General features: G+C 73.4%; 43 protein-coding genes and 1 tRNA gene (1 of these 44 cut by a window edge). 16 read left to right on the forward strand and 28 right to left on the reverse strand.

All coding sequences use genetic code 11. The features are described 5' to 3' along the window. The first annotated feature begins 115 nt into the window (after positions 1–115). Entirely contained in the window at positions 116–388 is a 273-nt protein-coding gene (locus QSJ97_RS07715) for a hypothetical protein (protein WP_285671132.1), read from the forward strand. A 104-nt stretch (positions 389–492) separates the two neighbouring features. On the opposite strand, the gene QSJ97_RS07720 is transcribed toward QSJ97_RS07715, so the two are convergent. From QSJ97_RS07720 to QSJ97_RS07770, 11 genes are all read right to left on the reverse strand, one after another. Then, positions 493–1,119 carry a gamma-glutamylcyclotransferase gene (locus QSJ97_RS07720; RefSeq protein WP_285671133.1) on the reverse strand — a complete coding sequence of 209 codons (627 nt, stop codon included), beginning with the start codon at positions 1,117–1,119 and terminating at the stop codon, positions 493–495. Further along, entirely contained in the window at positions 1,101–1,517 is a 417-nt protein-coding gene (locus tag QSJ97_RS07725; protein WP_285671134.1) for a hypothetical protein, read from the reverse strand. Before QSJ97_RS07725 ends, QSJ97_RS07720 begins: the two co-directional genes overlap by 19 nt. An 85-nt stretch (positions 1,518–1,602) precedes the next feature. Then, the gene (locus tag QSJ97_RS07730) at positions 1,603–3,597 is read right to left on the reverse strand and encodes a protein meaA (protein WP_285671135.1); all 1,995 of its coding nucleotides are present in this window, start codon (positions 3,595–3,597) and stop codon (positions 1,603–1,605) included. Further along, complete coding sequence (locus tag QSJ97_RS07735) at positions 3,594–4,169, reverse strand: hypothetical protein (RefSeq protein WP_285671136.1); 576 nt, start codon at positions 4,167–4,169, stop codon at positions 3,594–3,596. Before QSJ97_RS07735 ends, QSJ97_RS07730 begins: the two co-directional genes overlap by 4 nt. 632 nt (positions 4,170–4,801) lie before the next feature. After that, complete coding sequence (locus QSJ97_RS07740) at positions 4,802–5,191, reverse strand: hypothetical protein (protein WP_285671137.1); 390 nt, start codon at positions 5,189–5,191, stop codon at positions 4,802–4,804. A gap of 369 nt (positions 5,192–5,560) precedes the next feature. Next, the gene (locus QSJ97_RS07745) at positions 5,561–6,592 is read right to left on the reverse strand and encodes a DNA recombination protein RmuC (protein WP_434220901.1); all 1,032 of its coding nucleotides are present in this window, start codon (positions 6,590–6,592) and stop codon (positions 5,561–5,563) included. Between the two features lie 77 nt (positions 6,593–6,669). Further along, positions 6,670–8,523 carry a DNA mismatch repair endonuclease MutL gene (mutL, locus tag QSJ97_RS07750; RefSeq protein WP_285671139.1) on the reverse strand — a complete coding sequence of 618 codons (1,854 nt, stop codon included), beginning with the start codon at positions 8,521–8,523 and terminating at the stop codon, positions 6,670–6,672. 603 nt (positions 8,524–9,126) lie between these two features. Further along, entirely contained in the window at positions 9,127–10,242 is a 1,116-nt protein-coding gene (gene hemH / locus QSJ97_RS07755; protein ID WP_285671140.1) for a ferrochelatase, read from the reverse strand. A 128-nt stretch (positions 10,243–10,370) separates the two neighbouring features. Further along, positions 10,371–10,838 (reverse strand): SRPBCC family protein, encoded by a 468-nt coding sequence (locus QSJ97_RS07760; protein WP_285671141.1) that lies wholly within the window; start codon positions 10,836–10,838, stop codon positions 10,371–10,373. Then, positions 10,762–11,181, reverse strand: a complete 420-nt coding sequence (locus tag QSJ97_RS07765) for an ArsR/SmtB family transcription factor (protein WP_285671142.1) — start codon at positions 11,179–11,181, stop codon at positions 10,762–10,764. Before QSJ97_RS07765 ends, QSJ97_RS07760 begins: the two co-directional genes overlap by 77 nt. Positions 11,182–11,296: 115 nt before the next feature. Beyond that, the gene (locus QSJ97_RS07770) at positions 11,297–12,226 is read right to left on the reverse strand and encodes a methyltransferase domain-containing protein (RefSeq protein WP_285671143.1); all 930 of its coding nucleotides are present in this window, start codon (positions 12,224–12,226) and stop codon (positions 11,297–11,299) included. Positions 12,227–12,337: 111 nt separating this feature from the next. On the opposite strand from QSJ97_RS07770, the gene QSJ97_RS07775 reads away from it, so the two are divergent. The 6 genes from QSJ97_RS07775 to QSJ97_RS07800 all read left to right on the forward strand — a co-directional run bounded on the left by QSJ97_RS07775 (position 12,338) and on the right by QSJ97_RS07800 (position 18,256). After that, positions 12,338–13,123 carry a ComFC family protein gene (locus QSJ97_RS07775; RefSeq protein WP_285671144.1) on the forward strand — a complete coding sequence of 262 codons (786 nt, stop codon included), beginning with the start codon at positions 12,338–12,340 and terminating at the stop codon, positions 13,121–13,123. Next, entirely contained in the window at positions 13,116–13,373 is a 258-nt protein-coding gene (grxC, locus tag QSJ97_RS07780; RefSeq protein WP_285671145.1) for a glutaredoxin 3, read from the forward strand. Before QSJ97_RS07775 ends, grxC begins: the two co-directional genes overlap by 8 nt. 9 nt (positions 13,374–13,382) lie before the next feature. After that, complete coding sequence (locus QSJ97_RS07785; RefSeq protein WP_285671249.1) at positions 13,383–14,216, forward strand: carbon-nitrogen hydrolase family protein; 834 nt, start codon at positions 13,383–13,385, stop codon at positions 14,214–14,216. 68 nt (positions 14,217–14,284) lie between these two features. Then, entirely contained in the window at positions 14,285–15,190 is a 906-nt protein-coding gene (argB, locus tag QSJ97_RS07790; protein ID WP_285671146.1) for an acetylglutamate kinase, read from the forward strand. Positions 15,191–15,363: 173 nt separating this feature from the next. Then, entirely contained in the window at positions 15,364–16,149 is a 786-nt protein-coding gene (locus tag QSJ97_RS07795; protein ID WP_285671147.1) for a sterol desaturase family protein, read from the forward strand. A gap of 4 nt (positions 16,150–16,153) precedes the next feature. Further along, positions 16,154–18,256 carry an RHS repeat domain-containing protein gene (locus QSJ97_RS07800; protein ID WP_285671148.1) on the forward strand — a complete coding sequence of 701 codons (2,103 nt, stop codon included), beginning with the start codon at positions 16,154–16,156 and terminating at the stop codon, positions 18,254–18,256. 24 nt (positions 18,257–18,280) lie between these two features. Here QSJ97_RS07800 and QSJ97_RS07805 read toward each other — a convergent pair. The 5 genes from QSJ97_RS07805 to QSJ97_RS07825 all read right to left on the reverse strand — a co-directional run bounded on the left by QSJ97_RS07805 (position 18,281) and on the right by QSJ97_RS07825 (position 23,598). Continuing rightward, positions 18,281–18,357 (reverse strand) — tRNA-Pro (locus tag QSJ97_RS07805). A 183-nt stretch (positions 18,358–18,540) separates the two neighbouring features. After that, positions 18,541–19,620 carry a DUF1513 domain-containing protein gene (locus QSJ97_RS07810; protein ID WP_285671149.1) on the reverse strand — a complete coding sequence of 360 codons (1,080 nt, stop codon included), beginning with the start codon at positions 19,618–19,620 and terminating at the stop codon, positions 18,541–18,543. Positions 19,621–19,623: 3 nt separating this feature from the next. Then, entirely contained in the window at positions 19,624–20,619 is a 996-nt protein-coding gene (locus QSJ97_RS07815) for an imelysin family protein (protein WP_285671150.1), read from the reverse strand. Next, positions 20,619–22,199 (reverse strand): di-heme oxidoreductase family protein, encoded by a 1,581-nt coding sequence (locus QSJ97_RS07820; protein ID WP_285671151.1) that lies wholly within the window; start codon positions 22,197–22,199, stop codon positions 20,619–20,621. Before QSJ97_RS07820 ends, QSJ97_RS07815 begins: the two co-directional genes overlap by 1 nt. 133 nt (positions 22,200–22,332) lie before the next feature. Next, the gene (locus QSJ97_RS07825) at positions 22,333–23,598 is read right to left on the reverse strand and encodes an imelysin family protein (RefSeq protein WP_285671152.1); all 1,266 of its coding nucleotides are present in this window, start codon (positions 23,596–23,598) and stop codon (positions 22,333–22,335) included. A 200-nt stretch (positions 23,599–23,798) separates the two neighbouring features. Between QSJ97_RS07825 and ilvA the strand changes: the two genes are divergently transcribed. Continuing rightward, on the forward strand, positions 23,799–25,346 hold the full coding sequence (gene ilvA, locus QSJ97_RS07830) for a threonine ammonia-lyase, biosynthetic (protein ID WP_285671153.1): 1,548 nt from the start codon (positions 23,799–23,801) through the stop codon (positions 25,344–25,346). Between the two features lie 6 nt (positions 25,347–25,352). Here ilvA and QSJ97_RS07835 read toward each other — a convergent pair whose 3' ends face one another. Next, positions 25,353–26,015 carry an FMN-dependent NADH-azoreductase gene (locus QSJ97_RS07835; protein ID WP_285671154.1) on the reverse strand — a complete coding sequence of 221 codons (663 nt, stop codon included), beginning with the start codon at positions 26,013–26,015 and terminating at the stop codon, positions 25,353–25,355. Between the two features lie 83 nt (positions 26,016–26,098). On the opposite strand from QSJ97_RS07835, the gene QSJ97_RS07840 reads away from it, so the two are divergent. Continuing rightward, on the forward strand, positions 26,099–27,031 hold the full coding sequence (locus QSJ97_RS07840; protein WP_285671155.1) for a LysR substrate-binding domain-containing protein: 933 nt from the start codon (positions 26,099–26,101) through the stop codon (positions 27,029–27,031). On the opposite strand, the gene QSJ97_RS07845 is transcribed toward QSJ97_RS07840, so the two are convergent. Then, a complete protein-coding gene (locus QSJ97_RS07845) occupies positions 27,019–27,975 on the reverse strand; it encodes an aldo/keto reductase (protein WP_285671156.1) in 957 nt (318 codons plus the stop codon). The two genes, QSJ97_RS07840 and QSJ97_RS07845, sit on opposite strands and share 13 nt — an antisense overlap. A gap of 506 nt (positions 27,976–28,481) precedes the next feature. On the opposite strand from QSJ97_RS07845, the gene QSJ97_RS07850 reads away from it, so the two are divergent. Together QSJ97_RS07850 and QSJ97_RS07855 are read left to right on the forward strand one after the other, a co-directional pair. Further along, a complete protein-coding gene (locus tag QSJ97_RS07850; protein WP_285671157.1) occupies positions 28,482–29,396 on the forward strand; it encodes a LysR family transcriptional regulator in 915 nt (304 codons plus the stop codon). Between the two features lie 188 nt (positions 29,397–29,584). Continuing rightward, complete coding sequence (locus tag QSJ97_RS07855) at positions 29,585–31,318, forward strand: caspase family protein (protein WP_285671158.1); 1,734 nt, start codon at positions 29,585–29,587, stop codon at positions 31,316–31,318. A 1,067-nt stretch (positions 31,319–32,385) separates the two neighbouring features. Here the strand turns inward: QSJ97_RS07855 and lpdA are convergent. Genes lpdA through mdeB form a run of 3 tightly spaced genes read right to left on the reverse strand, consistent with a single transcriptional unit; the run spans position 32,386 to position 38,152 of the window. After that, the gene (gene lpdA, locus QSJ97_RS07860; RefSeq protein WP_285671159.1) at positions 32,386–34,116 is read right to left on the reverse strand and encodes a dihydrolipoyl dehydrogenase; all 1,731 of its coding nucleotides are present in this window, start codon (positions 34,114–34,116) and stop codon (positions 32,386–32,388) included. An 11-nt stretch (positions 34,117–34,127) separates the two neighbouring features. Beyond that, entirely contained in the window at positions 34,128–35,459 is a 1,332-nt protein-coding gene (locus tag QSJ97_RS07865) for a 2-oxo acid dehydrogenase subunit E2 (protein ID WP_285671160.1), read from the reverse strand. A gap of 11 nt (positions 35,460–35,470) precedes the next feature. Then, on the reverse strand, positions 35,471–38,152 hold the full coding sequence (mdeB, locus tag QSJ97_RS07870) for an alpha-ketoglutarate dehydrogenase (protein WP_352231060.1): 2,682 nt from the start codon (positions 38,150–38,152) through the stop codon (positions 35,471–35,473). Between the two features lie 130 nt (positions 38,153–38,282). On the opposite strand from mdeB, the gene QSJ97_RS07875 reads away from it, so the two are divergent. Continuing rightward, positions 38,283–38,747, forward strand: a complete 465-nt coding sequence (locus QSJ97_RS07875) for an Lrp/AsnC family transcriptional regulator (protein WP_285671161.1) — start codon at positions 38,283–38,285, stop codon at positions 38,745–38,747. 8 nt (positions 38,748–38,755) lie between these two features. Here QSJ97_RS07875 and QSJ97_RS07880 read toward each other — a convergent pair whose 3' ends face one another. Both QSJ97_RS07880 and QSJ97_RS07885 read right to left on the reverse strand, forming a co-directional pair. Then, complete coding sequence (locus QSJ97_RS07880; protein WP_285671162.1) at positions 38,756–39,892, reverse strand: CaiB/BaiF CoA transferase family protein; 1,137 nt, start codon at positions 39,890–39,892, stop codon at positions 38,756–38,758. Further along, positions 39,889–40,572: a GntR family transcriptional regulator gene (locus QSJ97_RS07885; RefSeq protein WP_285671163.1), complete on the reverse strand. Its 684-nt coding sequence runs from the start codon at positions 40,570–40,572 to the stop codon at positions 39,889–39,891. The genes QSJ97_RS07880 and QSJ97_RS07885 overlap by 4 nt, the downstream gene beginning before the upstream one ends. Positions 40,573–40,805: 233 nt before the next feature. On the opposite strand from QSJ97_RS07885, the gene QSJ97_RS07890 reads away from it, so the two are divergent. Genes QSJ97_RS07890 through QSJ97_RS07900 form a run of 3 tightly spaced genes read left to right on the forward strand, consistent with a single transcriptional unit; the run spans position 40,806 to position 44,817 of the window. Continuing rightward, positions 40,806–41,504, forward strand: a complete 699-nt coding sequence (locus QSJ97_RS07890) for a GntR family transcriptional regulator (RefSeq protein WP_285671164.1) — start codon at positions 40,806–40,808, stop codon at positions 41,502–41,504. Continuing rightward, positions 41,501–43,060: a class I adenylate-forming enzyme family protein gene (locus tag QSJ97_RS07895; protein ID WP_285671166.1), complete on the forward strand. Its 1,560-nt coding sequence runs from the start codon at positions 41,501–41,503 to the stop codon at positions 43,058–43,060. Before QSJ97_RS07890 ends, QSJ97_RS07895 begins: the two co-directional genes overlap by 4 nt. 23 nt (positions 43,061–43,083) lie before the next feature. Beyond that, the gene (locus tag QSJ97_RS07900) at positions 43,084–44,817 is read left to right on the forward strand and encodes a 2-hydroxyacyl-CoA lyase (RefSeq protein ID WP_285671167.1); all 1,734 of its coding nucleotides are present in this window, start codon (positions 43,084–43,086) and stop codon (positions 44,815–44,817) included. Between the two features lie 555 nt (positions 44,818–45,372). On the opposite strand, the gene QSJ97_RS07905 is transcribed toward QSJ97_RS07900, so the two are convergent. The 5 genes from QSJ97_RS07905 to QSJ97_RS07925 form a co-directional block, all read right to left on the reverse strand. Continuing rightward, entirely contained in the window at positions 45,373–45,798 is a 426-nt protein-coding gene (locus QSJ97_RS07905; protein ID WP_285671168.1) for a hypothetical protein, read from the reverse strand. A 1,776-nt stretch (positions 45,799–47,574) separates the two neighbouring features. Continuing rightward, positions 47,575–48,702 (reverse strand): hypothetical protein, encoded by a 1,128-nt coding sequence (locus tag QSJ97_RS07910; RefSeq protein ID WP_285671169.1) that lies wholly within the window; start codon positions 48,700–48,702, stop codon positions 47,575–47,577. Between the two features lie 1,283 nt (positions 48,703–49,985). Next, positions 49,986–52,754: a phosphoenolpyruvate carboxylase gene (locus tag QSJ97_RS07915; RefSeq protein WP_285671170.1), complete on the reverse strand. Its 2,769-nt coding sequence runs from the start codon at positions 52,752–52,754 to the stop codon at positions 49,986–49,988. Positions 52,755–52,865: 111 nt separating this feature from the next. Next, positions 52,866–53,705, reverse strand: coding sequence for an NAD(P)H-binding protein (locus QSJ97_RS07920; RefSeq protein WP_285671171.1), 840 nt, complete (start codon positions 53,703–53,705; stop codon positions 52,866–52,868). Between the two features lie 402 nt (positions 53,706–54,107). Further along, positions 54,108–56,531, reverse strand: coding sequence for a GcvT family protein (locus tag QSJ97_RS07925; RefSeq protein WP_285671172.1), 2,424 nt, complete (start codon positions 56,529–56,531; stop codon positions 54,108–54,110). Positions 56,532–56,728: 197 nt separating this feature from the next. Between QSJ97_RS07925 and QSJ97_RS07930 the strand changes: the two genes are divergently transcribed. After that, positions 56,729–57,508, forward strand: the 5' portion of a protein-coding gene (locus tag QSJ97_RS07930) for a trimethylamine methyltransferase family protein (protein ID WP_285671173.1). Its footprint extends 753 nt past the window's final position; 780 of the gene's 1,533 nt are visible here — the first part of the coding sequence; the start codon lies at positions 56,729–56,731; the stop codon falls past the right edge of the window.

The following is a 57,508-nucleotide window of genomic DNA, read 5'->3' on the forward strand; positions in this document are numbered from 1 at the left end:
GACCGGAAGGAGCGGTCGCAGACCGCCACCAGCCGGTTGACGGAGATCAACGGCGCCGCGCCACCCGGCTGCTAGGCTGCGCGTTCACAGCTCCGCAACGGAGGAGGAAACGCCCATGCTCACGCTCACCGAATGCATCGAGATGTGCGATCTGACCCGCGAAGAGGTCGACGCCATCGCCGAGCACGAGCACCTGCCCGAGGTCGCCGCCGCGGCGCTGGCCGACTATCTCATGCACCTGCCCGATGGCCCGCATCAGGTGCGCGACATGATCCGCGACGATGTCCGCGCCGCCCTCGCCCGCGGCGATCATGGCCATGCCGCGGAGCTGGTCGCGGCGCTGCGCCATTTCGTCGGCGAGCACCCGGAGCTGCGCGGCATGGCGTGAGGGCGCGCCCGCCCGGTCGCGCCTGTCCGGTCTCGCCTGCCCGGCCTCGCCTGTCCGCCCGCGCCCGCCCGGTCGCGCCTGCCCGCCCGGCCCGCGCCCGCGGCTCAGCCGGTGCTGCGCGCCCGCACCATGGCGTCGAGGGCGAAGAGCTCCGGGTCCTCGATGCCGATCTCGCGCAGATGGTCGACCGTGTTGTGCAGATAGGCGTCGTTGGGCCCGGCCGGCCCGACCGCCCGCGCGATGATCTCGGCCTGGCGCTCGAGGCTGAGCGCACCGGCATATTGCCGGTGCGTGCGGTCGAGCACATAGGCCTGCGCCGGCACCCGGCGGCCGTCGTCGAGCGTCACCTCGCGCACCAGCTCGATATAGCTGCGGGTCACCATCTCGCGGTGGTGGAGATAGTCGCGCACCGCCGCCTCCTCGCTGCGGCAGACCCGGAACGCCACCCCGGCGCAGACCGCCCCCGGCCGCCAATCGAGCCCGAGCACCAGCCCCGGCGCCTCCGGCGTGCCGCGATAGCGGATCGAGCTGAGCGCGAAGGCCCGGGCGTAGCCGTGCAGCCAGGCGCGGTGATGCTCGAGGCACTGGAAGCCCGGGTTCCACATCAGCGAGCCATAGGCGAAGACCCAGAAGCCCGGCTCCGGGGCCGTCTCCGGGGTCGCCTCCGGGCTGGCATCCGCATCCGCGGCTCCGGGCGCCCGCCCTGCCGGGGTCATTGCTGTCTGAGGCATTCGAAGGCGCGCGTCCTCGTGTAATGCTTGGTGATGCGGCCGAACTCGTCGGCACCGACGAGGTCGCCGGCCAGCTCGAAGGGCACCGCGATGCCCTCCTCGAGCCGGTTGCCCTTCAGCGTCACGGTGGTGCCGTTGGCGGCGTTGCGGCCGAAATGCCAGGTGCCGTTGCCCTGGTAGACCCGGCCCTCGGGGTCGCGCCCGGTGAGCGCGAAGGCGCCGGTGCGGTAGAGCGCGAGGTTGAAGAGATCGGGCACCTGTCCGGCATCGCCGCTCTCGTATTCCTCGACCGAGCAGGCCCAGTTGCCGGTCACGTCGGGCACCTGGGCCGTGGCGGCGGTGGCGGTGGCGGCGAGCGCCAGCGCGCAGGCGGCAGGGGCGGGCAGCCATCGGGTCATGCAGTCCTCCGGTCGCGGGTGTCGGGCGGTGTCCCCACCATTACCGGCGACCGCCGCCCCGCCTCAAGCCCCCTTGGCGCCCGCCTCACTCCGCCGCGACGGCGGTCTGCGCATCGACCAGCGCGACGATGTCGGCCATGATCCGGGTCAGCTCGAAATCCTTCGGCGTGTAGACCCGTGCCACCCCGAGCGCGCGCAGCCGTTCGGCGTCCTCCTCGGGGATGATGCCGCCGGCCACCACCGGCACGTCGTCGAGCCCGGCCCTGCGCATCCGCGTCACCACCTCGCCGATCAGCTCCATGTGGCTGCCGGAGAGGATCGAGAGCCCGACGACATGCACCCCCTCCTCCAGCGCCGCGTTGACGATCTGCGCCGGGGTCAGGCGGATGCCCTCATAGACCACCTCCATGCCGCAGTCCCGCGCCCGCACGGCGATCTGCTCGGCGCCGTTGGAGTGCCCGTCGAGCCCCGGCTTGCCGACGAGGAACTTGATCCGCCGCCCGAGCCGGGCCGAGACCGCCTCGACCGCGGCGCGCACCTCGGCCTCGGCATCGGCGCCGCCGGCCGGCTCCGGCGCGGCGGCGGCCTGGGCGACGCCGGTCGGCGCGCGGTATTCGCCGAACACCTCGCGCATCACCGCGCCCCATTCGCCGGTGGTGAGCCCCGCCTTCGCCGCCGCGATCGAGGGCGGCATGATGTTGGTGCCCTCTCGCGCGGCACGCGCGAGCGCGGCGCGCGCGGCCTCGACGGCCGCCGCGTCGCGCGCCCCCCGCCAGGCCTCGAGGCGCGCGACCTGCTCGGCCTCGACGCTCGGATCGACCACCAGGATGTCGCCCTCGCCGGCGGTCAGCGGGCTCGGCTCGGTGGTGGTGTAGCGGTTGACCCCGACCACCACGGTCTCGCCGCGCTCGATGCGGCCGAGCCGGGCGGCATTGCTCTCCACCAGCGCGCCCTTCATGTAGTCGATCGCCGCGACGCAGCCGCCCATGGCGTCGATCCGCGCCAGCTCCGCGCGCGCGCCGGCCTTCAGCGCCTCGACCTTGCCCTCGACCGCCGGGTTGCCGTCGAAGAGATCGCCGTATTCCAGCAGGTCGGTCTCCAGCGCCAGCACCTGCTGCATGCGCAGCGACCATTGCTGGTCCCAGGGCCGCGGCAGCCCCAGCGCCTCGTTCCAGGCCGGCAGCTGCACCGCCCGCGCCCGCGCGTTCCGCGAGAGCGTCACCGCGAGCATCTCGATCAGGATGCGGTAGACGTTGTTCTCCGGCTGCTGCTCGGTCAGCCCCAGCGAGTTCACCTGCACGCCATAGCGGAAGCGCCGCGCCTTGGGGTCCTCCACCCCGTAGCGCGTCGCGCAGATCTCGTCCCAGAGATCGACGAAGGCGCGCATCTTGCACATCTCGGTCACGAAGCGGATGCCGGCATTCACGAAGAACGAGATCCGCGCCACCAGGGTCGGGAAATCCGCCTCCGGCACCCGGCCGCGCACCTCGTCGAGCACCGCGGTCGCGGTCGCCAGCGCATAGGCCAGCTCCTGCTCCGGCGTCGCGCCGGCCTCCTGCAGGTGATAGGAGCAGACATTCATCGGGTTCCATTTCGGAACCGACCTGTAGGTATAGGTCGCGACATCCCCGATCAGCCTGAGCGACGGCGCCGGCGGGAAGATGTAGGTCCCGCGCGAGAGATATTCCTTGATGATGTCGTTCTGCACCGTGCCCTGGAGCCGCGCGACATCCGCCCCCTGCTCCTCGGCCACCGCGATGTAGAGCGCCAGCAGCCAGGCGGCGGTGGCGTTGATCGTCATCGAGGTGTTCATCTGCTCGAGCGGGATCTGCTCGAACAGCGTGCGCATGTCGCCGAGATGGCTGATCGGCACGCCGACCTTGCCGACCTCGCCGCGGGCCAGCGGATGATCGCTGTCATAGCCGGTCTGCGTCGGCAGGTCGAAGGCCACCGAGAGCCCGGTCTGGCCCTTGGCGAGGTTGGCCCGGTAGAGCGCGTTCGAGGCCGCGGCGGTGGAGTGCCCGGCATAGGTGCGGAACAGCCAGGGGCGGTCGCGCGGCGGCGTGGCGGTGTCGGTCAAGGCGGCCTCCTCGGGCGGGGATTGCGGGTTCTGTTGCACCGCACCCTAATCATATCCGGGGCCCGCGCAAGATGGTTTCGCGAGATTGCGGACCGGCGCAACATCCCGAAGTGCCGGCCCCCCGCAGGCCCCCGCCGCCGCCCCTGCAGCGCGGCGCAGGCCGGTTCGGCCGCGGCCGGCCGCACGGCGCCGGTCGTGTGGATCGCGCCGACGGCCAGCACCGCGTCCGGAGCGATCGCCGCGGCACCGCGGCTGCTCCCGCCGAGCAGCCGGACGCCGCCGCCCCGCGCCCCGGCGCGCCGCCCCCGGCCGGCCAGCACCGGCACCGGACGGCACCCGCCGTCGTCGACCAGCACCGGAACCGGGCGGCGCCCGCCGTCATCGACCAGCACCGGCACCGGACGGCACCCGCCGTCATCGACCAGCACCGGCACCGGGAGGCACCCGCCGTCATCGGCCAGCACCGGCACCGGGAGGCACCCGCCGTCATCGGCCAGCACCGGCACCGGGAGGCACCCGCCGTCATCGGCCAGCACCGGCACCGGACGGTGCCCGCCGTCATCGGCCGCCATCGCCGATTGCCGCCCGCTGCGCCGCGGCCGCGACCCGTGATGGGCGATGCGCGAGGATCCCGCAAAGCCCTGCACGGCTTTTCGGGCGCGGCAGCACCTCGGCCCAGCCCGCCGGCGGCCGGGCGAAGGCCGCATCGGACGGCGCGAACGCGGTGCAGGCCCCTCGCCGAGAACCGATCCACCGGCCCGCCGCCGTCGCCGCGGCAACCGGCGTCCCGTGTCCCTTCGCGGTCACCGCGGTTCCGGGAATGCTGCGCCGCCCCGCCGAGGGCCGCCGGACCCGGATCGGCCGCCTCGGCTCCGAGGACGAAGGCCATGCGGGCGGCGCCGGGCAGACGGCCCAGACAAGGCGCGGCTGGCGCCGGCGCATGGCGCTCGGATTGCCACCGGATCGCCTCCTTCCGCGCGCCCCCCCGCGGCGCCATCTGCGGAAAGCCTCCCGGCGCCCCGAAGGATGCAGGCCCACCCGATCTCTTGATTCCGTCTGCGCCCTGCGCGGCCCCAACCCGCGCGCCGCCGCGCCGCGCCCGCGAGCATCGCCATGCCGAGCAGCAGCCGCCCCGCCGGCAGCGCCACCACCCCGTTCACCGAGTCCCCAACCACGATCCTGCCCACGACCAGGTTGTCCGGAGTCACCGAAGCGCCTTGCAGCACCTGAACATTCGGCACCTTCGGAGAGCCCAGCATGCCGCCGAGCGCCAGGGGCAGTCGCCCGGCATCGCGCCGAGCGGGATCGGGACGGTGAAGGTCGCGACCCGCCGATCGGTGGTGCCCACGATCCCGCCAAGCAGGCTGACCGGCAGGGCGAAGGCGACGGCATCGGGAGCCGCGGCCGCCGCGCTGCCGAAATCCGCCGGGTCGACAGCGCCGCCGAAGCTCATCGTCGTCGGGCCGATCGCCGCGCCGGGCCCGGCAACGACCGGCATCCCGCCGGACAGGCCCTGCACCGCGCGCGCATGCGGGCCATCCACCCCGACGTCGAGATCGACCCTGCCGCCGGGCAGCGCGCCGCCATCCGACACCCGGAAAACCCCCGCCCAGGCGGGAAGTCCGGCGAGCGCAGGCATTCCCGGAAGAGCGGCAGGTCGCCCCACGACACACTCCGATACCGCTCGCGATCACTGGCCTCGGGGAATCTCACCCCGGCTCACCGCAAACGCGAAAATGTCTCAGGCCGTGATCCACCTTCGGGCCCGCCCCCGCCCGCCGCCGCGCCGTCTCCCGGCGCGACCTGCCGCTACCGCTGCCGGCAGGGGCGCCGCAGCCGCCGCCTGGCGCAGCGCCCCGCCGCCTCCCATGGGTGGGCTCTTGAAACCGCGCTCCGGGGGCGGAGGGTCGACAGGGTGGGGGAGGCGGCGGCCCCGGCCGAAGCCGGCGCGGGCGCCGCCGTCCTACTCCGCCGCCTGCGGCGCGTCGTCCGAGAAATCCACCGCCTCGAGCCGCGCCGCCCGCCGCCCGGCCCGCTCCGCCGAGAGCCGGACCCCGTCGAGCTCCGCCCCGGCCAGCCGCAGATGCCGCTCCAGCGCCTGCGCCCGCTCGCCGAGCCGGCCGACATCCCGCGCCAGCAGGCCGAGCTCGCGCCGGATCCGCGCCCCCTCGGCGCGCAGCCGGGCATCCTTCATCACCCCCCGCATGGTGTTGAGCACCGCCATCAGCGTCGTCGGCGAGACGATCCAGACCCGCGCCTCCAGCCCGGCCCGCACCACGTCGGCGAAATGCGCATGCGCCTCGGCATAGACCGCCTCCGAGGGCAGGAACATCAGCGCGCTGTCCGCGGTCTCGCCCTCGATGATGTAGCGCTCGGCGATGTCGCGGATATGTTTCATCAGCGCCGTGCGGAAGGCGCTGCGCGCCGCCTTCTCGGCCCGCTTGTCCGGCGCCGCCGCCAGCGCCTGCCAAGCCTCGAGCGGGAATTTCGCATCCACCGCGATCGGCCCCGGCGGATGGCCGAGCCGCACCAGGCAGTCCGCCCGCCGCCCGTTCGACAGCGTCGCCTGCGCCTCCCAGGCATCCGGCGGCAGCGCCCGCCCGACGATCTCCATCAGCTGGATCTCGCCGAAGGCGCCGCGCGCCTGCTTGTTGTCGAGGATCTGCCGCAGCCCGAGGATGTCGCCGGAGAGCGCCTCCATCCGGGCCTGCGCCCGGTCGACCGCCTCGAGCCGCACGCCGAGCCGGCCGAGCGAATGCGCGGTGCGCGCGGCGCTCTCGGCCAGGGTCTCGCCCATCCGCCCCTCGACATGCGAGAGCCGCGCATCGAGCGCGGTGGCGAGCCGGACCTGCGCCGCCGCCTGCGCCTCGGCGACCTGCCCGAGCGCCCCGGCCAGCCGCTCCTGCCCGCGGGCCAGCGCCTCCAGCTCGTCTGCCGGGTCGCGGCGCCGGCGCAGCGCGGCCACCAGAAGGGCCAGGAGCAGCCCGCCCAGCATGCCGAGACCGCCGAGCACCGCCGGCCCCCAGGGCCCGGCCAGCGCCGCCACCGCCCCGGCGAGCCCGGCGCCCTCGGTCACCGCCCGAACAGCCGCTCGATCCGGTCGAGGCTCAGATGTACCGAGGTCGGCCGGCCATGGTTGCACTGCCCCGAATGCGGCACCCGCTCCATCTCGCGCAGCAGCGCATCCATCTCCGGCACCGTGAGCCGCCGCCCGGCCCGCACCGAACCGTGGCAGGCGATGGTGGCGAGCAGGTGGTCGAGCCGCGCGCGCAGCCCCTCGGCGGTGCCGAGATCGGCGAGCTCGTCGGCGAGATCGGCAACCAGCGGCGCCGGGTCGATCGGCCCGAGCGGCGCCGGCGTCGCCCGCACGCAGACCGCCCCGGGGCCGAAGGGTTCGAGCTCCAGCCCCCATTCCGCCAGCGTCTCCGCGGCGTCGGTCAGGCGCTCCGCGGCCTCGCGGCCGACCTCGAGCACCGCCGGCGCCAGCAGCGGCTGGCGCGGCACGCCGCTCTCGGCGCGGGCCGCCTTGAGCCGCTCGTAGACCAGCCGCTCATGCGCGGCATGGCCGTCGATGATGGCGAGCCCGTCGGCGGTCTCGGACAGGATGTAGAGCCCGTGAAGCTGCGCTTTGGCATGGCCGAGCGGCGGGATCTCCACCGGCGCGGCGGTTTCCGGCCCGGGTTCGGGCGCCGGCTCCGCCCTTGCCGCCGCCGGGCGGAGCTGGGTCTCGAGCGCCGCCTCGGCAAAGCCCGAAAGCGGCGCCTGGGCGGCCAGCGCCGCCTCCCGCGCCGCCGCGCCGGGCCGGGCCGGCGCCCAGCCGCCGCCGCCGCCACCGCCGCGCCCGGGCACGAAGGCGCCGAGCGCCGCGCCGCTCATCACCGTGCTGCTGCGATGCCCCGCCGCCGCCAGCGCGTGGATGATCGCCGAGATCACCAGGCCGCGCACCACGCCGGGGGCGCGGAAGCGCACCTCCGCCTTGGCCGGGTGCACGTTCACGTCCACCATCTCGGGCGGGCAGTCGAGATGCAGCGCCAGCGCGGCATGGCGCTCGCGCGGCAGGAAATCGGCATAGGCCGCCCGCAGCGCGCCGGAGAGCAGCCGGTCGCGCACCGGGCGGCCGTTGACGAAGACATGCTGCGCCACCGCCGAGCCGCGCGCCGCGGTCGGCAGCCCGGCATGGCCGGTGAGGCGCAGCCCCTCGCGCTCGGCCGCCACCGGCACCGCGTTCTCGGCGAAGCCGCGGCCGATCACCCGTTCGGCGCGGGCGAGCCGGGCGGCATCCTCGGGCCCCGGCTCCGGCTCGGCGCGGAACAGCAGCCGCGGCTCGGCGGAGACCTCGCTCAGCCGGATGCCGACCCGCGGCACCGCCAGCGCGAGGCGCCTGACGATCTCGGAGATCGCCTGGGTCTCGGCCCGGTCGGATTTCAGGAATTTCAGCCGCGCCGGGGTGGCGTAGAAGAGATCGCGCACCTCCACCGTGGTGCCGCGGGGATGGGCCGCCGGGCGCGGCGCCTCGAGCCGCCCCGCGGCAGCGCGGATCTCGCGCGCCTCGGTGCCGTCCGAGGAGGTCAGCCTGAGCCGCGCCACCGAGCCGATCGAGGGCAGCGCCTCGCCCCGGAAGCCGAAGGAGGTGATGCTGAAGAGGCTCTCGCCGTCGATCTTCGAGGTGGCGTGCCGGGCCAGCGCCAGGGCGATCTGCCCGCCGGGGATGCCGCTGCCGTCGTCGCGGACCCGGATCAGCTCGCGCCCGCCGCCGGCGATCTCGATCTCGATGCGCGTGGCGCCGGCGTCGAGCGCGTTCTCGACGAGTTCCTTGACCACCGAGGCCGGCCGCTCCACCACCTCGCCGGCGGCGATGCGGTTGGCGACGGCCTCCGGCAGCTGGCGTATGGCACGCGGCGATATGTTGGGGCTGGCTCCATCCATCCCACCATTGCTAGCATGGGATGCGGCGCTTTCCAAGCCTTGGCAGAGGTCGGAAAGGCCCGCCGCCTCCCCCACCCTGTCACCGTCACGCCCCCGGAGCGCGGTTTCAAGAGCCCACCCATGGTCGGCGGCGGGGGAGCCTCCGGCGCCGCGGCTACGCCGGCCCGGCCGAGGGGCGAAACGCGGGCGCGGGGAAGTGCTGCGGGTGCCGGGCCAGGCCCCTCTCGGGCCGCTGTTCAGGCGGCGGTTCCGGCGCGCCGCCGCCCGCTTGCCGCCGGCCGGCTTCGCTCTCTGCGGCTAGGTGACGGCGGCGTTCCGCGGCCCCGGCATCCGCTCCACCGCCTGCGGCGGCGCAATGCCCGGTCAGCGCGCCATCGGGACCCGGCCGCCGGGCCTCGCTCCAGCGCGGAGCGCGGCCGGCCGATCGGGCGAGGCCCGTGCCGCCGCCCGGCGAATTGCCAATGCCCGGCAGACCGCCAATGCCCGGCGGATCGTCGCCGCCCGGCAGACCACCGCTGCCCCGCAGACCGCCGCTGCCGCGCATGGGGCGGCCGTCGCCCGGCCTTGCCGGCGCCGCCGGGGCGGCCCGGTCCGGGCGCCGGCTCAGGCGGGTGCGGTCTCCGGCGCCGCGGCCTCGGCCGGCGCCTCGTCGAGCCAGCCCTGCGCCTCGCTCCGCACGATCGCCTCAATCATGTCGAGATGCGCCGCGTCGTCGTTGAGGCAGGGGATGTAGTGGAAGTCCCTGCCGCCGGCATGTTCGAAGGCCTCCCTGATCTCGCCGTTGATCTCCTCGAGGGTCTCGACGCAGTCCGACGCGAAGCCCGGCGCCATCACCGCGATGCGTTCGTGCCCCTCGCGGGCGAGCTTCGCGACGTAGTCCACGGTGTAGGGCTGCAGCCATTCCTCCGGCCCGAAGCGGGACTGGAAGGTGGTGTGGATCGCCGCCCGGTCCCAGCCCAGGCGCCCGGCCAGCAGGCGCGAGGTCTTCTGGCAGTGGCAGTGATAGGGATCGCCCTTGGCGAAATAGCTCTGCGGCAGCCCGTGATAGGAGGCGACGAGCGCCGTCGGGCGGGTCTCCAGCCCGGCATAGGCGCGCTCCACCGAGGCGGCGAGCGCAGCGACATAGGCCGGATGGTCGTGATAGGCCGGCACGGTGCGCAGCGCCGGCTGCCAGCGCAGCGTCATCAGCGCGCGGAAGGCCTGGTCGTTGGCGGTCGCGGTGGTGGCGGCGGCGTATTGCGGATAGAGCGGGAAGAACAGGATGCGGTCGCAGCCCGCGGCCTGCATCCGCCGGATCACGCTCCCGGTCGAGGGATTGCCGTAGCGCATGCAGAACTCCACCATCACCCGGTCGCCGTGGCGCGCCGCCATGCGGGCCGCCAGCGCCGCGGTCTGGCGGCGGGTGATGGTGAGCAGCGGGCTCTCGTCGCGCTCGGTGTTCCAGATCCCGCGATAGGCGGCGCCGCTGGAGAACGGGCGCCTGGTGAGCACGATGCCCTGCAGGATCGGCTGCCAGATCCAGGCCGGCCACTCGATCACCCGCCGGTCCGAGAGGAACTCGGCGAGATAGCGCCGCATCGACCAGTAGTCGGTGCCGTCGGGCGTGCCGAGATTGGCGAGCAGGATGCCGGTGCGCCGCGCCGGAACCGGGGGATGCTGCTTCGGCGCATGGGCGAGGCGGCCGCGGCCCGGGCGCTCCGGGGGGATGTGGTCGAGCATGGATGTCCTCCGCTTGAGGTGGGGCGCATGGCGTCTCGGTCCGGAGATAACCCCGCGGGCCCGGGTTTCAAACGCCCGGGCCCGCGGTCTTGTCGCACCGTGCCGGGGCAGCGGCGCGGTTCAGCGGTTCAGGCGAGTTCGGCGATCCGCGCGAGGCTCTGGCCCCAGCCCTCGCGGAAGGCGTCCGGCGTGAAGCGGATGCGGCGATGATGCACGGTCACCCGGGTGCCGGTGCCGGCGGGCTCGAACAGCACCTCGGCCTCGGTCTCGTTGCCGCGGGTGCCGTCGCCGTCGACATGCACCCAGCTCTGCACCACGCGGCGGCCGGGCTCGAGCGCCAGGAACACCCCCTCGACATGGAACGGCCCCTTCGGCCCGGTGGCGGCGAGCTTCCAGGCGCCGCCCACCTGCGGATCGACCTCGCAGCCGGTGTTGGTGATGCCGTCGATGCCGAACCAGCGGATCATCGCCTGCGGGTCCAGCCAGAGCGCATAGACCCGCTCGGGGGCTGCGGCGATCTCACGGCTCACCGTGACCTCGGTCGGCGTCTCCGGGGGCGTCCCGGTCGGCGCGGCGGTCTGCGTCTCGGTCGTCATGGCGGGTTTCCTCCTCGGCCATTGCTGCCAGACGGTCGAGCGACGCCTCCCAGACCCCGCGATAGCTGCCGAGCCAGTCGTCGAGCGTGGCAAAGCCCTGCCCGCTCAGCTCGCAGATCCGCCGCCGCCCCTCGGCCCGGCGCCGGATCAGCCCGGCCCGCTCGAGGATGCCGAGATGCTTGGTCACCCCCGGCTGGGTCAGCGGCAGGCGCCCGACGAGCTCTCCCACCGCCCGCGGCGCCTCGCGCAGCATCGCGAGGATCGCCCGGCGATGCGGGTCCGCCAGCGCGGCAAAGATCAGGTCGTGTCGGCTTGCTCGATCCATGCAAATCATATCGCTCATCAGTTATATCAGAGTCAAGTTATATTACCATACAGGTATATGAATCCGGCGCCCGCCGAGGCGCAGGCCCGCCGCCGGCGGGTGGGCGGGCGGGGCCGGCGGCGGGCCTGCGCCGTCACCGCCCGCCCGCCTCGCCCGGGGGCTTCTCGCCGGAGGGGATCTCCACCGTGCCGAGCACATCGGCGAGCCGGGTCGTCGCGCTGCCCGGGCGCAGCGCCTCCGGCTGGCCCGGCCCCGGCGCCCAGCCGGTCAGGAAGACCAGCTCGAACACCGCCTCGACGCGCCCCTCCGCGGTCCCCCAATGCGCCGCATAGAGCTCGGCGGCGCGCGCCAGCACGTCGCGCCGCAGCAGGCCCCGGGCCCGCCCCTTGAGGATGTTGGTCTCGCCCATGGCGCGCAGCTCGCGCATCAGCGCCAGCGGGTCGGCATAGCTCGCCGTCAGCGTCTCGCGATCCGCCACCGGCATGGCGAAGCCCGCTCGCTGCATCAGCGCGCCGAGATCGCGCAGCTCCGCCATCGGCGCGACGCGCGGGGTGATGCCGCCGAGGATCTCCGCCTCGGCGCTGGCGAAGGCGGCGCGCAGCCCGGCCAGGCTCTGCCCGCCGAACAGCACCGCGATCGCCAGCCCGTCCGGCGCCAGCGCCCGGCGCAGCTGCACGAGATGGCCGACCGGATCGTTCTGCCAGTGCATCAGCAGCACCGAGAGCGCCAGATCCGCCGCCGCCGGTTCGAGCGGCAGCGTCTCGCAGGGGTCCACCAGCGCCCCCGGCCCGGCCGCCCGCGCCATCGCGGCGGAGGGGTCGAGCTGCAGCAGCCGCTCGCTCCCCGCCTTCGCCGGCAGCGCCGCGGCCACCGCGCCGGCCCCGGTGCCGAGCAGCACCGCCCGCGGAAAGCCGCGCGGCGTGTCGGCCAGCCGCTCGGCGATGCCGTCGGCGGCGATGCGCCAGAGGAAATCCGCGCCATCGGCGAAGCCGCAGGCCATCGCCCGGTCGCGCCGCCGGCCGAGCGCCGCGGTCTCGAAGATTTCCGGTCTCGTGTCGCCCATGCTTCTCCCCTTCCGCGCGACGGTATAGGCTGGGCGCGCGCCGGACCCAACCGCCGCACCGCCGAAATCCCGCCGAAACCGCCGCCAGGGGCGCGACATGCCGACCCGCCGATGCCAGACCCGCTGCTGACCCGCCTGGCCGACACGCTGTTCCCGCCGCTCTGCCCGGTTTCCGGCGCCGAGCTCGACCGGCTGCACACGCTGAGCCCCGCCGCCTGGAGCGATCTCGCGCTGATCACCTCGGACTCGCGCTGCACCGCCTGCGGGCGCGAGCTGCCGGGGGCGCGGCCGGCGCCGGACCTGCGCTGCGACCACTGCACGCGCAGCCCGCGGCCCTGGCAGCGGGGCGCCGCGGCGATGCGCTACGAGGGCAGCGGGCGCCAGCTCGTGCTGGCGCTGAAGCGCGGCGACCGGCTCGACCTCGCGCCGCTGATCGCGCGCTGGATGTGGCGCGCGGCGCCGGCGCTGGTGGCCGAGGCGGATCTCATCGTCCCGGTGCCGCTGCACTGGCGCCGGCTGCTGGCGCGCCGGGCCAACCAGTCGGCCGAGCTGGCCCGCGCGCTGGCGCGCCAGGCCGGGCGGCGCGATGCCTATGCCCCGCGGCTCCTGCGCCGCATCCGCCACACCCCGAGCCAGGGCGGGCGCGATGCCGCGGCGCGGGCGGCCAATGTCGCGGCGGCCTTCGCGCCGGCCGCCGGCGCCGCGGCGCGGCTCGCCGGGCGCCGCGTGCTGCTGGTCGACGACGTGATGACGACGGGCGCGACGCTCGCCGCCTGCGCCGAGACCTGCCTTGCAGCGGGCGCAAGCCGGATTGACGTGCTTGTGAGCGCTCTGGTCTCCTTCGAGGGGCGCGCCTATCTCTCCGCGACCGGAACGGAGGACGACACCAATGGCTAATGTCGAGATCTACACCTCGCCGCTCTGCGGCTTCTGCCACCGCGCCAAGCGCCTGCTCGACAGCAAGGGCGTGGCCTATACCGAGATCGACGTGCTGATGGACCGCAGCGCCAAGGCCGAGATGATGCAGCGCGCCGAGGGCCGGCGCACGGTGCCGCAGATCTTCATCGACGGGCGCGGCATCGGCGGCTCCGACGAGCTCGCGGCGCTGGAGCGCGAGGGCAGGCTCGACGCCCTGCTGGCGGCCTGAGCCATGACCCTGCGCGCCGCCCTGGTGCAGCTCACGAGCTCCGACGACCCGGGCGAGAACCTCGCCCGGCTGCTGCCGGTGCTGCGCGCCGCGGCTGCCGAGGGCGCCAGGCTGGCGCTGACCCCGGAGGTGACCAACTGCGTCTCGGCGAGCCGCACGCGCCAGCGCGAGGTGCTGCGCACCGAGGCCGCTGACCCGACCCTGGCGGCGGTGCGCGAGGTGGCGGCGGAGACCGGGCTCTGGGTGCTGATCGGCTCGCTCGCGCTGAAGGCCGCCAACGACCCGCAGGACCGCTTCGTCAACCGCTCCTTCCTGATCGACGGCGCCGGCGCGATCCGCGCGCGCTACGACAAGATCCACATGTTCGACGTGGAGATCGGCGGCGCCGAGAGCTATCGCGAGAGCGCCGGCTACCGCCCCGGCCAGCGCGCGGTGCTGGCGGAAACCCCCTGGGGCAGGCTCGGCCTCACGATCTGCTACGACATGCGCTTTCCCGCGCTCTACCGCCGCCTCGCGCAGGCCGGCGCCGAGATCCTGACCGTGCCGTCGGCCTTCACCGTGCCGACCGGCCGGGCGCATTGGGAGGTGTTGCTGCGCGCCCGCGCGATCGAGACCGGCGCCTTCGTGCTGGCGCCGGCGCAGACCGGGCGCCATGCCGCCGCCCGCGGCCGCATCCGCGAGACCTGGGGGCACTCGCTCGCCATCGGCCCCTGGGGCGAGCTGCTGGCCGATGCCGGCACCGATCCGGGCATGACGCTGGTGGAGCTCGACACCGCGCAGGTGGCCGAGGCGCGCGGGCGCATTCCCTCGCTCTCGGGCGACCGCGCCTTCGCCGGGCCCTGATCGGCCCACGCCCCCTCTGGCCCTGCGCCGCGCGGCGCGCTAATGAAGCGCAAAACTCGGAGGGCAGGATGGAGAGGCGCACCACAATGCATCGCGACTGGCTGGCCACGGCACGCACGCTGTCGGAGGCCCTGCCCTATCTGCAGCGCTACGACGGCAAGACCGTCGTGGTGAAGTTCGGCGGCCACGCCATGGGCGACGAGACCGCGATGGCCCGCTTCGCCCGCGACATCGTGCTGATGAAGCAGTGCGGCGTGAACCCGGTCGTGGTTCATGGCGGCGGGCCGCAGATCAACGAGATGCTGACCCGGCTCGGCGTGAAGTCGGAGTTTGCCAGCGGGCTGAGGATCACCACGGCGGAGATGGTCGAGGTGGTCGAGATGGTGCTCGCGGGCGTCATCAACAAGCGCATCGTCGCGGCGATCAACGGCCAGGGCGGGCGCGCGGTCGGGCTCTCGGGCAAGGACGCGCATCTGATGGTCTGCCGCAAGGCGACCGCCACCACGCGCGACCCGGACAGCCATATCGAGCAGGTGCTCGATCTCGGCTTCGTCGGCGAGCCGGTGCGGATCGACCCCTCGGTGCTGCACACCGTGCTGCAGAGCGAGCTGATCCCGGTGGTGGCGCCGATCGGCGCGGGCGAGACCCCGACCGAGACCTTCAACGTCAACGGCGACACCGCGGCCGGCGCGCTGGCGGCGGCGCTGAAGGCCGAGCGGCTGCTGCTGCTGACCGACACCGAGGGCGTCAAGGACAAGGCCGGCACCGTGCTCACCCGGCTGACCGCGGAGGACATCGCCCGGCTGATGGATGACGGCACCATCGCCGGCGGCATGATCCCCAAGGTGCGCACCGCGCTCGCGGCGGTGGAGGGCGGCGTCGGCGCGGCGGTGATCCTCGACGGCCGCGCGGCCCATGCGGTGCTGCTCGAGCTCTTCACCGAGCACGGCGCCGGCACGCTGATCGTCGACTGACCCGGCGGCGCCCGACCCGGCGCCGCCCGCCCCCCCGGCCCGGCCCGGCCCGGCCCGGCGTGCAGCCGGCCCGGCTGGGCGGCGAGCGCACGCGAGCGTGACCGGCCGGCGAGGCCCCGGGGCTTGACCCGGGCCAGCCGGTCCGCACCTCTGGCCACAGGAGGTGCCTGCCCATGTCCGAGACCGCGATCCGCCTCGGCGTCTTCTTCGGCCTGTTCGCGCTGCTGGCGGCCTGGGAGCTCGCCCGCCCCCGGCGCCGCGCCGCGATGCCGCGGGCCGGGCGCTGGCTGACCAACTGGGCGGTCTCGGCGCTCGACGCGGTGATGGTGCGCCTCGTCTTCGGCGCCGCCGCGGTGGGGGCCGCGCTCGATGCCGCGGCGACCGGCACCGGCCTCTTCCACGCGCTCGCCTGGCCCGGCTGGCTCGAGGGCCTCATGGCCTTCGTGCTGTTCGATCTCGCGATCTGGGCACAGCATGTCGCAAGCCACCACATCGGCTTGCTTTGGCGGCTGCATCGGGTACACCATTCCGACCGCGACATGGACGTGACCACGGCGATCCGCTTCCACCCGCTCGAGATCGCCCTCTCCATGGCGCTGAAGATCGGGCTGGTCTATGCGCTCGGCGCGCCGGCCATTGCAGTCGTGGCATTCGAGATTGTCCTGAACGGGGCGGCTATGTTCAATCACGGAAACATCCGGCTCCCCGCACGGGTCGACCGCCTCCTCCGCCTCGCGATCGTCACGCCGGACATGCACCGGGTGCACCACTCCACGATCCGGGCCGAGCATGACAGCAATTTCGGCTTCAACCTCAGCCTCTGGGACCGGCTCTTCGGCACCTATCGCGCGGCCCCCGCGGCCGGGCACGAGGGCATGACCATCGGCCTGCCGGAGTATCAGAGCGCGGCGCCGACGCGGCTGCTCTGGACCCTCGCCCTGCCCTTCCGGCGGCGCTGAGCCGATGCGCCGCGCCCTCCTCCCCCTCGCCGTCCTCGCCCTCTTCGCCGCCGCGGCGCCGCCCGGCGGGGCCATCGCCCAGAGCCGGGCCGGCGCCGCCACCCCGGCGCCGGCGCCGGCGCCGGACCGGGCGACCAGCGTCTTCGACCTGCCACGGCTCCAGCAGGGGCTCGTCACCGCCGGGCGCTTTCGCGCGCGCGGCCGCCTGCAGCAGGCCCTCGCGGTGCTCGACAGCCTCGCCCGCCAGTTCCCCGACCAGCCCGACCCGCTGACCGCGATCGCGGTGCTGCGCGCCGAGGCGGGCGACACCGCCGGTGCCATCCGGGCGCTGTCCGACGCCGTCGATCTCGGCTTCGACGGGCTCGACCGGATCGCCGCGCGCGGCGCCGGCTCGCTCGCCGAGGCGCCGGGCTTCGCCGAGATCCGGGACAGGGTCGCCGCGCGCGGCGGCGAGGCCCCGGCGGTGCCGGCCTTCGCCGAGGCGCAGCCGGCCCTGATCACGGTGGAGGGGCTGAGCGCCCCGGTGCGCGAGGACAACACCGAGTGGGACCCGACCGCCGGGGTCTTCCGCAGCCTCTTCGAGATCCCGCCGGTGCTGGCGCGGCGCCCGGTGCTCGGCCGCTCCGAGCTGCTCGGCCGGATCGCGCCGTTCCTCAACCGCTGGTACGCCGCCGGGCGCGCCGCCGGCAATGTCGGCGATCTCTACGACAACCGCGACCGCAGCCACTCGCCGCTCGCCCGCGGCGAGTTCCAGCAGCTGCTGCATGTGGATTACGGGCCGGAGGTCGCCGCCCGCGGCTTCGACTACGGCCCGCAGCGGCTCTTCGAGTTCGGCCGCATCACCTTCGGCAACTCCTCCACCGCGCTGGTCGACAGCCCGGCCTGGCGCAGCCAGACCCGGCGCTTCCTCACCGAGCCCGGCGGCGCCGATGCGCTGTTCCGCCAGTACAGCCGCAACCAGCTCTACATCTATCCCTCCAAGGACGATTACGGCCCCGAGCATGGCGACCTGATGCCGGCGAACACGCCCTACGGGATCACCAGCCACGGCGCCTCGCTCTCCGACCAACCCTTCCTGCGCGCGGTGGCGGTGGCGCTGGCGGCGCTGCAGCCCGGCGTCAAGCGGCGCCTGCGCGAGGAAGGGCTGATCGCGCCGACGCTGCAGCGCCTGATCCGGCGCAGCCTGAAGCCGGTGCAGTCGGAGACGGACTATCTGAGCCACAAGGCGCATCCGAGCGTGTTCGACGCCGAGGAGATCGATTTCATCCGCCTGGTGCGCGCGGCCAATGCGCTGTCCATCGAGCAGATCCCGCCGATGGTGCGGCTCACGGTGCTGCGCGACAGCCCGGCGCGCGACGGGCGCGAGCATTTCTCCGCCGGCCTGGGCGAAGAGCTCTTCGACACGCCCTCCGCCATCGCCCGGATCCACCGGAGCAGCGCCGGCCGGCGCCGGATGACGGTGAGCGCCCGGGCCACCCGCGACCCGGCGGGCAAGCCGCTGCGCTTCGTCTGGCGGGTGCTGCAGGGCGATGCCGACCGGATCGAGATCCGCCCGCAGACCGAGGACGGCAGCGTGGTCGAGCTGGAGATCCCCTGGCATGACCGCTTCGCGGTGCCCGGCCGGCCGGGGCTGACCACCACGCGGGTCGACATCGCGGCCTTTGCCGTGACCCCCGGCGGGCATTCCGCGCCGGCCTTCGTCAGCGTCACCTTCCCGCCGCAGCAGAAGCGCGTCTATGACGCGGAGGGGCGGCCGCTGCTGATCGACTATGCCGACAAGGCGCTGACCGCGTCCTATGCCGACCCGAAGCTGTTCCCGCTCCGGCCCTGGCGCGACAGCTACCGCTACGACGATGCCGGGCGCCTGCTCGGCTGGGTCCGCGAGGGCGACGGCGCGCCGGCGGAGTTCGATGCCGAGGGCCGGCAGATCCTCAGCCGCGACGCCGAGGGCCGGCCGCTCGAGGTCGTCGAGATGCGCTACGAGGCGACGCTCGACCGCAAGCTGAAGCGCCAGGTCATCGGCCAGGAACCGGGCGGCCAGCGCTGGCGCTATGCCTATGCCGGCCCCGAAGACCGCAGCGGCCGCGCCGAGCCGCTGGCCGACTGAGGCTCTCGCCGCGCTGCAGGAAGATGGTCGGGGCGCCCAGATTCGAACTGGGGGCCTTCGGTACCCAAAACCGACGCGCTACCAGGCTGCGCTACGCCCCGACCTGCCATGAGGGCCGCCGAAGCGGGCGCGCGCCGCCTGCGGCGCGGTCCGGCTCCCCCGACCCGTGATGCCGGCGCCCCGAGGGGCCGCACGACAGACACGGTGATAGAGGCGCCGCCCCCCCACTTCAAGAGCGGCAGGCGCAGATTGGCGCGCTTTCCCGGCGCGCGCCGGCCGGGCGCTCAGAGCGCGACGAGATGGTTGTCCCAGTTGCGGTCGCCGTGGCGCGCCAGCGGCGCCGCATCCGCGCCCGAGAGCCGCGAGACGCCGCCGAGGCCGTCGGTGGCGAGGAAGCCGGCCGGGCCGGCGGCGATGCCGCAGATGTCGCCGCGCAGGATCTCCGCGGCCAGGCTGCCGCTCTCCGCTGCGAAGACATGCGCCCGCCCGCCGCGCGGCGCGGTGATCGCGATGCCGGTGCCGTCGCCCGAGAAGGCGACGCTGCCGGCATAGCCGCGGAGCCTGAGCTGGCGCGCCGGCTCGAGGCCGAGAAGCCGCGGCGCCTCGCCCCGCCGGTGCAGCCCGAGCAGCGGCACCGGCTCGCCGAGCGCGCCCTGCCACTGCATCGCGAAGCCGATCAGCCCGTCGCCGCGCGCCGCGAGATGGCGGATCGAGTTGCGCGCGAGGCCAGGCGGCAGCTCGACCTGCTCCAGCAGGTCGCCGTCGCCCGAGAGATAGGCGAGGCTCGGCCGCATGCTGGCGAGGTTGAGCTTGGCCCGGCCGCTGTCCGGATGCGTGAGGATGCCGCCATTGGCCACTGCCAGCACATCGCTTCCCGGCAGCCGCAGCAGCTCGTGCGGGCCGATCCCGCCCGAGGGCACCTCGCCGAGCCGCCGATAGCCGCCGGCCGCATCCCAGATGCCGATCCGCCCGGTGCCGAGGTCATAGGCGTTCTCGCTGGTGTAGAGGCGGCTGCCATCGCGCGAGAAGGCGCCGTGCCCCTGGAAATGCCGGCCGCGCGGAGCGGTGAGCCGGGCCGCGACGCGCCCGCTGCGGCAATCCAGCACCAGCGCATAGGTGCCCGGGCGGCGGGCAAGCGCCACCGCCTCGGGGCGCAGCGGATGCGCCGCCGCCGCATGGCCCCGGCCCGGAAGCGGCACGCGGAACACGTCGCGCCCCGCCGCGTCGATGCCGAAGAGCGCATGGGCCTCCGGCCCCACCCGCGCCGCGGCGAGATAGGCCGGGTTGCCGGCCTCGGCCCAGCCGGTGGCGGGCGCGGCGGCAAGCGCGAGGCCGCCGAGCAGGACATGGCGCCGGTCGGGCATCGCTCAGTCCCCGTCCAGCGCGTTGAACCCGGCGGAGACGCCGAGCGCCGGGCCGAGCCGCGCGGTCACCTCGGCCCTGGCGTCGCGGATGCGCTGCTGCAGCGCCTCGACGCGAAACCGGCCCTGCGGCGTCGCGACCCCGGCGAAGACCGGGTCGTCGAGCGCCGCGGCGGCGCCGCGCGCGCCATCGAGGGCGGCGGCGATGGCCGCCCGGTCCGGCGCCGGCGCGGTGACGGCGAGCGCCAGCGCCAGCTCCTCGATCGCCGCCAGCGAGAGCCGCACGATGCGCAGCGACCGGCCCGACCGGTGCGCCTCGGCGCGCAGCGGCCGCGGCCGCTCGAAACTGCCCATCGGCCGGCCGAGCCGCACATCGGCGTTGAACTCGAGACCGGTCGCCACCGCGGTGAAGAGCGTGCGCAGCACCTCCATCTCGCTGGCGTAGAGCGCGTTCTCCGGCCCCGGCGCGCGCATCAGCGGAGCATGCAGCGCCCAGGCATCGGCGAGCCCGGCGGCGGTGCCGGCAATGTCGCGGGACACGGCGCGGATGACCCCGCAGGCCGCCGGCGCGGCGCCGGGCGCGTCGTAGAGCAGCCGCTCGAGCGCCAGCAGCCCGCGCGCCGCGACCGAGACGGTGGCGAAGGCCGCGGGGTCGGCGAGCAGGGCCGGGTCCTCGCCGAGCAGGCGGGCGAGGCTGCGCGCGGTGGCGCCGCGGGTGTCGGGCCAGAAGGCGAGCGCATAGCCCCGGTCCGCCTCCTCCATCGGGCCGAAGCGCAGATGCGAGACCCCGGCCCAGGCATCATAGGCGGCGTGGTAGGCGGCGCGCAGCGCCTCCCCCTCGGGCGCGCAGCGCGCCTCCGCTGCCGCCGAGAGCGCCGCCCCGGCCTCGGCGAGGCGCGCGACGCGCGGCAGCACGTGCCCGTCCAGCGCGGCATCCACCGAGGGGCCGGCCGCGGCGGCGGCGGGCCAGAGCAGGGCGAGGCAAAGGGCGAGGACACGCATCAGAGGCTCTCCAGGAAGCGGATCAGGGCGTCGCGGTCGGGCTTCGGCATGGCGACCACGGCATCCCGTGCCGCCTGCGCCTCGCCGCCATGCCAGAGCACCGCCTCGAGGAGCGAGCGCGCCCGGCCGTCATGCAGGAACTGGGTGTGGCCGTTCACCACCCCGGTGAGGCCGATCCCCCAGAGCGGCGCGGTGCGCCATTCGCGCCCCGTGGCGCGCGCCTCCGGGCGGTGGTCGGCAAGCCCCTCGCCCATGTCGTGCAGCAGGAGATCGGTATAGGGCCAGATTAGCTGGAAGCTCTGCTCGGGGCGGTCCGCCAGCCGGTGGGTGACGAATTTCGGCCGGTGGCAGGCGATGCAGCCGGTCTCGTGGAACACCCGCTTGCCGCGCAGCACCGCCGGGTCGCCCATGTCGCGCCGCGCCGGCACCGCGAGGTTGCGGCTGTAGAAGGTGACGAGCGCGAGCATCTCGGCATCCACCTCGAGCCCGCCGCGGATCGCGGCGCCGCCATCGGGGGCGGCGCGGCAGGCGGCCTGCGCCGGGGTGCACTCGCCCCAGCCGGCGGGATGCAGCGGTGTCGAGAGGCCGATATCGCCGGAGAAGGCGGCGGCGGACTGTTCCCTGACCGTGGGCGCGCCGGCCTTCAGCCCGAAGCGGCCGAGCATCGGCCGGGCGAACTCGGCCGACCAGACGATCTGCGCCCGGCCCGAGATGCCGTCGCCATCGGCGTCGTCCGGGTCGGCCAGGGCGAGGATATCCGCCGCCGGGATCGCCTCGAGCAGCCCGAGCCCGATCATCTGCGGCGCGACGCGGGGGGAGAGCATGGCCTCGGGGTGCAGCGGGCCATAGCCGGGATCCGCCGCGCGCCAGGCCGGCTTGCGCAGCGTCGCGGTCTCGCCGCCGGAGAGCGGCACCGCGATCTCCTCCCAGTCCACCGCGAGGCGGTATTCGGCGGGCAGGCCGAGCAGCGCGTGATCCTGCAGCTGGCTGCCATAGACCGGCTCCGGCCGGGTCGCGAGATAGCCCTCGATGGCCCGCAGCTCCGGCGCCAGATCGCCGGGTTCCGCCGGCACCGAGACGCGCAGGAACATCGACACCGCGCTGTCCTCCGGCCCGGCCGGCGGGTGGCCGCGCCCGTCCTTCAGATGGCAGCGCTGGCAGGAGCGGGCGTTGTAGAGCGGCCCGAGCCCGTCCGACGCCTCGGTCGAGGCGGGCGCGCTGACCCAGAGCTTGCGGAACAGCCCGTTGCCGACCTTGAAGTCGAGCTCGCGGGCGAAGGAGATGTTGGCCGAGGGGTGCGAGAAGGCGTTGCCGTCCGCCCGCTTCTGCGCGGTCGCGGCGCCGGCGGGGCGCGCCTCGAAACGCTCGGGCGCGGAGAAATCGGTTGCCGGGCGGGTGATGGCGGCGATGCGGGCAGCCTCCTCCGGGGTGCGGGGCAGCACCGCGAGATGCGGGTCCGCGGCCACGTCGCCGGGGCCGATCCGGGGCAGATCCCCGGCCAGCGCCGCCGGCGCCAGGAGAAGCGCCGCGAGCCAGCGGAGAATGCGGAGGGGGCGGCGCGAGCGGAGGCGGGAAGCCATGGCGATATCCGTTGATCTTGCCGGGCAGGACCTAGCGGGCGCCCTCCCCGCCCGTCCAGCCCTGCCGGGCATCGAGCGACCATCTGGCGCGGCCGCAAAGGCGCGCGGGCGGCGGCCGCCCGCGCCGGGGGCGTCACTGGAAGACGGCGTCCGGGTCGTCGAGGCTGTCCGAGCCCTCGAAGGCGATCGGCTGCAGCGCGAGCGCCGCCACCGCGCGTTCGATCTCGCGGGTCTGCGCCACCAGGCCGTCGACCGCGTGCTGGATCAGCGCACCGCCCTCGGCATTGCCGCGGGCCAGCATCTGGTCATAGGACATGCCCGCCTCGGCCACCCGCTTGATCTCCGACAGCGCCGCCACCGACCGGTCGAGCGCCGCGCGCAGCGCCGCATCGGTCTCCGGCGAGGCCGCGGCCACCAGCTCGGACAGCGACGGCCCCTCGACCACGCGCCCGTCGATCCGGACATAGCGGCCGAGATAGACGTTCCGCACGCCGATGCCGTCGTAGTAGTGGCTGTTGTGGGTGTTGTCGGAGAAGCAGTCGTGCTCCTCCTCCGGGTCGTTGAGCATCAGGCCGAGCTTCATGCGCTCGCCGGCCTGCTCGCCATAGGAGAGCGAGCCCATGCCGGTCAGCATCGCGGCGATGCCGGCATCCGGGTCGGCGGTGACCGCGGCACGCGCCGCGCCGCCCTCGGCCCACTGCGCGGTGATCCATTCGAGATCGGAGACCAGCAGGTCGGTCGCCGCCTCGAGATAGGCCGCGCGGCGCTCGCAGTTGCCGTTGGTGCAGGCCTCGTGCCTGGCATAATCGGTCCAGGGCCGGTCGCCGGCGCCGGGCCCGGTGCCGTTGAGGTCCTGCCCCCAGAGCAGGAATTCGATGGCATGGTAGCCGGTGGCGACATTGGCCTCGATCTCGTCGGCCTCGTGCAGCGCCTCGGCGAGCAGCGCCGGCGTGATCTCGGTGGCGTCGATCTCCGTGCCCGAGAGCGTGAAGCGCGCGTTCGCCACCACGTTGATCGCGGCATGGGGGTTCTCGTCGGTGGCGCCGGGATAGCTCGAGGCGGTGTAGTCGATCAGCCCCTCGTCGAGCGGCCAGGCGTTTACCTTGCCCTCCCATTCGTCGACGATCGGGTTGCCGAAGCGGAACACCTCGGTCTGCTGATAGGGCACCCGCGCCGCCAGCCAGGCCGCGCGCGCCGCCTGCAGGGTGGCGGCGGAGGGCTGGGCGATCAGCGCATCGACCGCGATCCCGAGGCTGCGCGCGGCGATCAGGCTGTCCTCGTAGCCGGCATGGGCGATATCGGCATAGGTCTCGAGCACCGCGGCCTTCCCGGCGGCGAGGCCCTGCCCGGCAATGCCGGCGAGAATGGCGCCCGCAACGAGCGGATAGGTCAGTTTCATTGGCTGGAACCTCCTGGAATTCGGATGGCTGTGTGACGGCATGACCGCTCCGGGCTATTCCTGACTTTAACCATCGGATATGTCAATCGGGCGGTGCGCGGGCGCGACCGCTGGCCGCCCCCTCTGGCCTTGCCCCGCCCGGATGCGCCATTCTGGCAGGATGCGGGCGGGCGGGCGCCGCGCCGCACGGGAGGACGGGAATGGATGCGACAGGCGGCGACGGCGCCGGCCCGATGACGGGCGACGACTGGCTCAGGGCGATTCTGCGCGCGCCGGTCTATGACGTGGCGCGGCAGACCGCGCTCGACCCGGCGCCGCGGCTCTCGGCCCGGCTCGGCAACACGGTCTGGCTGAAGCGCGAGGACCTGCAGCCGATCTTCAGCTTCAAGATCCGCGGGGCCTATGCGAAGCTGGCGGCGCTGGCGCCGGAGGAGCGTGCGCGCGGTGTGGTCGCGGTCTCGGCCGGCAACCATGCGCAGGGCGTGGCGCTCGGCGCGCGCCAGCTCGGCCTCGATGCGGTGATCGTCATGCCGGTGACCACGCCGGCGATCAAGATCGCGGCGGTGCAGGCGCTCGGCGCGCGGATCGAGCTCGCCGGCGACAGCTATGCCGATGCGGCGCGGCGCGGCGCCGAGATCGTGCGCGCCGAGGGGCGGGTGATGGTGCATCCCTTCGACGACCCGGCCACCATCGCCGGCCAGGGCACCGTGGCGATGGAGCTGCTGGCGCAGCACCGCGGGCGGATCGACGCGGTCTTCGTCCCGGTCGGCGGCGGCGGGCTCTGCGCCGGCATGGCGGCCTATCTGAAGGCGCTCGACCCGGCGATCCGCATCGTCGCGGTGGAGCCCGAGGATGCCGCCTGCCTCGCCGCGGCGCTGGAGGCGGGCCGCCCGGTGCCGCTCGATCAGGTCGGGCTGTTCGTCGACGGCTGCGCGGTCCGCCAGATCGGCGACGTCACCTTCGAGGTGCTGCGCGAGCGGGTCGACGAGGTGGTCACCGTCGGCGTCGACCGGATCTGCGCCGCGATCCGCGACATCTTCGAGGAGACCCGCACCGTGGTCGAGCCCGCCGGCGCCCTGGCGCTCGCCGGCATGAAGGCATGGGTCGCGCGCACCGGCACCAGCGGGGCCGATCTGGTCAGCATCCTCTCCGGGGCCAACATGAACTTCGACCGCCTCGGGCACATCACCGAGCGCGCCGAGATCGGCGAGAATGCCGAGGCGATCTTCGGCGTCACCATCCCCGAGGAGCGCGGCAGCTTCCTGCGCTTCTGCCGCAGCATCGGCAAGCGCGCGGTCACCGAGTTCAACTATCGCCACCGCGACGATGCCCGGGCGCAGATCTTCGTCGGCATCCAGCTCAAGGGCGGGCTGGCGGAGCGGCGCGAGATCTCCGCGGGCCTCCGGGCCGCCGGCTATGCGATGGAGGACTACACCGAGAACGAGGTGGCGCGGCTCCATGTCCGACACCTGGTCGGCGGCGGCGGCGGCGCCCGGGCGGAGCGGCTGTTCCGCTTCGAGTTCCCCGAGCGCCCCGGCGCGCTGCTCGATTTCCTCGAGACCCTCGGCACGCGCTGGGACATCACGCTGTTCCACTACCGCAACCGCGCCGCCGCCTATGGCCGGGTGCTGGCGGGCTTTGCGGCCGGGCCGGAGGACGAGGCGGCGCTGCTGGCGGATATCGACCGCCTCGGCTTCTGGTACCGGCAGGAGAGCGACAACCCGGCGCTGCGCCAGTTCCTCGGCTGACCGCGCTCAGGCGGCGCTGCGGGCCCGGCGCCCGGCCAGCGCCGCGGCGAGCCGCTCGACCTCCGCCTCGGCGGCCGCCACCGAGCCGCGGTGCCGGGCATCGCCGAACTCCTGGTACTCGATGCCCACCCGGTGGATCTCCGCCGCGCCGAGATAGCGCGACACCGTCCGGAGATGCGGCGTCAGATGGTCCATGCCCGCGCGGCTCCCGCCGGGAGCAAAGCCGAACTCGCCGGCGCTGGTCAGCAGCACCAGCGTCTTGCCCGAGAGCACCGGATCGAGCGGGTGGTCGCCGCGGGCGAGGTCGAAGGTGAAGGTCGCGTTCACCCGCACCACCTGGTCCAGCCAGGCCTTCAGCGCCGCCGGCATGGCGTAGTTGTACATCGGCGTCGCGATCACCACGGTCTGCGCCGCCGCGAGCTCGCCGATCAGGGTGTCGGAGAGCGCCAGCACCGCGCGCTGCGCTCGGGAGCGCTCGGTCTCGGCGGTGAAGGCGGCGGCGATCCAGTCCTGCGAGATCGCCGGCGGCGGGTTGGCACCGACATCGCGGGCGATCACGCGGTCCTCCGGGCGCCTCGCCCGCCAGGCCTCGAGAAAGCGCGCGCCGAGGCCGCGCGAGAGCGAGCGGTCCTGCCGCGCGCTGGCGGTGATATAGAGAATATCCGTCATCCGTCGTCTCCTTGTGGCTGTGCCGGTGGATGGCCCCATGCGCCTCGGAGATGGCGAAACCCGCGCAGGCGGACAAACGGATAATGCTTGCCAACGGACGAGATATTCTCATCTATGTCTGCATGTTCGCCCGCCTGCCATCGCTCTCCGCCCTGCGCAGCTTCGAGGCCGCGGCCCGGCTCCGCAGCTTCAAGGCGGCGGCGGCGGAGCTCTCGGTCACGCCCACCGCCGTCTCGCACCAGATCCGCGGGCTCGAGGCGCAGATGGGGCTTGCCCTCTTCACCCGCGGCACGCGCAGCGTGGAGCCGACGCCGGCGGGCCTGCGCCTCGCCGGCGCGGTGCACAGGGGGCTTGCCGAGCTTCTCGCCGGTGTCGAGGAGGCCGCCGAGGCGGAGACGGTGCTGACCGTCACCACCACCCCGGCCTTCGCCGCGCTCTGGCTGGTGCCGCGGCTCGCGGGCTTCCGGCAGGCCTGCCCGCGCATCCGCCTGCGGCTGGAGACCGATACCGATCCGGTCGATCTCCGGCGCGACCGGCGGGTCGATCTCGCGATCCGCTACGGTGCGGCGCCGGCAGCGGGGCTGGAGGCGACCGCCCTGCCGCCGGAACGCATCGGCGCCCATGCCGCGCCCGGCCTTGCCGGGGCGCTGGAGGCATCCGCCCCGGTCCTGCTCGAGACCGCATGGGCCCGCCCCGGCCTGCCGGAGGCCGGCTGGCCCGCCTGGCTCGCCGCGGCCGGCCTCGGCGGCCTCGCGGCACGGGCCGAGATCCGCCGTTTCGACCAGGAGCACCACGCGGTGCACTGCGCCCTCGCCGGACAGGGGCCGGTGCTGGCCAGCGGCTATCTCGTCTCCGATCTCGCGGCGCAGGGGCTGCTGCGCCCGCTGCGCCCGGAGATCCACCTGCCCGGGCCGGGCTACACCCTGCTGGCGCGGCCCGATGCCGCGGCCTCGCGCAAGGTCCGGGCGTTTCGCGACTGGCTGCTGGGCGCCTGCGCCGGCGCTCAGCCGGGGTAGCGCGCACCGACAGCGGCGCCGACCGGCAGGCGGGCGTCGAGAAAGGCCCGGTCCGCCTCCGTCAGCGGCACCGCCAGCGCAGCGAGATTCTCCTCGAGCCGCGCCACGCGCTTGGTGCCCGGGATCGGCACGATGTCGGCGCCCTGCCCCAGCACCCAGGCAAGCGCGAGCTGCGCCGGCGTGCAGCGCTTCGCGCGCGCCAGTTCCGCCACCGCATCGGCGAGACGCAGGTTGGCATCGAGGTTCTCGCCGCTGAACCGGGGCGCGGCGCGGCGCCAGTCGTCCCCGGCGAGGTCCTCCACGCGCCGGATCGCCCCGGTCAGCATGCCCCGGCCGAGCGGGCTGTAGGGCACGAAGCCGATGCCGAGCCGCCGGCAGGCCGCGAGGACGCCCGCCTCCACGTCGCGGGTCCAGAGCGAGTATTCCGTCTGCAGCGCGGCGATCGGGTGCACCGCCGCCGCCCGCTCGAGGATTTCCGGGCCGACCTCGGAGAGCCCGACATGCCGGATCTTGCCGGCGCGGACGAGCTCCGCCATCGCGCCCACGGTCTCCTCGATCGGGGTGTCCGGGTCGATCCGGTGGAGATAGTAGAGGTCGATCGTCTCCACGCCGAGGCGGCGCAGGCTCGCCTCGCAGGCCTCGCGCACATAGGCCGGCCGGCCGTCGAAGCTCCGCGCCTCGCCGTCGCGCCGGATGCCGAACTTGGTGGCCAGCACCACCGCGTCGCGCCGGCCCCGGATCGCGCGGCCCACGAGCTCCTCGTTGCGGCCGCGGCCATACATGTCGGCGGTGTCGAGGAAATCCAGCCCCAGCTCCAGCGCCCGGTGGATCACGCGGATCGCCTCCGCCGCGTCGGTGGCGCCGTAGAACTCCGACATCCCCATGCAGCCGAGCCCGAGCGCCGAGACGCGCAGGCCAGAGGTTCCGAGGTTTCGCTTGTCCATTCCGGTTCTCCTTCTCCGGTGTGGGCGCGCCGGCGAGGGCGGGCGCGCCATCGGCCCGCCGCGCCGCGGGCGCCGCGGGTGTCGTTCAGGCGAGCCGCGCGCGGGCATCGCGCAGCGGCCGGTGTGGTTGCCCGGCAGCCCGAGCCCTTTGCCGAGGGGCGCCTCCAGGAACCGCCGCCCGGAGACCGGGAGGCCGGATCTCTTGGAGACGCCCCCAAGCCTGCCCGGCGCCTCCGCCTGCACCGGACGGAGATCGGGGACGGAGCGGCTCCTCTCCCCGGCATCGGCCGGGTGTGTCCCCGCCACCTCCGCAGCGGCGTCCGGCGCAGGGGCGGTGAACCCTGCCGGGTTCGGTCTCCCCGATCGCATGGCAGGATCTCCCCCGGACATCCGCGCGGGCCGCGGCGCCCCGGTGACCGCCCGGATCTATCATTCCAAGAACGGGTGTTTAAGAGACAGCTTCGGCAGCCTATTTTCCAGAAACGGAAAGCATCGCGGGGGCTCGCATGGACTGGGACGATCTGCGCTTCTTTCTCGCCACCGCCCGCGCCGGTGGGCTCACCGAGGCGGCGCGGGGGCTGCGCACCAGCGCCTCCACCGTGTCGCGCCGGATCACCTCACTCGAGACGGCACTCGGCGCGCGCCTCTTCACCCGCCATGCCCGCGGCTATCTGCTCACCGACGAGGGCCGGCGGATGCTCGACCGGCTGGAGGCGGTGGAGGGCGAGATAACGGCGCTCGAGGCGCATCTGCTCGGCAGCGATGCGGCGCTTTCGGGCCCGGTGCGGCTGGCCGCCCCGGTCACCGTGGCGAACCTGCTGGTGATGCCGGAACTGCCGAGGCTGCGCGCGCGCCATCCCGGCATCGAGCTCGAGATCGCCACCGCCATCGGCAACGTGAACCTCACCCGCCGCGAGGCCGATCTGGCGCTGCGCCTCGCGCGGCCGGCGCGCGGGCGGCTCCGGGTGCGCCGGGTCGGCACGGTGGCCCACGGGCTCTTCGGCGCGCGCGACTACGTGGCGGCACACTGCCCCGGCCGGAGCATGGACGAGATCCGGGGCTGCGACTTCGTCCTGTGGGACGAGGCGCTGCGCAACCTGCCGATGGCGCGCTGGCTCGAGGCGCATGTCCGCCAGCCCCGCACCGGCCTCGTCACCAACGATCTGACCACGCAGATCGCCGCCGTGCGCGCCGGGCTGGGGCTCGCCGTGCTCCCCTGCTTCTGCGCCCTGCCGGAGGACGGGCTGGTCTGCCTGATCCCGCCCGGGGCGGCGCTGCGGCGCGCGCTCTACCTGGTGATGCACGAGGAGGTGCGCAGCTCCGCCCGGGTGCGCGCCGTCGCGGATTTCCTGGCCGATGCCATGCGCCTGGCCGCACCGCGCCTCGAGGGGGCCGGTTTCGCGGCCATGGAACAGTCCTGATCGGAGATCATAAAATACAGTCGAATTGACAACACACTGATTTCATTCATAATACTTTATTTAAATACAGTAATAATACCGATTCCGCCAATCGGGAATCGAACAGCGCAATTTCGCGCCGCGCCCGGAGATGGCGACGATTTGCACCCTCCGGGCCCCCGGCCTGTCAACGAGAGGGAGTGGCCGCCATGGCCCGCAAGCATGCACTCTGCATCGGCATCAACGACTATCCCGGCACCGGCAGCGATCTCTACGGCTGCGTCAACGACGCCAACGACTGGGCCGATGCGCTCGAGCGCCGCGGCTTCGCCTGCGAGCGCCTGCTCGACGCCGCGGCCACCGGCGACGCGATCCGCAGCGGGATGGCAGCGCTCGCCCGCACCGGCACCCGCGGCGACATCGTGGTGATCGTCTTCGCCGGCCATGGCTCGGTGGTGCCCGATCTCGACGGCGACGAGGCGGACGGCAACGACGAGTGCTGGTGCCCGCACGATGTCGCGAGCAACGGCGTGATCACCGACGACGAGCTCAACGCCGTCTATGCCCGGCGGCAGGATGGCGTGCGCTGGGTGCTGATCTCGGATTCCTGCAATTCCGGCACCATGTCGCGCCGCTCGCGGCTCGACATCGCCACCGCCGATCTCGCCGCCGCAATGCCGCGCTCGCGCTTCCTGCCGCCCAACTGCTTCCTGTCCGCCGACCGCGTTGCCACCGCCAGCATGGCCGCCGTCGCAAGGGGGCATGTCGCCCGCATCAATGCGAGCCCGCCGGGCCGGCGCGGCGCGCTGCTGCTCGCCGGCTGCCAGGAGGATCAGGAGAGCATGGACGCCTGGTTCGGCGGCCGGCCCAACGGCGCCTTCACCTGGGCGGCGCTGCGCACGCTGGAAGAGCTGCCACCGGAGGCCGATTACGAGGCCTGGTTCGCCGCCATCGGGGACTACCTGCCCTCGTCCCGCTACCCGCAGGAGCCCAATCTCTACGACATCGCCAACCGCCGGAAGAAGTGGCGCGTTCTGGCCGCCGAGAACGAGAACCCCGCCCGGCCCAAGGCGCCGCGCCCGGCGCCGCAGAGCCGCGAGGACGCGCTCTCGGTCGGCCGCGCGCTCGGCGCCGAGGCGCTCGGCCAGGCCAGCCGCAAGCGCGACCGGGCCCGCGCCCGCCGCCGCCCGGTGATCGCCGAGGGCGATTCCTGGTTCAGCATCCCGATCTTCGCCGATCTGCTCGACGAGCTCGAGGACAGCCACGGCTTCGACATCACCAGCGTCGCGCATCACGGCGACACGCTGGAGAGCATGGCCTTCGCCTTCGCCCAGCGAAACGGCTTCACCCGGCAGTTCCTGAAGATGCTCGACCGCGACACGCCCCCCGAGGCGGTGCTGCTCTCCGGCGGCGGCAACGACATCGCCGGCGAGCAGTTCCGCCTGCTGATCAACCCGGCGCGGGGGCTGCATCGCGGGCTGAACGCGGCGATCCTCGACGAGCTGGTGCATGTCCGCCTGCGCGAGGCCTATGCCACGCTGATCGGCGCCATCGGCTTCCTCGCGCGGGAGCGGATCGGCCACGAGATCCCGATCTTCCTGCACGGCTATGCCCATGCGGTGCCGGACGGGCGCGGCTTCGGCTGGATCAACATCGCCGGGCCCTGGCTGCAGCCGGCCTTCCGCGCCCAGGGCTACGAGGAGCTCGACGAGACCCGCGAGATGGTCGCCGCGATCATCGACGCCTTCAACGCCATGCTCGCGAGCCTCGCCGGCAGCCCCGGCATGGCGCATGTGCACTACATGAACTTCGTCGACGTGATGCCGACAGAGGGCGACCACCGCCGCTGGTGGAACGACGAGCTGCACCCGACCGACCGCGGCTTCCGCCTGCTCGCGGAGCGGCTGGCAGCGCGCGTCGAGGCGGTGCTCGGCGGCGGCTGAGCGCCCCCGGGCCGGGTCCCCGGTTCGGCGCCGCCACCAAGCGGGGGCCGCGCGGAACGGGTCGGCCCAGTGGAGGGCGGCGGGCGCGTGCTCCCCCGCCCAGCACCGCCCGGAGCAGGTCACGCGCCTGTCCCCGGCGCCCTGAGGTGCCGCATCGGCATGGCCTGCCGCAGGCCGCCGGGTCACCGTTTCGACCCGCCGAGCCGCCGATCCGCATCGAGAACCGGGGTCTGCCGGACGACCGGCCTCCGCCTGCCATCGATGCGCGGGACGAAACGGGAAATCAGGCGGGAGAGGCGGCAATGGCTCACAGGCATCGGTGTGGCCCGCGGCAACCCTGCGCCCGGCTCTCGCTCGGCCCATCCGGGCACCCGACAAGCGCGCTGGCGAGATGGAATTGGGCAAACGGTAGCCCGAACGGTCCGCCTTACCCACCTCGAGCCAAGTTTCTCAACAATAGCGATCTTTAACCAAATCTTAGACGTATGGGGATAAATCCATATTCATCATTTCAAGTACCTCCACCGCTCCGGCTTCCTTCGTCGCCGCGAAAAGCGGGACGGGCGGACCATGTGAGCCCCGGCTGCGGAAACGGGCACGACGCGCACCCCGGCACCCGCCGCGCGCGGCCGGCTCATACACTACGTCCAGGGACACAAGCCTCGAACGACACCCGCGTCACGGTTATCGAACCGGACCCGCTGGCCCGCCGCGGGGCCACCGGCCGGGCGCGCCGGCTCCACGTCGTGGCGGCCGTACCGTGGAGGACCCGTATCAGGTGATCGCTGTTGAAAGGCCAGCCCGTGCCGCCGGCGGGTCGCCCTAGCTCACGCCTTCCTATGCGGCGTGCGGGTCAGGCCTTCGAGCACCCACGGGCGCCCGGCCCTCACGCCACGCCGCTTGCCGGCCTGTTCGGCACCCCGCTCGGGCGGCGCCTGCGCTGGTCGAAACGGCTCGCCCGCTACGGGCCGCCGCTGCACCGCGGTCTCCCGACCAGCGGACAACGCGGTTCGCCCGTTCGCCGCTCCGGCCGCCGCGAGGGCCGGGGTCGTGCCGACAGGTCGGCCTCAGAGATCGGTCAGCGTGCCGGCATGGGCCTCCGCCGCGAAGGCCAGGGTCTCGGAGAGCGTCGGATGCGGGTGGATGGTGCGCCCGATATCCTCGGCATCCGCCCCCATTTCCACCGCCAGCGCGGCCTCGGCGATCAGCTCGCCCGCCCCGGGGCCGACGATCCCGGCACCGAGCAGCTTGCCGGTCTCCGGGTCGAAGACCAGCTTCGTCAGCCCCTCGCTGCGGCCGAGCGAGAGCGAGCGCCCGGATGCGGCCCAGGGGAAGACGCCCTTCTGCACCGCGATGCCGCGCTCCCTCGCCAGCGTCTCGGTGAGGCCGACCCAGGCGACCTCGGGATCGGTATAGGCGACCGAGGGGATGCCCGCAGGCTCGAAGGCCACGCGGTGCCCGCAGGCCGCCTCCGCCGCCACCTTGGCCTCGTGCACCGCCTTGTGCGCGAGCATCGGCTGGCCGACCACGTCGCCGATCGCGAAGACATGCGGCTGCGCCGTGCGCATCTGCGCATCGACCGGGATGAACCCGGCCCCGTCGAGCGCGATGCCGGCCGCCTCCGGCGCCACCCTGGCGCCATTCGGCACCCGGCCGACGGCGACCAGGATGCGGTCATACGCCCCGGTCCCGGCGCCCTCCGGTCCCTCGAAGCTGGCGGTGAGCCGGGGGCCGGCCGTCACCGCGGTGAGCCTGGTCCGCGTGCGCACGGCGCCATAGAGGCTCGCGATGCGCTTCGCCAGCGGCGCCACGAGATCGCGATCCGCCCCCGGGATGATCTGATCGGCCAGCTCGACGATCTCGATCCGGCTGCCGAGGGCGTGATAGACCTGCGCCATCTCGAGCCCGATGATGCCGCCGCCGACCACCAGCAGGCGCTCCGGAATGTCCGGCAGCGCCAGCGCCCCGGTGCTGTCGACGATTCGCGGGTCCTCCGGCAGGAAGGGCAGCCGCACCGGCTCCGAGCCCACCGCGACGATCGCCTGCTCGAAGCCGAGCGCCTGCGGCTCGGGGCCCTCGATGGCGAGGCTGTTCGGGCCGGTGAAGCGCGCCGTGCCGCGGATCACCCGGACCTTGCGCCGCCTCGCGAGCCCGGCGAGGCCCCCGGTGAGCCGCGCCACCACGCCGTCCTTGAAGCCGCGGAGCGCGTCGAGGTCGATCGCCGGCGCGCCGAAGCCCATGCCGTGGCCTGCGGCCTCCTCGACATCGCCGCGGAGTTTCGCCATGTGCAGCAGCGCCTTGGAGGGGATGCAGCCGACATTGAGGCAGACCCTGCCGAGGCTCTCCCGCGGGTCGATCAGCACCACCTCCCGGCCGAGATCGGCGGCGCGGAAGGCGGCGGTGTACCCGCCCGGCCCGGCCCCGATCACCACCAGCGAGGCGCGGCTTCCGGCCTGCCCGGAGACAGCGGCGGCGGGCGCGGTGACTGCGGGCGCGGCGGCGGGTGCGGCGGCATCGGGCGCAGTTGCAGCGGGCGCGGCGGCGGCGGGCGCGGCGGCGGCGCTCTCGGTCTCGATCCGCATCACGAGGCTCCCGGCGCTCACCCGGTCGCCGATGGCGACCAGCAGTTCCGCCACCACGCCCGCAACCGGCGCGGGGATGTCGAGCGTCGCCTTGTCCGACTCGAGCATCAGGATCGGCGTGTCCACCGCCACCCGGTCGCCCGGCGCCACCGCGATCTCGATCACCGGCACATCCGAGAAATCGCCGATATCGGGGATCGTCACATCGGTCAGCATGGCACCCTCCCTCAGACCGCGATGCGGCGGAAATCGCCGAGCGTGCGGGCGACATGGGCGAGGAAGCGGGCCGCGGCGACGCCGTCCACCACCCGGTGATCCCAGCTCAGGCTCAGCGGCTGCACCAGGCGGGGCTGGAAGGCGGCGCCGTCCCAGAGCGGCTGGGTCTCGGCCCGCGTCATGCCGAGGATCGCGACCTCGGGCGCGTTGATGATCGGCGTGAAGCCGGTGCCGCCGATGCCGCCGAGCGAGGAGATGGTGAAGGTCGCGCCCTGCATTTCGGCGGGTTTCAGCCGTCCGGCGCGGGCGGCGGCGGCGAGGCCGGCCATCTCCGCGGCGATCTCGCGGATGCCCTTGCTGTCGGCGGCCCTGACCACCGGCACCACGAGGCCCTCCGGCGTGTCGGCCGCGACGCCGATGTTCCAGTAGCGCTTCAGCACCACCTCGCCGCCATCGAGCGAGGCGTTGAACATCGGATAGGCCTTGAGCGCGGCGACCACCGCCTTCACCGCGAAGGCGAGCATGGTGATCCTGGCGTCATCGGGCCCGGCCTCGGCGTTCAGCGTCCTGCGGAAGCTCTCGAGCTCGGTGACGTCGGCCTTGTCGAAGTTGCAGACATGCGGGATGACCAGCGCGTTGCGCGCGAGCGCCGGGCCGGAGATCCGGGCGATGCGGCCGAGCGGCTGGCGCTCGACCGGGCCGAACTTCGCGAAATCCACCTCCGGCCAGTCCGGCAGGCCGGCGAGCGCGGGGCCCGCCTGGGGCTGCGCCGCGGGTACCCGGGCGGTCATGCGGGCCTTCACATGGGCCTCGATATCGGCCCGGGTGATGCGGCCCTTGGGGCCGGTGCCGCCGACTTCCGCCACCGCGACGCCGAGGGCGCGGGCATAGGCGCGCACCGAGGGCGAGGCATAGACCGGCCGGCCCGGCTCGGTCGCGGGCGGCGGCGTGGCCGGCTCCGCCGGCGCTGCCGGAGTGGGAGCGGGAACGGGGGCGGGCGGGACTGCCGCGGCCGGCCTTGCCCGCTCGCCGCCCTGTGCGGGGGCCGGTGCGGGAGCTGGTGCGGGAGCTGGTGCGGGGGCCGGTGCGGGCGCCGCTGCCTCGGCGGGCTCCAGCGTCAGCACCGGGGTGCCCTCGCTCACCCGGTCGCCCTCGGCCACCAGCACGGCGACCACGCGGCCGGCGCGGGGCGTCGGGACATCGAGCGTCGCCTTGTCGGATTCGAGCACGATCACCGTGTCGTCGGCGGCCAGCACATCGCCCGGCTGCACCGCGATCTCGACGACGGGCACGTCGCGGAAATCGCCGATATCGGGCACGCGGATCTCGATCGCTGCGGACATCGCTGCCTCCCTCACGCCTGCCACGGCGCCGCGGCCGCCGGGTCGATGCCGAGATCGGCGATGGCGCGGGCCAGCACCTCGCGGCCGAGGCTGCCCTCACGGACCAGCGCGTCGATGGCGGCGAGCGCCACGTGCTGGCGGTCCACCTCGAAGAAGCGGCGCAGCGCCACGCGGCTGGCCGATCGGCCGAAGCCGTCAGTGCCGAGGATGGTCATGCGCGCATCGAGATAGGGCGCGATCTGCCCCGGCACGGCGCGGATGTAGTCCGAGGCCGCGACCACCGGCGCGGTGCCCGCCAGCAGGGTCTCGACATGGGAGCGGGCCGGCGCCTCCGCCGGCATCAGCCGGTTGCGCCGCTCGACCTCGGCGGCCTCGCGGGCAAGCTCGCTGAAGGAGGTCGCCGAGAAGACCTCGGAGGCGATGCCGAAATCGCGCTCGAGGATCTCGGCGGCCGCGATGACCTCGCGCAGGATCGTGCCGGCGCCGAGCAGCCGCACCCTCGGCGCTCCCTCCGCGCCGCGCGCGGCGAAGCGGTAGAGCCCGCGCAGGATGCCCTCCGCCGCGCCCTCCGGCAGCGAGGGCTGGGCATAGTTCTCGTTCATCACGGTGATGTAGAAGAACTCGTCGCGCTTCTCGTCGAGCATCCGGGTCATGCCATGCTCCATGATCACCGCGAGCTCGCAGGCGAAGCAGGGGTCATAGGCGCGGCAGTTGGGGATCGCGGCGGCCCAGAGATGGGAGGACCCGTCCTGGTGCTGCAGCCCCTCGCCGGAGAGCGTGGTGCGCCCTGCCGTGGCGCCCAGCAGGAAGCCGCGGGCGCGCTGGTCGGCGGCGGCCCAGATCAGGTCTCCGACCCGCTGGAAGCCGAACATCGAGTAGTAGATATAGACCGGCAGCAGCTCGGTATCGTGCACCGAATAGGCCGTGGCGGCGGCGGTCCAGGAGCTGATCGCGCCGGCCTCGGTGATGCCCTCCTCGAGGAGCTGCCCGTCGGTCGCCTCCTTGTAGTAGAGCATCGAGCCGGCATCCTCCGGCTCGTAGAGCTGGCCCTTGGGCGCATAGATCCCGACCTGGCGGAACAGGTTGTCCATGCCGAAGGTGCGCGCCTCGTCGGCGACGATCGGCACGAGGCGCGGCCCGAAGCCCTTGTCCTTGAGCAGCGCCCCCATCATGCGCACCGCGGCCATGGTGGTGGACATCTCCTTGCCGCCGGCCTCGAGCGCGAACCTGGCATAGCTCTCCGGCGCCGGGCGCTTCGGCGCGTCGCTGGAGGCGTTGAGCGCGCGCCGCGGCAGAAAGCCCCCGAGCGCCGCGCGGCGGTCCTTGAGATAGGCGATCTCGGGGCTGTTGTCGGAGGGCCGGTAGAACTCCAGCGCCTCCACCGCCCGGTCGCTCAGCGGCAGGTCGAAGCGGTCGCGGAAGGCGCGCAGCGCCTCGACGTCGAGCTTCTTGGCCTGGTGCGCGGTCATGCGCGATTCGCCGGCGCCGCCCATGCCATAGCCCTTCTTGGTCTTGGTCAGGATCACCGTCGGCTGGCCCTCATGCGCCCTGGCGGCGGCGAAGGCGGCGTTGAGCTTCTTGAGATCGTGCCCGCCGCGCTTCAGCGCGTGGATCTCGGCATCCGACATATGCGCCACCAGCGCGGCGCTCGCCGGATCGGCCTCGAAGAACTTGTGGCGGTTGTAGTCGCCATCCTTCGAGCCGAGGTTCTGGTATTCGCCGTCCACCGTCTCGGCGAAGCGGCGCAGCAGCACGTGGTCGGCGTCGCGGGCGAAGAGGTTGTCCCACTCCGAGCCCCAGAGCACCTTGATGACGTTCCAGCCGGCACCGACGAAGAGCGCCTCGAGCTCCTGGATGATCTGGCCGTTGCCGCGCACCGGGCCGTCGAGCCGCTGCAGGTTGCAGTTGACGATGAAGGTCAGGTTGTCGAGCCCCTCCCGCGCCGCCAGCGTCAGCGCGCCGACGCTCTCCGGCTCGTCCATCTCGCCATCGCCGAACACGCCCCAGACATGGCGGCCCGCGGTGTCGGCCAGCCCGCGCGCCGCGAGATAGCGCATGAACCGCGCCTGGTAGATCGCCGACATCGGCCCGATCCCCATCGAGCCGGTCGGGAGCTGCCAGAACTCCTTCATCAGCCAGGGATGCGGATAGGAGCAGAGCCCCTGCCCCGGCACCTCCTGGCGGTAGTTGGCGATGTCGGCCTCCGAGAGCCGGCCCTCGAGGAAGGCGCGGGCATAGACGCCGGGCGCCGAATGCGGCTGGAAATACACCAGATCGCCGCCGAAATCCGGCGTGCGGGCCCGGAAGTAATGGTTGAAGCCGACCTCGAAGATCTCCGCCGCCGAGGCATAGGAGGCGATGTGCCCGCCGAGCTCGCCATAGGCCCGGTTGGCGCGCACCACCATCGCCAGCGCGTTCCAGCGGATCAGCGAGGTGATGCGCTCCTCGAGCGCGAGATCGCCGGGATAGGCCGGCTGCTGGGCCAGCGGGATGGTGTTGCGATAGGCCGAGAACGGCAGCCCCGCCGTGGTCACCCCGAGCCGTCGCGCGCGCTCCCAGACCTGGCCGAGCACGAACTGCGCGCGGTCGCGCCCCATCTCGCGGGTCAGCGACTCGAGTGCGTCGAGCCATTCCGCCGTCTCGGTCGGATCGGGGTCGTGCATGACATTGGGCAGGCGGTGGGTGGCCGTCATTCTTTCCTCCTGGGCTTGCGCGAGGATAGACCGCAGCGCGCGCGCGGTGTCGGCAAATTATCGGCACCGGATGATGTCTTGCGCTAGGATCTTGCGCGATCGGGCGGAACAACGCAGGGAACGGGCACGGATGGCGCATGAACTGGACGATATCGACCGGCGGATTCTCCGCGAGCTGCAGGCCGACGGGCGCCTCACCCATCAGGAGCTGAGCGACCGGATCGGGCTCTCTCCGTCCCCCTGCGCACGGCGCATCCGCAAGCTCGAGACCGAGGGCTACATCACCGGCTATGCCGCGCGCATCGACGAAGCCTCGATGGGCTTCGGCTTCAGCGTCTTCGTTTCGGTGCGGCTCGACCGGCAGGTGGACGACCGGCTCGGCAGCTTCGAGCGCGAGATCGCCCGCTGCGACGAGGTGGTGGACTGCTGGCTGATGACCGGCAGCTTCGACTACCTGCTGCGCGTCGCGGTGCGCGACCTGCACGAGTTCGAGCGTTTCCTGACCGGGCGGCTGACGCGGTTTCCCGGCGTCGCCTCGATCGAATCCTCGATCCCGATCCGCCGGGTCAAGGGCGGCACGACGCGGCTCGGCTGAGCCCCGCCTCAGCCGGCGAACTCGGCCCGGATCGCCGCGCTGTGCTCGCCGAGCCGCGGCACGGGCCGCATCTCCGGCGCCGCGCCCGCCACCAGCGCCGGCGGGGCAATCACGTCGAGCGGCCCGGCCTCGGTCGGCACCGAGACGGTGCGCAGGGCAGGATGCGCGATCAGCGCGTCGATGTCGTTGAGCCGGCCACAGGCGAGCCCGACCCGCTCGAGCAGTTCCATCGCCTCCGCCCCGGTCAGCGCGGCGAAGCGCGCCGCCACCAGCCGCTCCAGCGCTTCGCGATTGGCCAGCCGCGCCATGTTGTCGGCGAATTCCGGCGCCCGCGTGATCGTCTCGTCGCCCAGCACGCCGGCGCAGAAGGCGACCCATTCCCGGTCGTTCTGCACCGAGAAGATCACCGACAGACCGTCGGCGCAGCGATAGGCGCCATAAGGCGCCAGCGAGGGGTGCTGCACGCCGGCGCGCCGGGTCTCGCGGCCGCCGAGGCTGCGCTGCAGGAAGGGCACGTTCATCCAGTCCGCCACCGCGTCGAAGAGCGAGACCTCGATCTGCCGGCCGAGGCCGGTGCGGCCGCGCGCGATCAGCGCCTCGAGGATCGCCGCATGTGCCGACATCCCGGCCGCGATGTCGCAGACCGAGACGCCGACCCGGGCCGGCCCGTCCGCCGTGCCCGTGATCGCGCAGAGCCCGGTCTCGGCCTGCACGATCAGGTCATAGGCCTTGAGCGAGGCATAGGGTCCCGCCTCGCCGAAGCCGCTGATCGAGCAGGTGATCAGCCCCGGCGCCTCGGCCCGGAGCGCCGCCGGCGCCAGCCCCATGCGGCCGAGGGCGCCGGGCTTGAGGTTCTGGATCAGCACGTCGGCCGAGAGGATCATGCGGCGCAGCAGCGCGATGTCGGCGCCGTCGCGCAGGTCGAGGCAGACCGACTCCTTGCCCCGGTTGAGCCAGACGAAATAGGCGCTCTGCCCCCTGGCGAGGGTGTCGTAGGCGCGGGCGAAATCGCCGGTCTCGCGCTCGATCTTGATCACCCGGGCGCCGGCATCGGCCAGCCGCGAGGAGGCATAGGGCGCCGCCACCGCCTGCTCCACCGCCACCACCGTGAGCCCTGCAAGCGGGCCTTCCGCCGTTTCCGTCATGCGCTGTGCCCCCTGTCCTGCGGCGCCTCGATCTCGGCCAGGCTGTCGAGGATCGGCGCGCCGCCCTTGATGATGTCCTCCTCCATCGCGGTGGCCAGCCGATCGGCATCGCCCGCCGCCAGCGCGTCGAGGATGTGCTCGTGCGGATGGCGGCCATCCAGGCTCACCGGCCTGCCACGATAGAGAAAGTTGAGGAACGGCCCGGTCTGCACCCAGAGCTGTTCGATGAGCGAGATCAGCGTCTCCTGCCCGCAGGCGCGGTAGATCTCGAAATGGAAGGCCCGGTTGAGCGCCATCGTGTCCTTGTAGCGCCCTTCCTGCTTGGCCCGGATCATCCGGTCATGCACCGCCCCGAGCTCGTCCAGCAATGCCTGCGGGGCCACCGCCATCGCGTTGCGCGCCGCGAGCCGCTCCAGCGCCACGCGGATGTCGCAGAGCTCGGAGAACCGCGCGCGGGTGAGCTGCGGCACCCGCGGCGAGCGCCCGGGCTCCACCGTCAGCGCATGTTCGGCGACGAGCTGCATCAGTGCCTCGCGTATCGGGGTCTGGCTGGTGCCGAGCTGCTCGGAGAGGGTGCGCAGCTTGAGCGCCTCGCCGGGTTCGAATTCCCCGGCCATGAGCCCCTTGCGGATCTCGTGATAGGCGCGCGAGGCGAGGTTTGTCCGCGGAAACTCCTTCATGCATCTCCAATCCGCCCTGGGCCCTCGGGCCTTCCCAGCATTTCAGATCGCAGGCTGTCAATCACCTTCGCCATGATTTTTATAAAATATCCCAACAATGTACAGGGTGTCGCCGACACGCCTGCCGCCGGCCGGTGCACGACCGTGGCGGGCCGGCGCCGCGTGGAAAACCCGCTTGACCAATACCCGGCACCGATGTATCGAATTCTGAATTCAGAGTTCGGAATGCGCTCATGCTCCAACCCGCCCCCAGCCTGAGCGATCAGGTCTATGACGCCATCGTCGACGAGGTCTGCAACGGCCGCCTCGCCCCCGGCACGCATCTGGTGCAGGAGCGGCTGGCGGAGCGCTTCGGGGTCTCGCGCCAGCCGGTGCAGCAGGCGATGAGCCGGCTCAAGGCCGATGGCATCGTCGAGGAGATCGGCCGGCGCGGGCTCTTCGTCTCGCGGCTCGATCCGGGCCGGATGCGCGACCATTACGGCATCCGCGGCGCGCTCGACGGCTGGGCGGCGCGGACCGCCGCGGTGCGCGCCGGGGCCGACCGCGCGTTCCGGCAAGCGCTCGGCGACGACGGGCGCAGCTTGCTCGCGGCGGGCCGGGCGGCAGCGGCGGCGGGCGATGTCGCGGCACTGGTGCGCCACGACCTCGACTTCCACTTCCTGCTCTACGGCGCCTCCGGCAATGCCCTGCTGGCGCCGACGGCCGAGCCGCACTGGCGGTTCCTGCGCCGCGCCATGGGCGATGTCCACCGCATCGCCGAGGCGCCCGAGGCGATCTGGGCACAGCACGCCGCGATCCTCGAGGCGGTGCTGGAGGGCGACGGCGCGGCGGCCGAGCGGGCCGCCATCCTGCATGTGGAGAACGCCGCGCGGCTGCTCGCCCGGGTGCTCTCCGAAACCGAGACCCCCGCCGGAGAGGGAGGCACCGCATGACCCCGATCCCCACCGTCGGCCAGATGCTGAGCGCACAGGCCCGGCTGCAGCCCGACCGCATCGGCGCGCGCGACCTCTCCCGCGCGATGTCGTTCCGGCTCTGGAACGCCCGCGCCTGTCGGCTGGCCAATGCGCTGACCGGGCTCGGCCTCGCCCAAGGCGACCGCATCGGCGTGCTCGCCTGGAACCGGGTGGAATGGCTCGAGATCTATGCCGCGGTGGCCAAGGCGGGCCTTGTCGCGGTGCCGGTGAACTTCCGCCTGGTGGCCGGGGAGATCCGCTTCATCCTGCAGGATTGCGGCGTCGCGGCGGTGATCGCGGAGGACGGGCTGGCCGGCGCCATCGAGGAGATCCGCGGCGATCTCGGGCTGCCGGACAGCCGCTACATCCGCCTCGGCGCCGCCTCCGCCCCGGCCGGCTGGCACGACTACGAGGGGCTGATCGCCCGCGCCGCCGAGACCGAGCCGGACGCCCGCGTGACGCCGGAAAGCCCCTGGTGCCTGATGTATACCTCGGGCACCACCGGTAACCCCAAGGGCGCCATCCGCGGCCATGGCGGCGCCGGGCTGCTGGCGCTGATGACGCAGGTCGAGCTCGGCCTCGCGCGGCGCGACGAGGCGCTGCTGGTGATGCCGCTCTGCCATGCCAACTCGCTCTACTTCTTCGTCTCGTTCCTCTATTGCGGCGCGGCGACGGCGGTGTTCTCGCGCCCCAGCTTCGATGCCGAGCTCTGCCTCCGCGCCTTTGCCGAGACCGGCGCCAGCTTCACCTCGCTGGTGCCGACGCAATACGAGATGCTGCTGGAGGCACCCCGCCCCGCCGGCGATTTCGCGCGGGTCGAGAAGCTGATGATCTCCTCGGCCCCGGCGCGGGTGGAGACCAAGCGGCGGGTGATGGAGATGTTCCCCAATTCCGGGCTGTTCGAGCTCTACGGCTCCACCGAGGCGGGCTGGGTGACCATGCTGCACCCGGACGAGCAGTTCGACCATCTCGGCACGGTCGGCCGCGAGGTGACCGGCTCGCGCCCGGTCAGGCTGCTCGGCGACGACGGCACCGAGGTGCCGGATGGCGAGCCGGGGGAGCTGTTCTCCTGCGGGCCCTATGCCTTCGACGGCTACTGGAACCTGCCCGAGAAGACCGCGGAGGCGTTCCGCGGCGACCATCTCAGCGTCGGCGATGTCGCCCTGCGCGATGCCGACGGCTTCATCCGCCTGATCGACCGCAAGAAGAACATGATCATCACCGGCGGCGAGAACGTCTATCCCACCGAGGTCGAGGCCGTGCTGGCGCAGCACCCCGCGGTGCGCGACGTCGCCGTGGTCGGCCGGCCGGACGAGCGCTGGGGCGAGCGCGTCGAGGCGGCCATCGTGCTCCGCGCCGGTGCCGCCGCCTCCGCCGAGGAGCTGATCGACTGGGCCCGCCCCCGCCTCGCCGGCTTCAAGCGGCCCCGCGCCATCACCTTCCTCGCCCCCGACGAGATGCCCCGCACCGCCACCGGCAAGATCCAGCACGGGGTGCTGCGCGACCTGATCGCCCGCCGCGGCGCCGCCGGATGAGCCCTTCCCCAAAGGAGACCAGAATGACCGAAACGCAGGACCTCAACGCCGACGAGCGCAGCGTCGCCGCCTGGATCGCCAGGGCGCTGGCAATGCGCGGCATAGACCGGATCTTCGGCCTGCAGGGCGGGCATATCCAGCCGATCTGGGACCATGCCGCCCGCCAGGGGCTGCGCATCGTCGATGTCCGCCACGAATGCGCGGCGCTGCACATGGCCCATGCCCATGCCGAGCTGACCGGCGGCCTCGGCGTCGCCATGGTGACCGCGGGCCCCGGCGTCACCAACTGCGTGACCGGCATGGCCAACGCCGCGCTGGCCCGCGCGCCGGTGCTGCTGATCGGCGGCTGCACCTCGCGCCCGCAGGCCAACATGGGCCCGCTGCAGGACATTCCCCACACCGACATCATGCGCCCGGTCAGCCGCTTCTCGCGCACCGCGCGGGTGCCGGACCAGGTGCTGCGCGAGCTCGACGAGGCGATCGCGCGCGCCATGGGCGACGGCGGCGAGCCCGGGCCGGTCTATCTCGAGATCCCGACCGACGTGCTCCGCGCCCATCTGCCCGAGACGCTGGTGCCGGCCGACTGGCTCGCGCCCAAGCCGGCGCGCCGGCCGGTGCCGGTGCCCGAGCGCGTCGCCGAGGCGGTGGCGGCGATCCGCGCGGCGCGGCGCCCGCTGGTGATCTCGGGCCGCGGCGCGCGCGGCGCCGGGGCCGAGCTGCAGCGCTTCCTCGAGGCCGCGGATGCGCTCTATCTCGACACCCAGGAGAGCCGCGGGCTGCTGCCGCCCGGCCATCCCGCGAATGTCGGCGCGGTGCGCGCCGCGGCGATGGGCCAGGCGGATCTGGTGATCACCCTCGGCCGCAAGCTCGACTACCAGGTCGCCTTCGGCTCGCCGGCGGTGTTCCCGGATGCACGGTTCGTCCGCATTGCCGACACCGCCGGAGAGCTGATCGACAACCGCCGCGGCGAGCCGGAGATCCTCGCCGATGTCGCCCTCGCCCTCGAGGCGCTGAGCGATGCGCTCGGCAACGCGGCCGGGGAGCGCGACACCGGCTGGCTCGAGGGCCTGCGCGCCAAGCACCGCGAGCGGATCGAGCGCGGCGCCGCCACCCCGGCACCGCGCACCGGCGGCGACGGGCACATCCACCCGATGGCGATCTTCGAGGCGATCCGCGGCGTGGCGGATCCGGACTATCTCGCGGTGGCCGATGGCGGCGATCTGCTCAGCTTCGCCCGCGTCGGCCTCGCGGCCCGGACCTACATGGATGCCGGTGCCTTCGGCTGCCTCGGGGTCGGCGTGCCCTTCGCGATCGCCGCGGCGCTGGCCGAGCCCGGCCGGCAGGTGATCTCGGTGAACGGCGACGGCGCCTATGGCATCAACGCCATGGAGATCGACACCGCGGTGCGCCACGGCGCCCGGGCGGTGTTCATCGTCTCCAACAACGCCGCCTGGAACATCGAGCGCTACGACCAGGAGGCGAACTATGGCGGCCGGGTGGTCGGCACCACGCTGCAGCACGGCGACTATGCCGCGATGGCGCGGGCCTTCGGCGCCCATGGCGAGCGGGTGGAGGACCCGACCGAGCTGGCCGGCGCGATCCGCCGCGCGCTGGAGAACGCGCCCGCCGTGGTCGATGTGGTGACCTCGCAGGACGCGGTGTCCTCCGACGCGCAGAAGGGCCTCGGCTTCGTGCCCGACTACCAGGCCCTCACCGCCTGGGACGAGGCCGAACGCCGCCGCCGCGGCGAGCTCTAGCGCCTTCCGGCCGGCCGTCGCCCGGTCCCTGCACCGACGCGCGCAAGCCCTCGTGCCCCCGCGGGGGCATCGGCTCATCAATGCCGGTGCGGATACGCGCGAGCGCCCCTCGCGCCCGCGCCCGGGGCATCGGAGACCATGCCGATGCCCCCCGAAGCGCGCCGCGGTTTCCCTGTCACCAGCCGCCGGCGCCCAGGCCAAGCGGCTAGCGCCCCTGCCCGCCCGCGCCAGCGGCGGATGACGGAACCGGCCATCACCCGCCCGATATGGCTCTCCGGCCGGTCGAACCGGCCGGCGCGGCACGGTACACCGCTTCGTCCCGCCGACGGCCGCGGCACTGGCCCGGCGGATCGAACCGATACCGAACCGGCCACTCCCGGCCCTGACGGATCCCGCATCGATCCGGCCGGGGTCGCCAGGGGTCCCGCCCACCATGCCGTGCCGACCAATCTGCGCGAGCGCCGCCCCGCGCCCCTGCCCGCGGCCAAGACCGTCGCCAACGCGATCATCGGACGACTAGTCCCCCCGGCGCGCGTTGAGGCAGGTTCTCATCGCTCACGGTGACCGGCGCCGGCAATCCGACAACGCCCCGCTCGCCATGGACGCCTCCCCGACCACCACCACCGCGGCAACGGCTCCCTCGCCATGCGCTTGCAGCAGGAGGTTGCGGATGCCGGCGATCGGCCGCGCCCTCTCTGCCCCCGAGGCAAGGATGCTGGCCGGGCTGCCCATGCGCTCCCCTGATACAGGCGCAAGGCAGCCGATCTCCGCGCCCCAGCCATGCATTTCGGAGAGACAAGCGAAGATCATGCCCACGACGCACCAGCACGCGCCCTCGCGAACCGGCACCACGATATCCGGATGGTGCCGCCCCATCACCCGCATCCGCGCCATGACGCGGACCGGCCAGCCGCTCCCGAAACCGGCTTTGCGCTCCCGCCCGACGGGCAACCCGCCACCGGTGGCCCGCGCCTCACGCATTGATCCGGGCCGTGCGGTTCCCGGAACCGAGGAAGGGCGCACCTCCGACCTGCCCCAGACACAGGCAAGCCACAGATGCCAGACCGCCCGGAGCCGCATGGCCGCCGTGCAATGGGCCCCACCGAACCCGGCCCCCAGCAGCGCACCGTTCCCGGCATGACCAGCGGAAGAGCGCTAAAAAGACCTCCGCGCACAACCTGGCGTCGCCACGCGCCCAAGGGAGGCGCCAAGCTACAGCCACCGGACGAGGTCGACCTCCACAGTTCCGGTCCGGTTCACCATGAAGAAGCCGACAACAGCCACGGTAAACCTGCCACCAACAGGCGCTGCCGATCGGCCCGGAAGGTCGAAACCTGCGGTGTTCACGCGATCCGGCTGCTCGATCAGGATCCGGGCATCCCCCTCACGAACCATACCGCCGTTGGCCCGGCCCTGACGCTGGAGGCCGCACTCTGCCACCACCCGGCGATGCATCGGCGGCGCGGGGTCGGCACCACGGCAGCGCGACTGCAACCACTGGGAAGGGAGAGTTCCACCGCGCCGTCATCGCGGCGCTGTCACCCAAGCCGCTGCCGAGGGTGCACGCGGCGATCGGACAAGCCGATCCGGCGAGCCATCTCCGACTCGCCACCGCGGTCACGAACGGCCCGCCCGGATAGTCGGTGGCGGGCGGGGCGGAGATGGCGGTCGGCACGATCCAAGAAATGCCATCGAGGCGGCGCAGGTACAGCCGTCTCCGATGGTCGCGCCCCGCCCGGTGGCGGCGGCGCCCTTGTTCCAAACTTGGGATCGGCGTGGCGCGAGAGCCTCCTCGCCTGCGATCGGCGACCGGTCGCGGTCGCCTCTTTGCCGGGAAAGACGGTGCTAGCGAGGGCCGGGATCGGGATGCCGGCCGTGGTGCCATGCCCTGTCGCGCCATCGATCCGGAAAACAATGACGGCGGGCACGGATCTGCCTGCGCCGCAGGTGTCGCGCAAGCCGTTGTGCGCCGCTCCGCCCGGAGCAGACGGCGCTCGCTTGCGAGAGAGCGTCGCAGCCCGGCCGGAGAATGGACCCGAACAGGAGGAACCAAAGCGGCCGCTGACCGCCAGCACAGAGGCTCCGGCGCACTAGCGGCTGACGCCGGGCCGGAGGACCGCCGCATGCCCCGCGCGACGGCGCTCTGCCAGAGGGAGAGGTCCGGCCCTACGGGCCGGGACGTGTTTGCCCCACGCGGATGTGCCTCGAGGCCTATCGCCGCGCTGTCGACAGGTTCGCTGCGCTGCCGGCCGCGGCCTCGAAAACCCGCCTCGTGCGCATCGACCACAACGCCTTCTCGATCCCTGCCTCGGCGATGGGCACCCCGCCGAGTTTCGGGCGAGTGCCGCGCGGATCGAGGCTTGCCGGAACGGAAGGGAGCGAAGCGAGCACCGGTGCGCCTTGTGGCGTGGCATGGCGGTCCACGTCGCCTAGCCCCGCGGGCCGGTGCTCGATCGGTGGCTAGGGCAGTGGGAAACGGCGCCTCCATCAAGGATCGGGCACTGCCGGATGCGCTCGGCAAGCCGGTCTCCCCCTCCGGCATGCGGCGACCGGCAGATGGTCGAGACCCCCGGTGCCGGACCGACCGCCGGGCTCCGCGACGGGCTCCCAGCCATCGTGGTGGTCTGGGCCGTGGCCCTCGCAGTTTCCGCAGCCCCCTGCCTCCGGCCGGAGAGCCCCGCTCCACCGGCGCGGCCCTGAACGGACACACTCGCCTGCGTGAGCCAACGCCAACTGGCCCGCCGGCGCGTACCTGCATCAGCCGCGGCGATCACGACGTCCGAGCGTCGCGGCCCACCTCTGCGCCGGCGCCCGATGATGCAGCGCACCCCTTCGCCATGCCCCTCGAAACGATGGCGAAAAGAGGCTCGACCCTTGCCACCATGAATGCCCTGACGCCCTCCGGCATGACGGCCGACTCTTGCGGACCACGGGGGGATCGCCGCCGCAGCGGCCAGGCGCCGATACATGCCGGATCGCGTCAGCGGCGCGCCGTTGGCCACCGAACTGGGCGGCGAGGAGCGACGCACGATCGGGTGAGCTTTGCCTAGGCCGATCCTTCTCGCGCCAATCGTCCGGGAGTGATTGGCGAAGGGATGCATCGGCCATCGACGATGCGCCGACCGGCGAGGCCCCGGCCCGCGAGCCCGCCGGCAGAACCTTCGCCGAGCAGCAGCAGCGCCCGGAGCCAATCCGCGGCACAGGCACAGGCACCGGCAGGGGGCATCCCGCCGCCGGCATCGTGACCGCTGCATCGACACCGATGCCGGTGCCGGGAGACGCGTCTTCAACGCCGCCGACCACACGCAGAAGCGCGACACCGCGGCCCGCGCTGGCCGCCTGGGCCGCATTGCCGGTGGCCATTGCCGGACCAACCTTGCTCTGCCCGGCGGACGCGATGACCAGCTCTTCGCCACGACCGGCGACGAGTTCCCGTTCCGCCCGATCGCCTTGAGCGGTTTCCGAACATTCGGGTTCATGTCCAGTGGGGGTAAGGAAGGCGCGGGCTTCGGATGCAATGATGCGGCCCCTGCCGGTGGCGATGGCCGTGCCGCGGGTCTGTCTGGCTTGCGCGGCTTGTTTGCGGGGCCCGACCCTGAGCATTGGGAAGGCCGGCTCGATCGGGGTGAAGTCGGGGTTGCAGGGCGGCAGGGGGCGAAGATGCGCGCCGGCGGCCTCGATGGCCTCGGCCACGGCGGCAGGCTTGTGCGCCGGCAGGGCGCCGAAGACGGCAATGCTGCCGGGCCGCAATGTCGCGGCATTGAGGCCGGCCCCGGGCGAGGAACGTCTCGCCATCGATCGCCCGGGGCCCATCGCGCCCGAGAGCCGGAGCGCGCCGTCGAAAGCGTGGTCGTCCAGTGCCCGTGCGGCACCGGCCCTCGACATCGCTCTCCCTGCAGAGCGTGGCCATGGGTGCGGGCCATCAAGCGCAAGGCGCTGCATTCGTCGATGAACACCAGCTACAAGGGCCAAGGTCGGGCCGGGCGTCGAACCGGGCCGGGCGCGGGTTCTCACATCCGTCCGCTCCCGCACGCAGGCATGCGCAGTCCTTCCTTCCGCGTGAACTCGTGGTGCTGGAAGACGCGGCAGATCCTCCTCGGCCGCGGGCGCTGGCTGACGGTCTGTGCCAGGCGCTCCGCGACCTCTGCCAGGGCCAGGTCCGGCTCCTCGGCGACCCGGCCGAGGATCAGGCCCCGGTGCCAACCGATGCGGTGCGATCGGCGGCTCTCGCCTCACCTGTCCGGCTCAGGATGCCCGCCTGTGCGGGCCCCGCCGATCCACCGGAGGGCCGAGGATACACCGACGCCGAACCGCGCTGCCGCCCGTCGGCAGGAGAGCTCGGCCTCGAGAGCATCCGCAACACGCCGGCGCGGATCGACGGAAAGGGCTGTGGCCATGCGGGCTGGCCCCATCGGCCCTCGGCGGGAACCGTACCTGGAACCGCTCGCCCCCCAGATGCACATGCAACTCGATCCGCACTGGAGCGACGGCTCCGGTCCCGTGGTGATCCCGGTCATTGGCACCGGCCTCGCTCTGGGGAATGGCCGCGCATCCTCGGCAGTGCAGGATGAGCGCGGCGCCCATCGGGCGACTGCATGCCGTCGCAGGATCGTCGAGGCCAGTGGCGGGACCATGCGCAAAGTGCCGCGCCCGACCCGCTCAAGACCATGCCGGGGCAGGCCCCCTTCGCTCACGGCTCCGCGGCGGCCAGGCTCGGGCAAGAACCGGGGTGCCGAGGGAGGCCTTCGACGCCGGTCCGCGGCGCCGGGCCGATGCGGTTTGACAGGCAGGATGTCGGGATGCGCGCCTTCCGGTGTCGGGCGCAGGGCCTCCTGGAGAGGGTGGTGGCTGGCTGTGGCGGACCGGAGCGGACACAGAGCCGGACCCTCCCTGCTGGATCGCGATGGACCGTCTCCGCCTGCATCGCAAGGCAGATGGCGATCCTCGTCGGCCCCGGCTGGGGTGCCCGTCGGGCCACATGGCTGCCGACGGACACCGTTGCGGGCGGCTGTTCCCGCGCGCCGTTGCGCGCCTCCCGCCGCGAGGTTAGCCGACCCATGCGCAGCGTCGGCCCGCCCGGGCGTCGGGAGGCGGTGCCGTCAGCACGCGGTGGGAGCCCGGCGGGGGCTTGGCGGGCCCGGCCGGGCCACCGAGCACCCGAAAGGGACTCAGCCGGTGCTGCCGAGGCCCGAGGCGACGGCGTTGACCGAGAGCAGGATCTCCGGCAGCAGGGCCTCTGCCTCGCCCGTCCGGCCGCCGTCGCGCAAGCCGCGCCAGCGGCGCAGAAGGTCGATCTGCCGGCCATGCAGCGGGGTCAGCGCCTGGTTGCGCCGGTCGATCATCTGCTGGATCGCGGGGCGGGTCTCCGCCACCGGCCCGCCATAGAGCGCGGCCAGCATCGCGCCGGTGCGGGCATGCTCCTCGAGGACCACGCCGAGAAAGCGGGCACGGATCGCCTCGTCCTCCACGAGCGCCGCATAGCGCGCCATGATCTCCGGCGAGGCCCCGGCCCAGGCGGTGGCGGCGTTCGACACCAGGTAATGCAGCGGCGGCCAGCGATGCGCCTCGGTCTTGGCGCGCACCAAGGCGGCGAAGATCTCCGGCTCGCGTGCCTGCAGGTCGGCGAAGGCGGTGCCGAGGCCGAACCAGCCCGGCAGCCCGAAGCGCGACTGGTTCCAGGCGAAGACCCAGGGGATCGCGCGCAGGTCGCCGAGGCTGCGCTTGCCGCTGCGGCGCGAGGGCCGCGAGCCGATGCGGTTCTGCTCGATCGCGTCGATCGGCGTGGCGCGGTCGAAGAAGGCGAGGAAGCCCTCCGCCTGCACCAGCCCCTCATAGGCGCGCCGGCCGGCCGCGGCGAGCCCGTCCATCGCGCGCACGAGGCGCTCGGGGTCCTTCCGCTCCTCGAGCGTCGCGCCGAGCACCCCGGCCAGCAGCAGCTCGAGCTGATGCGCCGCGGTCACCCGGTTGGCGAATTTCTGGCTGATCGTCTCGCCCTGCTCGGTGGTGCGCAGCCCGCCGCGCACGGTGCCGGGCGGCAGCGCCCGCAGGAACCGGTGGGTCGGCCCGGCGCCGCGCCCGATGGTGCCGCCGCGGCCGTGGAAGAAGCGGATGCGCACGCCCTTCCGCCGCCCGAGTTCCGCCATCGCGGACTGTGCGCGATACAGCGTCCAGATGCTGGCGAGGAAGCCGCCGTCCTTGCCGCTGTCGGAATAGCCGATCATCACCTGCTGCACCGGCTCCTCGTGGCCCGCCGCCACGGCCTGGAGGCGCAGCGAGCGGCGCACGATGGGCTCGTCGAGGAACCGGTCGAGGATCGCCGTGCCGTTCTCGAGATCCTCGATGGTCTCGAGCAGCGGCACCACCGGCAGCGGGCACCAGGGCGCGCCGGCACCCTCGGCGCTGTCGTCATAGCCCAGCAGCCCGGCCTCGCGCGCCAGCAGGAACACGGCGAAGAGATCCTCCGCGGTGCGCGTCATGCTGACGATCAGCGCGCCGAGGCCGTCGGTGCCGCGGTCGCGGATGTGTTCGGCGAAGACGCGGAGCACGCCGACCGTGCGGTCGGCCTCCTCGCCGATCGGCCGGCCCGGGGTGACGCAGGGGCGCGGGGTGCCGAGCTCGCGGGCCATCACCGCATGGCGGCGCGCCGGGCTCCAGCCGGGATAGTCGTGCCCGTCGGGCTCGCCCACCGCGGCCAGCATCTGCCCGAGCGCACGGTCGTGGAAGGCGCTGTTCTGGCGGATGTCGAGCGCCGCGAGGTGGAAGCCGAAGACCTGCACGCGCCGCGCCGCCGGGTCGAGCACCTGTTCGGCCAGCCGCCGGGCGCCGACATCGAGCAGCGACGCGCGCAGCAGCGCCAGATCGGCCCCGAGCTCCGCCGCACGGCGATAGGCGCCGGGCGGCGGCGGCCCCTCCGCCGGCGGCAGCGCCGCGATCATCAGGTTGACCGCCTGGCGCCACGGCTCCACCGGGTTGCGCCGCAGCGCCGCCGCGCCGGCCTCGCCCAGCGCCGCAACACGGGCCGCCAGCCAGTCTGCGAGGCGCGCGGGCGTCGGCTGCAGCCGCCCGGAGAGGCTGAGCGCACCGGCCATCTCGACCAGCCCGCGCCGCTGCAGCTCCAGCGCGCGGGCGCGGAACACCGTGAGCGTCTCGCGCGTGGTCGCGACATCGACGAAGGGATGCCCGTCGCGGTCGCCGCCCACCCAGTCGCCGAACGAGAGCCGCGGCAGCGCATCGCCGATCAGCGCCGGCTCGAAGCCGGCCCGCCGCCAGGCCGCGCGCAGGCGGTTGTCGATCCAGGGCAGCGTGTCCGGGAAGACCTCGGTGAGGTAGTGCAGGATGTTGCGCCGCTCGTCGGCCACCGTGGGCTTCTCGATGAAGATCTCGCCGGTGCGCCAGAGCTTCTCGATGCAGGCCCGGGCGCCGGCCTCGAAGGCGCCGCGCTCGGCCTCGGTCCACATGTCGTTCTCGAGCTCGACGATGATGCGGTAGAGCGCGCGGTGATGCTCGAGCACGGTCTGGCGCTTGGCCTCGGTGGGATGCGCGGTGAGCACCGGCTCGACGCTGAGCCGGCCGAGCGCGCGGGCGATCTCGGCAGGGCTGCGCCCGGCCTCGGCGAGGCGCGCGAAATGCTGGTCCCAGGAGCCGGCATCGGCGGCCAGCATGCCCTGCGCCTCGGCGCGGCGGCGGCGCTGGGCGACGGCGTTCTCCTCCGCCTGGTTGAGGAACTGGAAGGCGATGGAGCAGGCCTGCAGCAGCCGCTGCGAGGGCTCCGCCGGCCAGTCCGGCTCGGTGGCGCCCGGCCCGCCCCAGAGCGAGCGCCAGGGCAGGAGCGCGGCGACATCCGCCTCCCCGAGCTCGATGAGCACGGTCTCGAAGCTGCGCATGAGAAAGCTCAGCGTCCGCTCGAAGCGGCTTTCCTGAGACATGGCGTCGAGCATGGCATCGCCTCCCGAATCACGATCCGAGAGCTGACACTGCGGTGTGCCGGACCCGCGCGGAATTCAAAAATTGTGCACGGTGCGAAAGGCTGCCCCGGGGCCGGGCGCGCCTCAGCCCAGGCGCGCGAGGAACGCCCGCAGGCTCATCGGCGGGTGCCCCGCGAACCGCTCCACCGTGTCGCTCAGCACCGCGAACTCTCCGGCCGCAATGCCGGCATAGCTGGTCACCCAGCCGTCGAGCTCGAATTTCGGCGCGTCGAAACCGGCCCGCGACGCATAGGCCTCCTCGATGGTCTCCTTGACATAGGCGACCGGGCGGCCGGTCGCCTCGCCGAGCAGCGCCGCCGCATCCGCCATGGTCAGCAGCTCCGGCCCGGTCACGTCGAAGGCCCCGGTGGGCGCGGCCGGGTCGATCAGCAGCGCGGCGGCCACATCGGCCACGTCGTCGCGCGCCACCGGGGCGAAGCGCCCGTTGCCCGCCGGGCCGCGGATCGCCCCGTCGACCGGCAGGCGCGGCACCATGTCGGCATAGAAATTGTTGCGCAGCGCCGCGAAGGCGAGGCCGCGGACCGTCATGTACTGCTCGGTGTAGTAGTGGTCGTGCGCGAAGGTGAAGACCGCATCCGGCCGGCAGTTGACGAAGGAGGTGTAGACCACCCGCTCGCCCCCGGCGCCGACGAAGCTGTCGATGGCCGCCTTGTGCTGGGCGAGCCGGTCGGCGGCCTCGAAGCCGGAGACCAGGAACAAGGTCCCGATGCCGGTCGTGGCGGCGATCATCGCCTCGCGATCGGCATAGCTGGCCACGGCGATCTCGGCATCCGGCAGCTTCGGCGCCCGCGCGGGATCGCGCACGATGAGCCGCAGCGGCACCCCGCGTTCCGCAAGCTGGCGCGCGACGCGCCCCCCGATCCCGCCGGTTGCGCCCGTAATCCCGATCCGCGGCTGCGGCATTGCTCAAATCTCCCTCCGGCCGCGCCGGGGCGGCGTTCCAATCTCTCGGGGCGGCCGGCCCGGCGCCCTGCAATCGCGCCCGCCGGCGCCCTGCCAGGATCTCCGCCGGGAGCCGCCGGAACAATATGGCCCGGCGCTGCAGACCCGCTTCGGCAGGTGCCGGCCGGCCGACGCAGCGAGATAGCTGGTTGCATCCCTTTTAGGCAAGCCAACGGCCCCGTCGAGGGCCCGGAGGCCGATACCTTGCATGGGTGCCGTATCGATACTGCGGCAGGCGTCGCCGCCCTGCCCCCGCCGGACGGCGGGCGGCCAGCCCGGCCAGAGCACGGGCCGGCGCGCCGCCAGCGATACCGGGCCGGCCTTCGGCCGCTCTCCTGCCGGCCGGGCGGGAGGCGGCCGGCCTCAGCCCGCGCGCAGGCGCGTGTTTCCGGGGTCGTAGCGGCAGGGGGCGACCACCCGCACCGGCACCAGGCGGCCGAGGATCAGCGCCTCGAAGACCGTGCCCTCCGCCGCCAGCGCCGGCTCGACGAAGCCCATGCCGATGTTCTCGCCCACCCGGTGCCCCCAGCCGCCGCTGCTGGCGGTGCCGACCACGCGGTCTCCCTGCATCAGGCTGTCGCCGGCATGGATCGGCGCGGCGCCGTCCTCCACGACGAAGCTCACGAAGCGCCGCCGCGGCCCCTGCGCCTGCCGCGCGAGCAGCGCCGCCTTGCCTGGGAAATCCGGCTTGCCGAGATCGACGAAGCGCTCGAGCGCGCTCTCGAAGGGGTCGAACTCGGTGATCAGGTCGGCCTTCCAGTGGCGATATCCCTTCTCGAGCCGCATCGACTCCACCGCGAGGTTGCCGAAGCGCCCGAGCCCGAGCGGCGCGCCGGCCTCGACCAGCAGGTCATGCACCCGCAGCAGCCCGGCATTCGGCACGTGCAACTCCCAGGCCAGCTCGCCGGAGAAGCTGACCGCCAGCGCGATCACCTCCACCGGGCCGACGAAGACCCGCCGCGCCGCGAGCCAGGGGAAGGCCTCCGCCGACCAGTCGGTGCGGGGCGAGACGCTGGCCATCAGCGCCCGCGCCTTCGGCCCGGCGACGACGAGAATGGTCATCTCGTCGACCAGCGGGCGCAGGGTGATCGAGCCGTCCGCCGGGAGCCGCTCGGTCAGCCAGTCGAGATCGTGCAACTCGGCCGCCGCCGCCGAGCCCCAGAGCAGCCGGTCCTCCGCCATCAGCGCGACGGTGGCCTCGATCTTCACGCAGCCGGTCTCGGCCAGCGCATAGCAGAGCCCGACCCGGCCGGTGCGTTTCGGCAGGCGGCCGCAGACCAGCCCGTCGAGCCAGTCGCGCGCACCGGGGCCGGCGATCTCGATCCGATTGAAGCCGTTGACCTCCGCGAGGCCGACCCGGTCGCGCACCGTCTCGACCTCGCGCGCCACCACGTCATGGGTCTCGGTGAAGCCGAAGCCGTGGGTCTCGGTGAAATCGGGCGCCGGCTTGTAGTAGAGCGCCCGCTCCCAGCCATTGACCACGCCGAACTCGGCCCCCGCCGCGGCCAGCACCGGGGTGAGCGGCGTCGTGCGCATCCGCCGCCCCGCCGGGCGGTGCTCGTGCGGGCGGTGGAAGCGGAACTCGTTCTGGTAGTCCTCGACCGCCTTCAGCGCGGTGAACTCCACCGTCGCCCAGGGGCCGAAGCGGCGCGGGTCGAGGCACCAGGTGTCATAGACCGCCTCGCCATGCACCATCATCTGCGCCAGCAGCCAGCCGTGGCCGCCGCCCTCGCCGAGCCCGGCGCGCAGCCCGGTGATGCACCAGGCGTTGCGCCTGCGGGGGATCCGCCCGACCAGCGGCAACCCGTCCGGCGTGTAGGTGATCGGGCCGTTGATGATGGTGTGGATGCCGGTCTCGGTGAGGCAGGGCATGCGCTCGAACACGTTCTCCAGCACCGGCAGCACGCGGTCCGGGTCGTCCGGCGAGAGCGCCATGGTGAAGCCGGGGTCGATGCCGTCGAGCCCCCAGGTCCGGCAGTCCTGCTCGTAGAAGCCGACCAGCAGCCCCTGCTTCTCCTGCCGGGCATAGAAATCGTCGGTCGGGCAGCGGATCAGCGGCACGCGGCGGCCGAAGGCCTCGATCCCGGCCAGCGGCTCGGTGAGGAAATACTGGTGCTCCATCGAGGCGACCGGGAGCTGCACCCCCATCATCGCGCCCACCTCGTTGCAGCGATAGCCGCCCGCGTTGATCACGTGCTCGGCATGGATGTCGCCCTTCGGGGTGTGCACGATCCATCCGTCGGCGGTCTCGGTCAGGCCGGTGACGGGGGTGTGGCGGTGCACCTCCGCGCCGGCCTTGCGGGCGCGCCGGGCCAGCGCCTGGCAGAGCTGCGCCGGGTCGATATCGCCGTCCAGCGGGTCCCAGAGCGCGCCGAGCAGCCCGCCCGGCACGATCAGCGGATGGCGGCGGGCGCATTCCTCGGCATCGATCAGCTCGAACTCCACCCCCATGCCCCTGGCCACCGACATGAAGTGCCGGTAGCCCTCGATGTGCCAGGGCTCGGAGGCAAGCCGGAGGCCGCCATCGGCGTGGTGGTAGTTGATCGGGTAGTCCGGGTCCTCGGCCAGTTCCTTGTAGAGCGCGATGGAATGGCTCTTGAGGCCGACCATGGTCTGCACCGCGCCGAAATTGGTGACCTGCGCGGCGGAATGCCAGGTGGTGCCGGAGGTCAGCTCGTCACGCTCCAGCAGCATGACATCCGTCCAGCCCTCCTGCGTGAGATGATAGAGGGCCGAGCAGCCCCCGATCCCGCCGCCGATCACCACTGCCCGTGCCGTAGTCCGCATCATCGCCTCCACCATGCATCGGCGGCGATCCTTCCGCCGCGCGGGGCGGGCAGGCAAGGGCGCAGCGATCCCCTGCGGGAAATCCGCAGGCGGCCTTCGGATTTTCCGCCGAGGCAGACGCGTGCTGGACCGCGGGACCGGCCCGGCGCCATGCTCCGGGGAAACAGGGCGACGGGGAAACAGGGCGGAGGTGCGGCATGGAACGACGGGAGAGCACGGCGCGGCGGCGGGGGCGGGCAACCCGGGTGGCATCCCGCAGGGGGCCCGAGCCCGAGGCCAATCCTGCGCCGCCGGGCCAGAGCGGCGGGCGCTATGCCCCGCTCACCGAGCCCGAGCTCGTGCAGATCACCGAGGCCGCGTTCACGCTGCTGGCGGAGCTCGGCATCGGCGAGGTGCCCGCGGTGGTGCGCGAGGCCGCCCATGCCCGCGGCGCCAGCACCGACGAACGCGGCCGCCTGCGCCTGCCCCGCGCGCTGGTCGAGGAGATGGTCGCCGGTGCCGCGAAGGAGTTCACCTTCCACGGCCGCGACCCGCGCCACGACATCTCCATCGGCGCCGAGCGCGTGCATTTCGGCACCGGCGGCGCGGCGGTGCAGGTGCTCGAGCCGGAGACCGGGCGCTACCGCCCCTCGACGCTGGCCGACCTGCGCGCCTTTGCCCGGCTCGCCGATGCGCTGCCCAACATTTCCTGGTTCACCCGCTGCTGCATCGCCACCGATATCGAGGACAGCTTCGCGCTCGACGTGAACACCGCCCATGCCCTGCTCTGCGGCACCGCGAAGCCGGTCGGCACCGCCTTCACCCTGGCCAGCCATGTCGGCCCGATCATCGAGATGTTCGACATCGCCCTCGGCGGGCCGGGGCGTTTCCGCGAGCGGCCCTTCTGCAAGGCGCACATCTCGCCGGTGATCTCGCCGATGCGCTTCGGCGAGGATGCCGTGGAGGTGACGCTGGAATGCATCCGCCTCGGCGTGCCG

Origin of the sequence: Paralimibaculum aggregatum, from assembly GCF_030270585.1 — a bacterium.
Lineage (GTDB): Bacteria > Pseudomonadota > Alphaproteobacteria > Rhodobacterales > Rhodobacteraceae > Thermohalobaculum > Thermohalobaculum aggregatum.

Excerpts from the sequence above, each read along its gene's own strand:
- QSJ97_RS07715 (WP_285671132.1), top strand. The coding sequence starts at position 116 with ATGCTCACGCTCACCGAATGCATCGAGATGTGCGATCTGACCCGCGAA.
- QSJ97_RS07720 (WP_285671133.1), bottom strand. The coding sequence starts at position 1,119 with ATGCCTCAGACAGCAATGACCCCGGCAGGGCGGGCGCCCGGAGCCGCG.
- QSJ97_RS07725 (WP_285671134.1), bottom strand. The coding sequence starts at position 1,517 with ATGACCCGATGGCTGCCCGCCCCTGCCGCCTGCGCGCTGGCGCTCGCC.
- QSJ97_RS07735 (WP_285671136.1), bottom strand. The coding sequence starts at position 4,169 with ATGGCGGCCGATGACGGCGGGCACCGTCCGGTGCCGGTGCTGGCCGAT.
- QSJ97_RS07745 (WP_434220901.1), bottom strand. The coding sequence starts at position 6,592 with ATGCTGGGCGGGCTGCTCCTGGCCCTTCTGGTGGCCGCGCTGCGCCGG.
- mutL (WP_285671139.1), bottom strand. The coding sequence starts at position 8,523 with ATGGATGGAGCCAGCCCCAACATATCGCCGCGTGCCATACGCCAGCTG.
- hemH (WP_285671140.1), bottom strand. The coding sequence starts at position 10,242 with ATGCTCGACCACATCCCCCCGGAGCGCCCGGGCCGCGGCCGCCTCGCC.
- QSJ97_RS07760 (WP_285671141.1), bottom strand. The coding sequence starts at position 10,838 with ATGACGACCGAGACGCAGACCGCCGCGCCGACCGGGACGCCCCCGGAG.
- QSJ97_RS07765 (WP_285671142.1), bottom strand. The coding sequence starts at position 11,181 with ATGAGCGATATGATTTGCATGGATCGAGCAAGCCGACACGACCTGATC.
- QSJ97_RS07770 (WP_285671143.1), bottom strand. The coding sequence starts at position 12,226 with ATGGGCGACACGAGACCGGAAATCTTCGAGACCGCGGCGCTCGGCCGG.
- QSJ97_RS07775 (WP_285671144.1), top strand. The coding sequence starts at position 12,338 with ATGCCAGACCCGCTGCTGACCCGCCTGGCCGACACGCTGTTCCCGCCG.
- grxC (WP_285671145.1), top strand. The coding sequence starts at position 13,116 with ATGGCTAATGTCGAGATCTACACCTCGCCGCTCTGCGGCTTCTGCCAC.
- argB (WP_285671146.1), top strand. The coding sequence starts at position 14,285 with ATGGAGAGGCGCACCACAATGCATCGCGACTGGCTGGCCACGGCACGC.
- QSJ97_RS07795 (WP_285671147.1), top strand. The coding sequence starts at position 15,364 with ATGTCCGAGACCGCGATCCGCCTCGGCGTCTTCTTCGGCCTGTTCGCG.
- QSJ97_RS07800 (WP_285671148.1), top strand. The coding sequence starts at position 16,154 with ATGCGCCGCGCCCTCCTCCCCCTCGCCGTCCTCGCCCTCTTCGCCGCC.
- QSJ97_RS07810 (WP_285671149.1), bottom strand. The coding sequence starts at position 19,620 with ATGCCCGACCGGCGCCATGTCCTGCTCGGCGGCCTCGCGCTTGCCGCC.
- QSJ97_RS07815 (WP_285671150.1), bottom strand. The coding sequence starts at position 20,619 with ATGCGTGTCCTCGCCCTTTGCCTCGCCCTGCTCTGGCCCGCCGCCGCC.
- QSJ97_RS07820 (WP_285671151.1), bottom strand. The coding sequence starts at position 22,199 with ATGGCTTCCCGCCTCCGCTCGCGCCGCCCCCTCCGCATTCTCCGCTGG.
- QSJ97_RS07825 (WP_285671152.1), bottom strand. The coding sequence starts at position 23,598 with ATGAAACTGACCTATCCGCTCGTTGCGGGCGCCATTCTCGCCGGCATT.
- ilvA (WP_285671153.1), top strand. The coding sequence starts at position 23,799 with ATGGATGCGACAGGCGGCGACGGCGCCGGCCCGATGACGGGCGACGAC.
- QSJ97_RS07835 (WP_285671154.1), bottom strand. The coding sequence starts at position 26,015 with ATGACGGATATTCTCTATATCACCGCCAGCGCGCGGCAGGACCGCTCG.
- QSJ97_RS07840 (WP_285671155.1), top strand. The coding sequence starts at position 26,099 with ATGCTTGCCAACGGACGAGATATTCTCATCTATGTCTGCATGTTCGCC.
- QSJ97_RS07845 (WP_285671156.1), bottom strand. The coding sequence starts at position 27,975 with ATGGACAAGCGAAACCTCGGAACCTCTGGCCTGCGCGTCTCGGCGCTC.
- QSJ97_RS07850 (WP_285671157.1), top strand. The coding sequence starts at position 28,482 with ATGGACTGGGACGATCTGCGCTTCTTTCTCGCCACCGCCCGCGCCGGT.
- QSJ97_RS07855 (WP_285671158.1), top strand. The coding sequence starts at position 29,585 with ATGGCCCGCAAGCATGCACTCTGCATCGGCATCAACGACTATCCCGGC.
- lpdA (WP_285671159.1), bottom strand. The coding sequence starts at position 34,116 with ATGCTGACCGATGTGACGATCCCCGATATCGGCGATTTCTCGGATGTG.
- QSJ97_RS07865 (WP_285671160.1), bottom strand. The coding sequence starts at position 35,459 with ATGTCCGCAGCGATCGAGATCCGCGTGCCCGATATCGGCGATTTCCGC.
- mdeB (WP_352231060.1), bottom strand. The coding sequence starts at position 38,152 with ATGACGGCCACCCACCGCCTGCCCAATGTCATGCACGACCCCGATCCG.
- QSJ97_RS07875 (WP_285671161.1), top strand. The coding sequence starts at position 38,283 with ATGGCGCATGAACTGGACGATATCGACCGGCGGATTCTCCGCGAGCTG.
- QSJ97_RS07880 (WP_285671162.1), bottom strand. The coding sequence starts at position 39,892 with ATGACGGAAACGGCGGAAGGCCCGCTTGCAGGGCTCACGGTGGTGGCG.
- QSJ97_RS07885 (WP_285671163.1), bottom strand. The coding sequence starts at position 40,572 with ATGAAGGAGTTTCCGCGGACAAACCTCGCCTCGCGCGCCTATCACGAG.
- QSJ97_RS07890 (WP_285671164.1), top strand. The coding sequence starts at position 40,806 with ATGCTCCAACCCGCCCCCAGCCTGAGCGATCAGGTCTATGACGCCATC.
- QSJ97_RS07895 (WP_285671166.1), top strand. The coding sequence starts at position 41,501 with ATGACCCCGATCCCCACCGTCGGCCAGATGCTGAGCGCACAGGCCCGG.
- QSJ97_RS07900 (WP_285671167.1), top strand. The coding sequence starts at position 43,084 with ATGACCGAAACGCAGGACCTCAACGCCGACGAGCGCAGCGTCGCCGCC.
- QSJ97_RS07905 (WP_285671168.1), bottom strand. The coding sequence starts at position 45,798 with ATGCGTGAGGCGCGGGCCACCGGTGGCGGGTTGCCCGTCGGGCGGGAG.
- QSJ97_RS07910 (WP_285671169.1), bottom strand. The coding sequence starts at position 48,702 with ATGTCGAGGGCCGGTGCCGCACGGGCACTGGACGACCACGCTTTCGAC.
- QSJ97_RS07915 (WP_285671170.1), bottom strand. The coding sequence starts at position 52,754 with ATGCTCGACGCCATGTCTCAGGAAAGCCGCTTCGAGCGGACGCTGAGC.
- QSJ97_RS07920 (WP_285671171.1), bottom strand. The coding sequence starts at position 53,705 with ATGCCGCAGCCGCGGATCGGGATTACGGGCGCAACCGGCGGGATCGGG.
- QSJ97_RS07925 (WP_285671172.1), bottom strand. The coding sequence starts at position 56,531 with ATGCGGACTACGGCACGGGCAGTGGTGATCGGCGGCGGGATCGGGGGC.